Here is a 57,671-nt window from a genome sequence, read left to right as displayed (position 1 = left end):
CTGCATGTATGGCTGCTACATAGCCACCTGGTCCCGCTCCAATAATAGCAATATCAAAATTTTCCATAATTTTCACCTCATGTACCACCATATCATTTGCAAATTTTGAATGCAATGACAGACATAGTAAAAGCCTCTCATTCAATGAAAGGCTTTTGACTTACATAGTATTTACTTCTCTTTCACGGGTATTCGACTGCTCTCCGCGGGTATTTGCTTCCCTTTCGCGGGTATTCGACACTCATTGCTCTGTTTAATAAATATTTCGTTGCCAAAATCGTTGCTGGGCAATGGCAGCTACAAACTTTTTCGGGAAATCTTTGTTACCTGTCGCTAACACGATGCCTGGTCCTACATTGGCATTCGACATATTGAAGAAGGTTGTGCCAGTTGCAGCAAATCCTATGGGCTTAAAGTGACGATATGCTTCATTTATATAATTGACGATATAAGTATTGAATTTCGCCTGATTACTTGCTTTTACCCCAACAACATATAACGAGTCGAATAATACAGCATCGGTTGTAATAAATGTGTCAGTAGCCGTTAATTGCACACCATTATTCCCTGTCACAACACCTAGTCGATCAGAGATGATGCTGTAGCGTACACCTTGTCTTGTTAAATATTTCAATACTTCCCCGACTTCATTTGCATCAAAGCCATCACCAATTAAGACACCTACTTTCAGTGTATAAGGTAGTTTAATGGTATTGGCTTGGCTCAGTGCAGGTGAAGAGGCTGTTACCTTGGACTGCTCTCCGCTAGGACGATTTACACCAACATTGTCTGCCACTGTGGTAGCCATTGCTTTATCTACATGGACAAACATATCCACTACTTGCTGACGAACTGATTTACTCTTCACTTTACCTACTTCGAAGCTAAAGGCATCAATAATATGTTGTTTTTCAGGTGGGGACATGCTATTCCAAAAGAGCCTTGCTTGTGAAAAATGATCATCAAAGGATTTACTACGCGCTCTTGTGATTCGTCCCTCAACCTTTTCTTCATAATGAACATATCCACCTTCTCTTGCAGTAGAAGTGGCTGGTGTATTATTGGCTAGTGAATTTTTATGATAGCTTACCCTACCTAAATTAATCGTCTGTCGGCTAAAGCCATTACGTTGATTGTTATGCACAGGGCAAATCGGACGATTAATAGGAATCTCTGCAAAATTTGGTCCCCCTAATCGAATCAACTGTGTATCTAAGTAAGAAAAGAGTCGACCTTGTAGCAGTGGATCATTGGTAAAATCGATGCCTGGCACAACATTACCTGGATGGAACGCAACTTGCTCTGTTTCAGCAAAGACATTATCCACATTGCGATTTAAGGTCATCTTTCCAATCTTCTTCACTGGCACTAGTTCCTCTGGCCAAAGCTTTGTCGCATCTAAAATATCAAAATCAAATTTAAATTCATCCTCAGGTTCTAGTATTTGTATGCCTAACTCAAACTCTGGATAATCTCCAATTTCGATCGCTTCCCATAAATCTCGTCGCTGAAAATCTGGGTCCTTCCCAGCAATTATCTGGGCTTCATCCCAAACAAGAGAATGCACACCTAACACAGGCTTCCAATGGAATTTAACAAATCTTGATCTCCCCTTGTCATTGACGAAGCGGAACGTATGCACGCCAAAACCTTCCATCATACGAAAGCTTCGTGGAATGGCACGGTCAGACATCACCCACATTACCATATGTGCAATTTCCTGATTACTGGCTACAAAATCCCAAAAAGTATCGTGTGCGGAGGCTGCTTGTGGCATATCATTGTGTGGCTCAGGCTTTACAGCATGAATTAAATCGGGAAACTTAATGGCATCCTGAATAAAAAAAACAGGTATATTATTACCGACTAAATCATAATTTCCCTCATCCGTATAAAACTTCGTTGCAAACCCACGTACATCACGAGCTGTGTCCATTGACCCTAAGCTCCCTACCACTGTCGAAAATCTGACAAACACAGGTATTTTCTTTTTCGGATCCTGCAAAAATTTCGCTTTCGTATACTCTGCCATGGATTCATATAATTCAAACTCGCCATGTGCTGCAAAACCTCTGGCATGTACAACACGCTCTGGAATACGCTCATGATCAAAATGGGTAATTTTTTCTCTAAGATGAAAATCCTCCATAATTGTCGGCCCACGAACACCTGCCTTTAACGAATCTTCATCATTGGACACCCTTAGTCCCTGATTCGTTGTCATTTTCGTGCCCTCATTCTCGACACGAAACGGCTCAAGTTGATGATCCTTTGCGTTTCCTTCTACATTATTGGATTGATTTGACTTTGAGTTATCCACGCAATCCCCTTTCATACATGTACTGATTTCGCTCCATATACACTATATGTTTTTGAAAAAGAAACATGCCTTCATTTCGACAAAGCATTATGTAAAGATAAAAACAGGCTTCTATTTGATCATAGAAAACCTGCTAATCTTAAAATATGTATCGTATCATTTCATGTATGTTACAGTATGGATTGTCACGGCTCTCTGACTCTCGGAGAGCCATCATGTCTGTGCAATTTTTAATCGCTACCTCATGTCGTAATGCAATGGGGGCTATGATGGCTTCATCAGCCTTATGACGGAAATAACGACTCACACCAAGGTGCTGTTCCATTTTGTCATTTAAGACCGCACGGGGATATTTTTCTGTACTGTCGACTTCCTCAAAATGCAACAGTAACCACAATTCAAATGCTTCATTTGTATAGGCAATATGAATATTTTTTTCCTCGCAAAATTGATTGACTTCCTCTAATTGCTTATCGGTTAGATCATCCTTATCAAAAACAATCCACACCTCATCAAAGTATTGATAGCTGGAATCTCGATAAGCATGTTGGGCAAGCTTGATTGCTGATCGTTTAACATTTTTTATTTTGACACTAACCATTTTAGAACGCTTTAAAATACGCATTTGTTCAAAATAAATACGTTCAGTTTCACCTTCACAATAAATTAAGATGGTTTTACGCAGTGTTCGGCTCCCTTGTTGACGTACTCTCACTGCTCAGATACCTCCGCTTCTTCTAAATATTGTTCGGATAAATACTCATTAATGACAGGCGTTGCACCAAATTCCCCTTTCATATACCGTTTCGCATAAGAAAGATCCCCACGTTTCTTTTGTAAATCTGCAAAATCAAATAAGGAGTATAGTTCCGATTCATTTTTAAAGCTTTTATTCACAAACCAAATTTGATCGGATCGTAGTGGCTGATCAAGTAATTCTATTTCATGACTCGTCACGACAAATTGATTACTGCTATTGCGTTTGCTATTCATAATAGCCATTAAAAACTCACAAATCGATACATGGAATGCTGTGTCGAATTCGTCTATAAAAATGGTTTTTCCTTTATTATAAGCATCCACCATCACACATGCTAAATGTAGCATTCGTACTGTGCCCTTAGAATCCATTGTCCAATTAATTGTTTCTGTCCCTATCGGTTTACCTGCTTCATCAAATGATAAGTAATGTAGATCAATATCTACTTCTTGAATCACCTCAGGTGTATCAAACTCGTAGCCAATTGTATTTTTCTCTCTGCGTTCCACACGTCTAGCCGTAACATCTTGAATGGAAAGGTCTGCAATTTTAAGAAGTTTGATCACTTCTTTTTTAAAGGGCTCCTCTTCAAGTTTACGAATAAGGGGATGACTTGATAACCGATTTGCTTCATCTAGAAACAGAATTTTATGTAAAAACCAATCGAATATCTTTAATGCATCAGGATCATTAAAAACATGCAATACGGATAAAAAGGCTGTATTGTTTCGTGTGTACTTTGTCAATTCCTGCGCTGTTGTTTGGGCTGTTTCATAAGAATATTCTGTACCGTCCCATTGTCTGACAAACAGTTCTTCCTTCATTGACCTATTCGTTTTCACAAGACGTTCATAAAGAACTTGAGAAGCATTATACTGTATTTCATAATCATACAAAGCTCCGTCTAAAAAAAGCGATATCATAAACTCTGTTGGTTTGTCTTGCTGTCTTCCTAACTTAAATGGTTGATAGGGTAGACGTAATTGCTTTACATTATTTAAGTTTTCAAAATTAAAAAGCAAGGAACGCAATACTTTAATAGCCGTAAAAAGATTGGATTTCCCACTTCCATTTGGGCCAAAAATAAATGCACTTTTTACAAGACGAAGTGTATCAAACTGGATTGTGTGGGTATCCTTCCATTTTCGTAGGCGACTTCCCGCAACCATTGAAAATAACGTATCATCTTTATAACTCAAACAATTTTTCACTCTAAAATCTACAAGCATATGTAAGCCTCCGTCCGCAACCATTTCTTTAATGAATTATTATACTATAGACATAGAAAAAGACATATTACTCAATGTAATATGCCCACATACTTTATTGCCTTTATCCACTATTTTGTTGAATTTCTGCTAACTTTTCATTTTGTAGCGCATGCAATGTACGTTCGATTCCTTCTGCAAATGAAGTTTTGGGCTTCCAACCAATGGCATTGGCTAATTTGTCATTATTTAAAAACGAGTGTTCAATATCTCCTTCTCGTGCTGGGGCATATTGAATTTCAAGTGGATGATTTAAATGTTGGAGCAGTAAGATGACTTGGTGAATAGACCAAGCCTCATTGGTGGATACATTATACGTACCTTGTAAACGTGCAGATACACCTGCGTAAATAGCATCTGCAATATCATCAACATAAATGAAATCACGCGTTTGTTCACCATCACCATAAATCGTAAAAGGTTTACCTGCCATACTGCTTTTTAACATACTTGGAATCACAGCTGCTTCACCTTGCATTTGCTGTCTTGGACCGAAAACATTGGCAAATCTATAAATGAGAACGGGCAAACGATAATCTTTTTGCCATTTCTCACAGTAGGTTTCGCCAATGCTCTTATTTAATCCGTACATAGATATTGGTTCACAGACATCTGATTCTTCTAATGGAGGATAGTGACTATCTCCATAAACAGCTGCTGAGGAGGCAAAGACAAAGTGCTGTACCTTATACTTGGATGATAAAAAAAGCATTTGGCTGAGCCCAACTATATTGGTCAAAATATCCTTTACTGGCTCCTGGATAGACTGTTGCACGCTCGTTTGCGCTGCACAATGGACGACCACATCAAAGTTTATTTCCTTAAAAAGATGCTCGCAAACCTCATCCTCAACATTTAACAGATAGGATTTATGCTCAAAGTCAACATTCCGTAAATGCCCCGTACTTAAATTATCAATAATATAAACCGTTGCACCTTCTTCAAAAAAACGCCTACCTACTGCACTGCCAATAAAACCATAGCCACCTGTCACTAATACATTCATCCTATCGCCCCCAAAAACAATATGATGATTTATATGCAGTAATTACTAAAAATATGCAAGAAACTTATTTGTTGGTAATTTTTCACAAATTCTTTTTACAAGATTGCTTCATTAACAAGTATCTATCTTGGGCTATATAAAAAGCATGCTTGAAGATTACTTCAAACATGCCCTAGCTATCTATTTTTAAGCTGGATTAATTTCTAATTCAACCGTTACTTTAATATCTTTCCCAACAAGAACGCCACCAGTTTCTAATGCTGCGTTCCAAGTTAGGCCAAAGTCTTCACGATTAATTGTTGTTTCAGCTTCAAAGCCATATACTTCTTGACCCCATGGATTTGTGCCTTTTCCATTAAATTCTGTATCAAACGTTACTGATTTTGTAACGTCTTTAATTGTTAAATCACCAGTTACTGCATATTCATCGCCTGCTTTTTTAGCAATGTTTGTAGATTTAAACGTAATCGTTGGATATTTTTCTGCATCAAAGAAATCTGCTGCTTTTAAATGATTATCGCGGTCTTCACTACGTGTATTAATGCTCGCTGGATCAATTGTAAAACTAATAGTAGCAGTTGTTAAATCTGCAAGATCTGCTGCCTCAATATCTGCTGAGTAACTGTCAAATACACCTTTAACTTTTGATACCATCATGTGCTTTACTTGAAAGTTAATTGCTGAGTGTCCTAAATCAATGTTCCATTTTGCCATTATAAATTCCTCCAATTGGTTGATTTTATCTCGATTTCGAGATATATTTTAAAATATGAAGCAACTACAGTTTTTATGTTACCCAAAATTGGTTAGGGTAAACATTTGTAGTTACTTATTTGTTTACATCTTAGCTTATAAAAAGTTTTAATTACTTTCTGTAACCTACTATATATTAATAATTTAGTTACGTCAAGTAATTAAAATAAATTTTTTATACATAAAAAGGATGTCCGAGTCATCGGTACATCCCTTTCTATTCTTTCCCTCAACGTTTTACTAATTTGCCTTGCACGACAAAGCGATGATCATCACTCATGACAGCATCCTTACATGTAGATAAAGTAAGGATTTTATCGTCTGGACTTATATCAACATCCATCTGAATAGCAGACCGCTCCTGTATTTCCTCCAAAAATTGTTGATAAGCCTCCCTGCCAGTAAAGTCAGTCTCAATATAATAGAAATCAATCGTTGTCTCATATGCAGCAAAAACCTCAATATCATAGCCCTCATATAAGGTATCAAGGTATAGGATTGGATGTTCATCTGCATAGTCTTGCTTTAAGTAATTTTTAAGACTTCCAAACATTGTATTATTCTTCATAGCATGTCCATACAAAACCGTGTTTTTGTCCATTTCCAGTATATTATTTCGATAATCCATGAACACACTCCCGGCCCGACTCTCCTGATCTTTATAGTTATGATTTAAATAAAAGTCATTGTTATCAGCTTGTAATATTGGATTATTAAGTTTTGTCCCATCCACTGAAATCCACCCAACAATATGAGAATTGATCGCTAATAAATCATGAAACTGTGGTCTTATAGGTAACGTGGATACATCATCTGTCGTTTGATTTTCCGTCATTTGATCTGCTGGCTGTTCTTTAATAGCTGTCAATGTGGCTTGATAAATGGCTTGTACTTCCTTTAACGATTTTGATGTTTCATAATACGTATAGAGGTACTTAGCAAGTGAAAAAGCCGAAAATAAAAATATTGCTAAATATACAAGTGTTAACAACTTTGATGCCTTTTTTTTCATCCGATCACCATCTTATATCCCCATTGGCATCATATAATAGCCAAGCTGTTTATCTTCATTAAATATCGCGTCAACTCCATAGACTTCTTTAATCACTTCTTTTGTAATAACATCACGTGGAGCACCCTCTGCGAAAATTTGACCTTCCTTCATCAAAATAATATGGTCACTATAGCGAATGGCTTGGTTAATATCATGAAGCACCATAATAATCGTTAAACCATGCTGCTCGTTTAATGTTTTCACCAGTTCTAACAATTCAATTTGATAGTAAATATCCAAATAGGTTGTGGGTTCATCTAAACACAATATTTCTGATTGTTGTGCTAACGCCATCGCAATCCATACACGCTGCCTTTCCCCACCAGATAATGCCTCTAAATTGGTTGTGCCTTTATGTTGTAAATTTGTACAGGCAAGTGCCCATTCAATTGCTTTCGTATCTTCATCGTGATTTTTTTTCAGCATTGTTTGATGAGGTAAACGACCGAATCCTACTAATTTTTCTATTGTTAAATCTTTTGGTATATCATTTTGCTGATACACGATGGCCAGTTTTTTAGCAAATTCCTTTGGCTTATAGTGCAGTAAATCTTTATTTTCTAACGATACAGTCCCTGCTTTAGGTGAATGAAGGCGAGAAATGACACTTAATAATGTTGATTTCCCACAGCCATTCGGACCAATGATAGTCGTAATTTTACCTTTGACAATTGTTGTTGAAACACCATTTAAATGGTTACGTGTATTATCATGCGAAACAATGATGTCTTGTATATCCATGTTCGTCACTCTTTTCGTAATAGGAATATTAAGAATGGGCCACCGATTATTGCCATAATTGTGGAGGCTGGAATTTCAATAGGTGCAACAATTGTACGGCCAATCGTATCTGCCAGTAAAATTAATAGTGCACCTGCTAATGCTGTGAATGGAATGAGCACGACATGATCATGCCCAACCAATCTTCGAGCAATGTGAGGTACTAGGAGACCCACAAACGAAATGACGCCTGCCACCACAACTGATACAGCTGCTAATAAAACAGCGACAGCTGCAATGAGTAACCGCGCACGAGCTACTTGAAACCCTAAACTTTTAACTGTTTTGTCTTGCAGTACTAGCAAATTACACCAGCTATATAAAGCAAATGCACCAATCAATCCAATTGTCCCATATGTCACAATTGTAGAGACATCTTTCCATGTACGCATCGTTAAATTAGAGCCAATCACACTGGATGCTGATGTATTTAGAGAACCACCCAAGCTAATAAGTGCCTCTGTTAATCCTGTAAACATAGCGTTAATGGCAATACCCACTAAAATTAGTTTAAGCGGACTCAGGCCAGATTTCCAGGAGAGCGCAAATACAAGCGAACAAGCCAATGCACCACCCATAAATGCTAAGACGGGTGTCATAAAAAATAATGTAGGGAAAAAGGCAATGATAGAAAGCTGTACAAATGCTGCACCAGAAGATATTCCGATTACCCCAGCATCAGCCAATGGATTACGCATTACGGACTGTAAAAGCACCCCAGATACTGAAAGTGCCGCACCTGCAAATAATGCTACAATGATGCGTGGGAAACGTAAATCTCGAATTGCCTCCATTTGACTATTTCCTTCTTCAAATAATGCTCCTATAAATTCAAAAAAGCCCATTTTAATGCTACCTGTTGTGGCTGAATAAACGACTGTCACAAGTAATAAAACAATTACAATTAAAAAACTGACGATTCTTTTTGTCATATTGGACTTCCTTTTTCTATGTTTAAATTCTATAAAGATAAGAAAAACGCTCTATGATAAGTACAAATACTGATCATACGAGCGACAATTCTAATTACTATTTACGATAGAAGATTTCCATCAGTTGTCCTAAAGCTTGTGGTACTTGTAAGGAGGCTGTCGTCCCGAATAATTCTTCCTCTAAATCATAGACTTTTCCGTTTTTCACTGCATCAAAATGTTTCCAAATATCATTTGTTTTAAATTCCTCATCGAACATTTTCACAACTTCATCTGGCATACCATGTGATAAACGTAAAATAATATCAGGATTACTGTTATGTAGATACTCTGTATTGGAAGATAAATATTCAGCGTCCTGACCTTCCATTACATTGATTCCCCCTGCTCGCTTAACAAGATCACCTGCGTAGGAATTTTCAGTTGCCACTAAATAGCTCCCTGGAATACCAAGTAAGATTAAAACACGAGGGCCTTCTTTATTTGCCGCAACACTTTGTACCGCTTCAATATTTTTCTGTAGATCCTGTACTAGGCCCTCAACTTGTGTTACACGATTATAGCGTTCACCAAGTGTTGTGATTTCCGTAAACATGGCATCCACACTTTGAAAATTTAAAAAGTCGACAGGGATATTCAATTGTTTAAACTTATCCTGCAAATCGTATTCTAATGTCGATACAGATAATACTTCTGTCGGATTTAATGATTTCACAATTTCCATATCAGGCTCCATTGCATTGCCGATAGTCGGTAGACCTTCAAAACGTTTTGCTAATTGCTTTTCCGTTTCTGGTACAGCGATCGCATCCAAATCCAGCTTATCTAGAATATCTGCCACCACAACTGTTCCAGCAATGATACGTTGCTCACTCTCTTCTGTTCCTTGTTCTTCTTCAGCAACCGTTTTCTCCTTCACTGCTGGCTTGTCACTGCCACTACAAGCTGCAAGAAGCAGAGATAGTAATGTCAACAACAGTAGCCCTATTTTCCAATCCTTTTTCATTGTGTCATCTCCCACTTATTTTTGCTTCACTCTGTCATTTTTTATTTTTTTAAGACGTCGAATGAGTAGCCAGCCTGATACTAGGCAAATAACGATAAGCAATATAATTTTCACTATATTTAACGGTTCAATCTGCTGGGGTGTCGTAGAAGTATTCATTACCTTTTCAGTTGTGGCTTCATCTTTTATGTCTTCCTCTGGTTCATCTTCTTCCCCTTTATCCACTGATTCATCAAGTGTCCGATCAAATGCTAATTTTTCATCCAGTGGCACAACGAGCATCGTCTGGGAAGTTGGTTCTTCTGATTTAGCAGAGTTTGTTTCCTCCACAATAGTGGCTTGTATAGATGGTTTTTTCACTTGTTCTTTCACTACTCGATTCGCCGCTTTATCACTGACAACGGGTTTAGAAGCTGTTACTTTAGAGGGCTTATCTAAAACCTTTGCAACTTGTGTTTCATCAAATACTAACTGAACAAAATATTGATGGTGATAAGAAATGTCAAGAATATCGATCTTTACCCACATTCGTAATGCTTGTGCTAAATCTTCAACCTCAAATTCCACAATCCGTACATTATCTAAAAGTGAAAGCTGTTTAGGTTCAACTTGCTCCCCTTTATAATCTACCTTTAGCCCTGTGACCCAAGCTGATTGTAAAATCGTCATTTGCGCATAGTATCTACCATCTTTTTCAATCACTTTTGCCACAGGCTTTACATAACTATTCATAATAGAAGGTTCTTGTTTACCATCTACCATTAAAACATAATTTAAAGCCCATTCCTGACCCGTTATTTCCTCAGCATCTATTTCCTCCACTACTTCTTTATCGTCTTCACCTTGCGAAATATTTGGTGATAATGTCTGCATGTTTAGGTGAAGCTCTTGGGAAAACGAGGCATATTGTTCTTCTGTTGCAAGCTCTACACTGCCATTGATGATAATTGGTTGTTGTAACGCTAAAACATCAAACTGAACTAAATTTTCTATTTTATCCAATGTGAAAGAAAGATCATGGCCTAGCTGTTCGATATGTATATCGCTGATAGGACTTAGCTCTTCAAGAGCCATTGTTAATTGATAGTGCTCATTCTTAACTGAGAGCATTGCTACATCTTTAAAAAGGCTTCCTTCAAAGCCTTCGATAGGAGAAAAACTTAGTTCAACTTGATAACTACCATCTGCGATAGCAGAATCCTCAGCTTTTGCTTGTAGAAAAAGGGACGGAGAAAAAAAGAACAATATAATTGAAAAAATAACCACTAGGCAAAGGTTACTTCTCTTTTGTGTCATTACATGCTAGCCTCCCATTTCTTTAAAAGCACAGGAACTTCCTTCCCCATAAATGTGAGAAAGGAAGTTGCTGTTAAGATCATTATTTATTCAAGTATTGCAATGAGCCATTTAAAATTTTCGCCATATGTGAACGTTTTAATGGGCTATTCGCATCGATAACAGTTTTACCATCTGCAGTAGGTGAACCAGTCATGACTTTACCTGCATACAGAAGTGCAAAGGCTTTTTTCGCTTCTTCATCTTTCACTTTTGCTCCATCAGCATAGTAAGTAAGACTTGGGTCACCAAAGTTCATTTCTTTACCTGCTACATGTGTTACTGTACGATAGATCATTACAGCCGCTTGTTGACGAGTTAATGTATCATTCGGATTAAAGTTCGTTGCTTTTTTAACAATTCCTGCTTCAGCTAATGCATTAATTGCTTGTACTGCTTCAGCGCTAAGTTTACCTGTATCTTTAAACCCAGCATCTTTTGTAGAAGTTACGTTCAATGCACGTGCCACCATTAAAGCAAATTGAGAACGTGTAATATTGTCGTTTGGTTTGAAGTAGTCTTGACCTTTAACAATTCCTAAACTGTAAAGTGATAAGATTGCTTCTTTATTTGCATCTTTACTAATATCTTTAAATGGATTTACAACTGGTTTTACTGCACCTTCGACAGCAAAGCTAAATTGTACTGTATGATTTGAATCATATTTCACACCTTGTGCTGGCTCATCAACAACGATGTGTAATTGAGCATTCACAAGTTTCTTTAAATCTGCTACTTCAAATGAGTATGTGCGTGCATTTGTAGCATCGTCTTGTTTCACTAAAGTTGCTTCTTTGCCCTCTACAGTGAAACCTTTTACATATTGCCCTTGAGGGAATGTCATTGTCACGATGTTTTTACCGTCTTTAGCAGAAATGCCTACTTTTGGTGCAATATATTGTTTCATGATCGATTCTTCTGTTGTACCATTTTTATAAACAGTGACAGCTACTTCGTTCACTTTAACTTCTTCTTTTACTTCTTCTTTAACATCTTCTTTCACTGCTTTTAAATCAAATTCATACCATTTGTCCATATTTGCAGAAGGAACGACTACATGGATTTTTGCTGATTTAACTTCATCAACAACCACAGGGAAACTGTATGTAATTGTGCCGTCGCTATTTTTCACTTCAGTTGCATCTACATATTTATCGCCCTGCTTTGTTTGTAGACCCGCAATCATTGGTGCCGATTTTGCTGTAACCGTTAAAGTTGCTTCAAATTTCCCGTCTTTTTCAACGATTGAACCCTGTGGTACTAGATGAGAACTAATAGCAGGCTGATCTTCTGTTGTACCAGGTTTGAAGATTTTGAAATTGATAACTGATGCCGTTTTGTCAGCTTTCGTTGCTTCTGCTTTTACTTCTGTATTTGTTGTTACTACCTCTGCTGCAGATGCAAAGGATGGAACTGAAAGAGATGCAGCTAGCAATGAAGCTAGTACTATTTTAGTTGCGCGAGATTGACGTTTTTTAGCCATTTATTGACCCTCCGTTTTTGTTTGTAGTTTTTTTCTATAAAGTAAAAATGCTGACCCCACTAAAGCTACAATTAATAGGTAAGGTGTTGCATCACCTGTTTGTGGATTCGACACTTGACTTTCTGTAGTAGAAGCTGTGGACGCTTTGGATTCATTTGACGTTGTTTGTTGAGTCGAAGCTGTAGAGCTAGCAGTCGATACGGCATCAAATACAAGCGACACGCTATATTCATGGTGATAATTAATATCATCAATATCAATTTTCATGGATGTTACTACTGGTTGGGATAAATCTTTAACCGTGAATTGTACAGTACGTGTGTCTGCCGCTTTATCTTCACTGACAACAGTTGCGCCACCAGGCGGTTGAAATTTTGTAATCCATGCACTGTTTTTTAGGGTAATTTGCACAGTAGCTGTGCCATTTTTCACCGTTACGTTTGCCGGTTTTACAAAATAGTCGTTTGCAATAGATGCAGAGTTACTATCAGGTTTATTGACCTGATACTTTATCGAATGTGTGCCATCAGCCAGTTGAGCAGATGCTTGTGTCAGCCCTAAGTTAACAACGACAATACTAACAAGCATGATCAACATGAGCATTTTCTTCATGTGTTGCACGCCTCCTTTAGTCATAGTAAAACATCATAATTGAAAAAATATTCGTATGAAAGCACTTCCACCTAAACGAAAATTATTCTCAATTACGATTCTACTCCCAAGAATAATCGCTGATACCAGTGTATGTCAACTGTTTAACCAAATTAGTCCTCAATATGTCAAATTTTCCTCCTAATAAAAAGAATATAACCAAAATATGGTTACATTCTAAGGGTGATGTATTCATTTAATGCACAAGAAATATTTTTTCAATACTTACTAATGGTTACCCATTCTCTTAATTAAAGATTTTGTTAGCAGCATAGATATTGTTTATAATCTGTAAAATATGGTGATTGACCATCACTTTTATACGTTTTAGATGTTATTTTGCAAAAACCTCAAAAATACCAATCATAATTAGTAGCCATCCTGATATTGCTGTAGAGTGCTTGCCAATATACGTTTTTGATAGTAAAGAGCCACATCTACTTCCCACCCCAACTGTGATAAACGAAAACACGCCGATGGAAATGACCGTCCAAAGGGCAGAGATGCCATTTGCACCTATTGCAATACCCCCTGCTAAACAGTTCGCTGATAATACGAAACCAAGTGCCATTGCCTCACGCGTTGAAATCACTAAATTTTTATCTTCATCAAATAATTCAGGATTGCCAGCTATCCGTTTATTAGAAAAATTATTGGACATTAACGTCCATACACCAATGACACACAATAGTAAACTTCCTAATAAATTGGCAGTATGCGGTGAAATATACTCAACAACTGTGCTACCTGCTGTTACTGCGACATATGTGACAATCATTGACATAACAGCAATCACGGCATTCGATAAAATTGGAATTTTAACTTGTTTGACACCATAAGCTAAGCCGATCCCCAAGTTATCTAAATTCGCAGCGATTCCTATTAGAATAATTGTAATCCAATGCATACTAAGCCTCCTCGCACCCCAGTCTCCATTTTCACCTATCATATGTCATCAATAGAAAAATTTATGGGCAGCCCGATATAGACTGCACGGCCAATCCCATGATTCCCGTAATGATTTGCACAGCATCCATTTGACAAAAGTAACAACTTGTTTTTAAAATAAAGTTGTTACTTATTTATTTTTTAATTTTTACAATAATTCAAGAGTTGATGGAGAGGGGAAATTTATGAGATATCTAAGATTATGGAAAATTGGTTTCGCTTTAGCCTGCCTACTAGTTTTATCTGCATGTGGTTCAGCAAGTGAGGGTACGCAGAATAATAATAGAAATGAAATCAATTTAGCCTATGTTGAATGGGATACTGAGGTTGCTTCTACACATGTAGTAGGACAAGTATTAGAGGATTTAGGATATAAGGTAACATTGACACCTTTAGACAATGGGATCATGTGGGAGGCACTTGCAAACGGAGAGGTTGACGGTATGGTATCTGCCTGGTTACCGCAAACACATGCCCCACAAGTAGAGAAATACAAAGATAAAATAGAGAATTTAGGTGAAAATCTAACTGGTGCTAAGATTGGTTTAGTCGTTCCAAGTTATATGGATGTCGATTCTATTGAAGATTTAACAAACCAAGCTAATCAAACAATTACAGGAATTGAACCAGGAGCTAATATGATGGCTACGACAGAAAATGCCTATAAGGAATATAAAAATCTGGAAGGTTGGCATGTATTGACCTCGTCTGCCGGTGCAATGACCGCAGCCCTTAGCCAAGCCATCTCCAATAATGAAGAAATCATCATCACAGGTTGGTCACCACACTGGATCTTTAACGCCTATGATTTAAAGTATTTAGATGACCCGAAAGGTTTATATGGGACGGAAGAATATATTGGCACTTTTGCCCGTAATGGCTTGAAAGAGGATGCCCCTGAAGCCTATCGTGTCCTTGATCGTTTCCACTGGACTGCTGAAGACATAGAAAGTGTGATGTTTGATATTATGGAAGGTATGAGTGCCACGGAGGCTGCTAAAAAATGGATTGATAACAATCAAGATAAAGTAGCCGAATGGACGAAAGATTAAAAGTATAATGACTAAAAAAAATCCATTTACTAATGTCTAGTAAATGGATTTCATAATGTAGACAGCTACATTCTATTATAGAATGAACCATCTGAAATTTTTAACGTTCCCAAAAAATGAGGGGGGTTTCAGGAGCGTAATCATGAACTAGCAAACTTCTGGAGAAAAGTAGCTAAAGTTCATCCTCTCTACACTGTATTGTAGTCGAGGAATATTCTTTATATGATAATGATAATCATTATCATTTATTTTGTCAACATATAAATAAACTTTTTTTTCGTAGCATTCTCCCACTTAACTTAAGACGCCTTCGCTGTATGATAAAGAGGTTGAAATCCCTTTTTCATTTGTAAAGCCAATCTCGCAGTCTAAAAGACTACCAAACATTATGGCAATGGCATTTGAAAAAGCCGCCGCCTGTAAAATACAAACAGCAACTTCAACTATAGTAGCTGTTATCATCTGTGCAAGCTACAATAAATAATTTAATTGTCTATTAATTTTTATGACAGCTTTTTTTCGGAATGCTTTTTTCAAAAAAATTTAAGCTAATAAACAGCGATTGGCCCATAAGGTCCTTCGATAATTTCTATTTTTGTTTCAAAAATATCTGTCAAAATTTTTGAGTCCATAACCTCTTCTACTGTCCCAAAAGCAGCAATTTGTCCATCTTTCATAGCACAAATTCTATCAGAATATTTGGCTGCAAAATTTATATCATGCATAACAGTCAGAATTGTTCTTCCAAATTCATTGGCCGCGCGTCTCAAATGCTCCATCATTTGAACAGAACGAGCAACATCAAGGTTATTCAAAGGCTCGTCTAAAAGTACATATTCAGTTTCTTGGCATAAAACCATCGCTACATATGCCCTTTGTCTTTGGCCACCAGAAAGCTCATCTAAATATCGATTTTCTAAATCCGTTAAATCTAAGAAATCGATATATTTAGAAATAATCATCTCATCCTCTTTAGTTAATCTTCCCTTTGAATAAGGAAAGCGTCCAAATCCAACTAGTTGTCTAATCGTAAGCCTAGTGACAAAATGATTTTCTTGTCGCAATATAGTTAAAATTTTTGCTAAGTCTTTTGATTTGGATTCAGAAATATTCATATTTGCTACCTGAATTTGACCTTCTTCCATATCCAAAAGTCTTCCAATCATCAAAAGTGTCGTAGACTTTCCGGCACCATTTGGTCCAATTAATGAAGTAAAACCAGCTTTTGGTATTTCAATATCCAAAGGTCCAATTTTCACCTTATCAGTATAGAACTTTTTAACATTATCAATTTTTATCATAAAGCCCTCTTCCTTAAAATCACAGTTAAAAATATGATTCCACCAAATAATTCAATAATAACTGAAACTACACCTTGAGCATGGAATACATGATACATCAAAAAGTATGCACTCGTTATGATCAAAAAGCCTATAGCAAGAGCCATTGGAAAAATATATCGATGATCATAAGTCGATGCTGCCTGATAGCTTAGAGTGGCTACTAAAAAGCCATAGAAAGTAAGTGGTCCAATCAAAGCCGTTGAAATGGACATTAAAATGGCAACTAATACAAGTGTATAAATGACACTAGGTTGATATTTAACTCCAAAAGTAGTAGCAACATCCTTGCCTAATGATAATATATTCAAATTCTTAGAATGAGCAAGAAGTAATATCGCTACAATGATTACCATAGGAATGACAATAGGAAAATAGGCAGAATCCGCATTATTAACAGAACCAAACAATCTCGCCTGTAAAATATCAAACTCTGAAGGCGCAAGTAGTCTTCTCATGAAAGTTGACACAGAATTTAGCCCAGTCCCTATAATAATGCCAACTAAAAGCATCAATTGTAAATTTCCATATTTACCGGAAAGCAACCATCCATACAAAATCAAACTCATCAAGACCATAACAACAACCTGAAATAAAAATGATCCAATACCACTAAAATTTATTAATGCACTAGCACCAAAGAAAAAGATTGTACTAGTATGAATTGTTGAATAAAGTGATTCGAAGCCTAACAGCGAAGGCGTTATAATCCTATTATTTGTAATCGATTGAAAAGCAACAGTCGACAGGCTCTGACAAACTGCAGCAATAATCATGGCGACAAGGGCTACTATTCGTCTCATTACAACAGGAATAAATGAAGGCGAATCTATTGGAACCGGATTGTTATACACTAAAAGTCCATATGAAGAAAGGATGCCTAAAGCAATCAATGTTATCAGTATAATCCAATAGCGTCTTTCCTCCTTCTTAGTACGAAAAGCCCTAGCTGATCTATTTTCATTCTGAAGGCTAGCATCGATTTCGACATTATCTTTATTTCTATATTCGAATGTGGTCATCGTAGCCTCCTCGGTTTTCTTTGTCTCAATAAAATCGTTATAAATACGACCGATCCTACTGTTCCAAGTATTAAAGAAACAGGTACTTCAAAAGGCATAATAATTGTACGGGAAATGATGTCACAGGCAGTTATAGTCCCCATTCCAATCAAACATACCCAAGGTAAATTACTTCTAAGATCATCGCCTCTAAACATTGACACAATGTTTGGAACAATTAACCCCAAGAAAGGTAAGTTTCCAATAACAGCTGCAACAATTCCAACTGCAAAAGAAATAAGGGCTGTCCCCAAAAGAACAATCCTATTGTAATTAACGCCAAGGCTTGTTGCGACATCTTCACCTAGTCCAGCTAAGGTTAATCTATTTGCATAAATAAAAATAAGCAAAGTAACGATCACAATTAGCCATAAATATTCATATCTTCCCACCTGAACGGCCGCAAAAGAACCTACAAACCAAGTTTCAATGCTCTGCGTCATTTGAAAAAGAAGTCCCATAAAAGTGGACACTGCAGAAATGACTGCTCCAAGCATTAATCCAATAATTGGAACAATTAAAGACGAACGAAGCTTAACTCTTCTTAAAAATAAAAAGAAAATCATCGTTCCTATAAAAGAAAAAATGATTGCACCAGTCATTCTTTGAACTAAAGTTGGGGAAGGAAATAATAAATAAACTAGGAGCAGTCCTAATCCTGACCATTCAATAGTCCCCGTTGTAGTAGGTTCAACAAAGCGATTCTGTGTAATCAGTTGCATGACGAGTCCCGCCATTGACATTGCAGCTCCTGTAAGCATCAATGCAGCTGTTCTAGGAACACGAGTTATGAAAAACATCTCCATTCCATCCTCTTGTCCACGTATATCATAAACTCCAGTAAACAGTGATATAATGCCTAAAAAAATAACAACTATAATCGCTAATATAAAAGGTTTTGTACATATCTTATTATGGTTATAAAACTGGGGTTGAGAAAAATTCTCAACCCTAGAAATTATATTTTTTGGCACTATTTCATACTCCTTTACACTACTTAGCTAAAGTATTTGCAAGATTTTCAAATAACTCTATATAAGTCTGAATTGATTCATTCGTGTAAGTATCTGCCGGTGCATAAATAATCTGTTCTTTAGAAACAGCCGTTGTTTTTTGGAGAGCAGGTGCGTTAGCAATAACATCCTGGGCAGGCGCTGATGTTGCTGCATCAGATGTTGCTGCATCACGGTCTAATACGAACAACCAATCCGGATTACTTTGTGCAATTGCTTCAACAGAAACTTCATCACCTTTATGATCAGTCGTAGAATCAGCAACTTCTAGTGCTGGAGCCCAACCGAAAATTTCATACATTGGTCCCCACACACGTCCAGAATGTGGAGCTGCAAAACCAATATCCCCACCAGAAACAATAACACTCATCACTTTATCTGTTCCATTATAAGCAGATTTTGCATTTTCGATTACTTTATCAAAATCAGCTACCACTTGTTTCGCTTCTTCATTTTTATCGAAAATTTGTCCTAAAGCAATTGTAGAATTTTTAAGTCCATTTACTAAGTTTTCACCAGGCGTTGCAGTTTCCTCAGAAACATCAACATTAAGATCAATAACAGCTGCATTTGGCACTAATTTTTTGATATCTTCGTAATAGCCAGCAAATCTTTGACCGATGATTACAAGTTCAGGGTTTGCAGCAGCGATAATTTCAAGATTTGGTTCGCGGTGATTTCCAATATTTTGAACTGAATCATCCTTTACATAAGGTGAATCCGCGGGCATTACATCCTTTGGAACAGCTACTAGTTCAATATTCCAATCAGCTAACGTTTCGAAAGTTCTATTATCCAAAGCAACTACATTCTTTGGGTTTACAGGAACAGTAACAGTTCCATGGGCATCAGTGATTTCAACCGTCGTAGGCTTAGCAACCTCTTCACTTCCGTTATCTTTAGGCGTTGACTCTTCGTTCGTTTTATTACTTGAATCTGAACAAGCTACTAGCATCAAAGTCAAAACTGCCAAAATACCAACAAATTTTAAAAACATAGATTTCTTCATACATATACTCCTTATAGTGTAATTTTTTGAAAATGATGAAGTCTATAGATTGAGTTGGATAGTAATTGCTTGCCATCCTAATCGCTATTGATAATCATTTTCATTTGTTCGTCCTGTGGAATAGTATAGTGATTAATTATGTGAAAATCTTGTGAAGGATATAAATTAATAAATAAAGTTACATCAAGCATAAATTGGATACAAAAAAGGAAAATATGTTTCCGCCTCTTCAATACCTTCCAAAAACTGTTTGCTTACTCGATTTAATAGAACAAAAAAAAGAGCAAAACGGTTGAAACTGTTTTACTCGTTTTTTCGATTATGTTTAATATTGCTTACTGTGACAAACTGCATGATACCTATTATCTTCTTGTTACTATTCAATCATTGAATAACCTCTGCCATGGATTGTTTGAATATATCGATCTTTCTTCTCGCATTTTAGCTTTTTTCTTAAATACCCAATATATAAATCCACTACATTTGGATTGACAGCTAAGTCATATCCCCAAACCTGATTCAATAGCACTTCACGGCTCAATATTTTATTTTTATTTTTGATTAAAAATACTAGTAAATCATACTCGCGCTTAGTAAGCGGGAGATTTTCGCCACCTTTTGCCACAATATTGCATGATGCATCAACAAAGAGATCCTTAAACCGATAGAAATCAGTCTCGTTTGTCTGGATAACGTCCCCTCTTCTTAGAATAACTTTTATCCTTGCTACTAATTCTTCTTTTACAAACGGTTTTCTTATATAATCATCTGCTCCTGCTTGCAATCCGGCTATGCAATCCTTGCTAGACACATTATCGGTAACAATAATGATCGGTGTCGTTTTAACAGCCCGTATTTGTCTGCAAATTTCGGGTCCAGATATACTTAACGAATCCCAATCCAATACGATAATATCCCAATCTTGCTCATATACTATATTTAAACCTTTATTTTCATTGTGAAGTGTTAAAATGAAATAGCCTTCTTGCTTTAGCCCGCTTACAATTTTTTTTGCCAAAGACCTTTCATTCTTAATTACCAACACCTGCTTCACTTATGATTCACCTCTACTTCATTACATAAATAATCTATTACAAAAAAATATTGGATTTATCAATCTTAAATTTCTCAAAAACTATTATAACAACTTATCTAAATAAATTTTTAAAAATTTACAATAAATATGTAAAATACTAAACTTTGTAATTAAATTGATACTTATGAAAATTTAAGAAAAATCGATGTTACCTCAACAAGTAATGGCCTTGAACAAGCAAAGAATATATGAAGAATCACTTTAATGGGAGAATTTACAAAAATACCTTAGCTTAGATAGAAAAATTGACTCCACATTCGTATTGTAGAAGGTTTAAGAAAGTATGGGTTTCTCCTACAGCGTACATAAACGAAATTCGTATACATTATGCATAGGAAATACTTTGTGCTAAACTAACCATTAAAGGTGGGGTTACTTTTAAATAAGGGATGATAGAGAAATTTACTTTAGTAGAAGTATTAACATCAAATAGAGAAAACTTATAATTATTGCAAACACATTAAGTTTTAAATTAAAAAACCCGCCGTTTTGAAAATAGCCTAATCAAAATGAGTGGGTTTTTAATATAAATATATTCTAATATAAATCACTTTAAATATCTTGCTTCAAACATATATTGATCATATAATTTACCACTTTCAAACTGGATTATTGCATCAAGAACGGACTCTAACATTCCAATTTTCCAGATAGTCTCTATTACTGGAACTGTTCCTACTGTTTCAATAGTTCGTTTATATTTTTCTAACTCTAAACTTCTTTCAATCAGTTCTTTAAACGCCTTAAGGGTATTCCCTTCATGCTCAAATGGTCGCTGTAAATTAATATCATTTAATTCGTCTTTATACTTTTTAGTTGTTTGATTTCTCATTTTTTTAGCTTTATCTGCTTGAATTTGCATTGGTCCGTAACGAAATCTTGAGCGCCATGCTACAAAAGTTTTTACTGGAACACCTAGTAACTTAGCACCATCCCACTTCTCCAATTCTTTTTCTACACAAACTTCATACATAACATCCTTTAAAGGCTTCCCGAATTTTTCTTCTACAATGATTTTGTAATCCAAATCTATCACTCCTAAACCATTCGTAATTTCATTAAACCTTTTTTGATTCAAAGTACAATTTTAAATTACTTTTTCTTAATTTATTAGCTTCTTTAATTAAGTTGATTTTTTTCTCATGTATTTTTTTTAGTGAACTTATTGCATTTTCTACGATTGCTGGAGCATCATTTCCTAAGTTTGGCAAATTCTTATTTAAATATTCATATATAGCTTTTTTTTCAATATCGGATGGTACGGTTGGCGCTAGAGGCAACTCGAATGGTGATTTTGTATCTACCAATTCTTGAGGCGTATTATATAGAAACTGAAAAGCATTTTGTAGCATCCTTCGTTGCCTTTCATCAGTCACCTCATAGACCCCTTTTGAATCAAGAGTAATTCGATCAAATTCAACCATTACTAGTTTGTCTGGTTTTCTATTTTTTGTTCTGTAATACAACATAACCTTTAAGACGTCCTGTTCTGAAAGCTCCTTTATTTCTTTGAATCTCCCATTTTTAGGGTTAGGAACCTTATAAATTTTATTCTCTTTTGAAATATACAACCATTTTATACCACCCATAATCAATCCCCCTAAAAATAATAGAACATTCGTTCCTTTTTAGAATTATAACGAACAGATGTTACACGTTCAATTTATAAATAACTTATTTGACTTTATCTTTACAAAACTTTCAAATAGAAGAAACTCTACTAATTGACATGCAATTTAGTTAAAAAACTAAAATTGGACATTCGTATAATCAATGCTTTGGAAAAAAATCCACGAGGATTAATACCTCATGGATTTCGTTTTAAGTAAAATAATATTTCTTGCTTCAAGTGTTACTTCTGCATATCTTTAGGTTAAGCAACCTTAATAGATCGTAAAGTTAAAACGATTACGATATCATGTAAATCAAAAATAAATTCATCTCCTTCTATATGTTATTGATAATCATTTTCATTTGAATGTTCTATGGAGAAGTATAACTTTATTTTATGTGAAAATCCTGTGAAGGGTAAACTTGTTACATTACTAAAGAAGCTAGGAAAAACCGATGTATTTTGAAGCATCATTAAGGAATGAAAGAATAATTAATAAACCTATTTGTGTGGGGAGACAACGAATAACTGAACAAACATCTTATTATGCTAAAAATAAGTTTTGTATAGCTAAAGAGGAGTAGGTTGAACTATTTCTAGTTCATATTAACATTTCCAAATCAAAGGTTATTTTTAAAATAATTGATTCTTCATCGTAACTCTTGGCTGATTTTATAGTAATTCAATGATCAACTATTTTTGTGACATTTAGTGTAGCTCTCTTTCTGTACTTGGTCAATGGCTATATACTTACTGCTTCAACCCCATCTTGACATCACCTTTAATACTGTACAAAAGTTGTAACGCCACTATCACCAAAATGGGACTTGCCAATCAATGTCGTGTCGAGGAGTCTATTGGAGCTATGCTCACTTTGGACATTTTAAAGAAGAAGTAAACATCAAAGAATACGAAAAGTTAGAAGAGGTAAAACAAGAAATAAAGGAATTTAAAAAGCTGCTACCTGTAAGATACAGACAGCAGCTTCCTAGCCTTTTTGAAATTGTCTTTTAACAAGCGGCTTTTTAGATTATTGAACTACTTCCGGATGGAATCCATCTTTTTGGAAGTAATCATCATGTGACCAAATATTTAATTTTGCATCCTGTGCTTTTTGCTGAATAGCTCTAAAGGCATCTTCAAATGTGTTGTTTGGCTTATGAATATAACGTACAACTGCTAGACCTTCCTTTAATAAAGATTCCTGCAATAACACATCATCTACAAAAACATAAGCTAATAAGCGATCATAATTGTCTGTTTCTGGTCCAACATCATAGACCGCTTCAATTTTTTTAGCCTTTTCCAATAAATTGATCGTGTACTCTTTTGCTTGTTCAGCATATGGCTGGGCGCCACCTTTGTTGTAATTCATTTCAGGTGTATCCACCATTAACAGACGAATTTTTCGTTTCTCATTATTAATTGTCGCCTGAATCGTATCCCCATCATATGCTTTAATATAGTCTATCTCAAAGCGTTTATTTCCTGTTTTTTCTTCCACTTGTTCAATGGATATAGTGCCTTGCTGATCTGTAACTGATTTTGTATCTTGATCTTCCGCAGGAGATCTGCCAAATATCATATACAATGCTACAGCCAGAATAATCGTACCACTTGTTATTAATGTTTTTATATCTTGCATTTTCATGTAGTTGGCCCCTCACAACTCATCATCTTTTCTTATACCTACGACTCGTATAAGTTGTGTAACTCATCATCAGGAAGACAAAAAGTTTCACGATGTTTCTATTGTAAAATATCAAGCTACTACATTCAAGCTATGACATTGTCACAGCTACCCAATGATTAGGAAAAACCTCTACTAGCTGACTATTTTCTACCTCATAACGTACTTTTACATCTTCTGCATGTTCAGCATCGCTATATTTCTGCTTCTCTATTGCAGGATCTGGAATAGGAATGGAGCGTAATAATGCACGTGTATAAGGATGCTGTGGATTAGCATATAGCTCTTCACTTTCTGCCAATTCAACAATTTTCCCACCATACATGACTGCAACACGATCACTGATATGCTTCACCATGGATAGATCATGGGCAATAAATAAATAAGTCAAACCAAGTTTTTGCTGTAATTCCTTTAATAAATCAACAATCTGCTTTTGAATAGAAACATCCAGTGCTGATAAGGGTTCATCACAAACAATAAAGTTTGGCTCGACTGCTAATGCTCTAGCAATCCCAATTCGCTGACGTTGACCACCTGAAAATTCATGAGGATAACGCATCGCATGTTCTTTCTTCAAACCGACAAGTTCAAGCAATTCCTCTACTCGTTGTCGTCTCTCTTCATGTGTCTTCACCAGACCATGAATATCAAGAGCCTCTCCAATAATATCTAAGATTTTTTTGCGAGGATTTAACGATGAATAAGGGTCTTGGAAAATAATTTGCATATGACGACGCATTGCCTTTAGCTGTTTTTTCGTTAGTCTTGTTACAGGTATTCCTTGATATAGAACCTCGCCATTTGTAGGCTGATGAAGCTGGAGAATCGTCCGACCTGTAGTCGATTTACCTGAACCAGATTCACCAACCAAGCCTAATGTTTCACCAGGATATATATAAAATGATAAATCATTCACAGCTTTCAGCGTTTGACCACGGCCTAATGGAAATTCTTTCGACAGATGGGTTACTTCGATTAAAGGCTTATGTCGATCGATACCTGGCTGAATAGTAGCAATCTCTTTTGGTTGCTTTTTCTCATGCAGCTTTGGTAACGCATTCAATAATTTCTGGGTGTACGGATGCTGGGCATTTGCAAAAATTTCTTCCGTTGTGCCCTGTTCAACTATTTCTCCTTCTTTCATCACAATGATGCGATCACACATACCTGCAACAACGCCTAAATCATGTGTAATTAAAATAATAGACGTCCCCATTTTCTTTTGCATGTCGCGCATCAATTTTAGAATTTGAGCTTGAATAGTAACATCCAGTGCTGTTGTTGGCTCATCCGCAATAAGCAGTGATGGATTACAAGCAAGTGCCATAGCGATCATCACACGTTGACGCATACCACCTGAAAATTCATGGGGATATTGTCGATACCGTTCTTCTGCATCTCCAATACCAACCAGTTTTAATAACTCTATTGTTTGTTGATAGGCTTCGGTTTTTGACATTGACTGATGCTTGATTAAACTTTCAGCCACTTGATCTCCTATTCGAATAGTAGGGTTTGTGGATGTCATTGGATCTTGAAAAATCATACTAATATCTTGTCCACGAATCCCTTCCATTTGTTTTTCACTAAATTCAGTGAGTTCTTGCCCTTTAAACACAATAGTACCAGATTTCAGAAATGAAGGTGGAGATGGTAATAAACGCATAATGGAACGAGCCGTTACACTTTTCCCGCTACCAGACTCTCCTACAATTCCGAGTGTTTCACCTTTATTTAGATGGAAGCTAACGTCCTTAACAGCTTCGAATTCTGTCTCCCCTGTGATAAAGGACACGCGAAGATTATTGATTTCTAAAAGCTTTTCATTCATTCGACCCATCCTTTTTAAAATTTGTGATTGACTTACTTACAAGTATAATCCATACTTTACAATACTGATAGGAATTATACAATATAATGCTGAATATTTTATTTACGTTTGGAGGAAATGCATGGTTACTTCAAAAAATCATTTAAAACCTGAGAAATTTATTTTCTTTTCTACGGTTTATCAAAAACTAATGCATCAAAAGCCTTATCATCTCATTCTTTTTCTTTTAAGTATTTTAGTTCACCCTTTTACATACTTTATCTATCGGAAAAGAAAACATTCTAACACTTATGATCAGGCTTTTGCATTGCGTAGTCAATACTATCTAGAGCATGGGCTGGTTGCACAATGGCAAAAAGAATTTGAGCAACAAGAAATAGCAAAAGCTACATTTTTTAAAGATGCTGTATTGGAGTCACAAATTCAGGCAACAGCCAAGCAATTAGCTCAAAGAAAACTACAACAGCTAGTGGATCAAGATTTACAAAAAGAGGGCATACAACAACTATCCTATGACCAATTTTTTAATCAGCAACTAACAAACAAACGTTTTGTAGCCCTTACCTTTCTACCAGCTGTTTTATTTTATGTAGTACTGATCTTATTTGCGAATCCATTTCTGCAATTTATCATTGAACGTATTTTACAAAGCTTCATTGTGATTGTTGGTGTGGCTACATTAGTGTTTACCATTTTATATTTATCACCATTTGATCCAGCAAGAAACTTACTTGGAGTTGAAGCAACACCTGAGCAAATAGCAAACTTTAATCGCATTCACGGTTTGGATCAACCTTATTTATCGCAGCTTTGGAACGCATTATCTGGCCTATTTACATTTGACTTAGGTACATCCTTTGCAGGTAAAGAAGATATAACACACAGCATTGCTACAAAATTCCCTGTCACACTTGAAATAGCCGTGTTGTCATTGTTAATGGCTATCGCCATAGCTATTCCAGTCGGTATTATTTCAGCTGTTCGTCCAAATTCATATTTGGATTATACATTTATGTTCATTGCTTTAATCGGCTTATCCATTCCAAGCTTTTGGCAAGGTTTAATTTTTATTTTGACATTTGCTCTAAAGCTACAATGGTTTCCAGCCACCTATAACCCTCATAATTGGTTATCGCTCATCATGCCCATTATCGTCTTGGGAACATCCATTACAGCATCCATTGCTAGGATGACAAGGTCGAGTATGCTTGAGGTGATTCATGAGGACTACATTATTACTGCAAAAGCAAAGGGCTTAAATGAATTCAAAGTCATTTCAAAACATGCCATTCGCAATGCCATGATTCCGATTATTACGGTGATTGGACTTCTTTTTGGGGGTATGTTGGGAGGCGCATCTGTAACAGAAAAGGTATTCAACATTAGTGGGATTGGCAGCTATATCGTCGATAAGCAATTTATCCCTGATATTCCGGCCATTCTTGGCGGCGTTGTTTATATCGCCATCACCATCTCGATTGTCAATTTATTTATTGATATCATGTATGCCTTTTTTGATCCACGCATTCGCTCGAAAATGAAGAAGTCTTAAAGGAGGATCACCTGTGAAAAACATCTTACATGTCAAACTACTTTTGAAGATTACACAGGAATATGTCAATTCTCATTTTACTTTTGTCTTTTCCTTACTGTTTTCTTTACTATTTCTAGCCTATAGCTATAATTTTTCCAGCAATAGCTGGCGACCTGTGGTTCTGCTCTTTTTTGTTATTTATGCCATTACCACGGCATATGTTGCCTTCGTCAATTTACGAATTAAAAAGGATTTAGCAAAGCATGGTGACATTCAAAAAAGCACTCGAATGTTTGGCTATCCCCTTTTAGTAACGATACTGTCAGGCAATATTTTTTCGACATCCTTTGCATTTATGCTTGTGTCAAAAAGAAAGACTGCAGAATATACTTTTGCTGCTTATGCCTTTATCACACAACTATTTATCTTAGGTATTGCAGCGTTGAATTTATTTAAGCCATATGTAACAGATACCTTTTTACTGGCAATGGGCGTTTTTTTGGTACTCTCGCTTCTTTATATCGTGATGGCCGTTTTATGTACAAAATATGTCACAGCAACTGAGGCACCAAAATGGATGCTCATTCCAGGTATTGTCCTGCTATTGGCCACTTTCACTGGTAATCTATTTGCGACTTTACTAGGATATAGCCTTATTCAAAAGGCTCGAAAGGCTAATCCATCTTCTATTGAGAAGTGGCAAAAAATATGGGAAAAGATTTTACGCAATACGATGGCTGTGTTCGGCTTATTCTTTATTATTTTCATGTTTTCGTTGTCCGTTACAAGCTCTTGGACTTTTGACTATGACTTCGCTACGGAAAATAACTATGGAGCATTGCTACAAACACCGACATTAGAATATCCACTAGGTACAGATAATTATGGCCGAGATTTATTTTCTCGTATTGTATTTGGAGCACAAATATCGTTAATCGTCGGATTTTTCTCAACGATTATCCCCGCAGTTATTGGTGGAGCATTAGGAGCATTTTCAGGCTATTATGGTAAATCCACTGACAATATCATCATGCGGAGTCTCGATATTTTATATGCCATTCCTGGGATATTGTTAGCCATTGCAATTATCGCCGCTTTTGGTGCTAATACGGTGAATCTCATTATTGCACTTAGTGTTGGGGCAATTCCAACCTATGCTCGTACAATGCGGGCAAATGTTATGCAGCTTGCCAATTATGAATTTGTAGAATCGGCTAGAGCTTTAGGTGCATCTGATGCTGCTATTATTTTCAAGCACATTGTTCCCAATTCTTTAGCACCCATGATTGTGAAAGCAACATTAACGATTGGCGGAGCTGTTATTTCAACAAGTAGTTTAAGTTTTTTAGGGCTAGGTATTGAGCCGCATATTCCCGAATGGGGCAATATTTTAAAAGTTGGTAGTACGTACCTGGAGACACATTCATATGTCGCTATTTTCCCAGGTCTTTGTATTATGCTTCTTGTCCTCTCCTTTAACTTCTTAGGAGACGGTTTACGAGATGCTTTAGATCCAAAAACAAATTAATCGGAGGTAACTATGAAGAAATTACTTGTATTTTTATTCGTTGCAGTACTAGCTTTAGCTGGCTGTGTACAAACAAAAACTGACGTAGAAGGCAGTAAAGATTCAAAAGATAGTGACAAGAGCAATGGCAAGATTGCCATTGAAGTATTAGGAATGGCAGCTTCTGAAGAAGATATGAATATTGTACGTGACCAATTAGTAAAAAATGGTTTTGACGTAAAGCTAAATATTCAACCAGATTACGGTTCTTTCTCTGCTCAAAAAGAAGCAGGTAACTATGACCTTGCCCTATCAAGCTGGACGACAGTTACAGGGAACCCTGACTATGCTGTTCGTGGTTTATTTAAAACTGGCGGTGACTACAGTGTGGTGGCAGATTCAAAATTAGATGCATTAATTGATGAAGCGAGCACATTGACTGGTGAAGAAGCAGCAGCCAAATATAAAGATTTAGAGCAATTATTAGTATTTGATCAGGCTTATATTGCGCCTTTATATATTTCCAATAAGTATCAAGGGATCTACTCTGAACTAGTAAACCCTAAAACAGTTCTTTTACCAAAATCTCGTGCACAAGTTTGGGAAAAAATCGAATTTAATGATACATCTAAAAATGCAACAGAACCTTTAATTTTACACCAAACAATCAATTCTCTTACTTCACTTGACCCAATTAAAGGGAATGATGGTTCAATCAACACATTAAACACAAATATGTATGTTCGTCTTGTTAACTTAACAGACACAGATGAAGTTGTTTCAGATGGTTCACTATCTTATAACCATGTAATGGCTGAAGGTAATCAAGAATATTACTTCATTTTACGAGATGATATCCACTTTGCAGCTGTGAAAGATGGTGCTGCTGTTGATACGGGGGAATTAGTGTCAGCTGAAGATGTAGTCTTCTCATTAAATCGTGCAAAAGATGCTAACTCAGTACCAGATCACCGTACTTATAGCATTCATGAAAATATTGAAACAGTGGAAATCGTTTCAGATTTAGCTGAATTAAAAGATAAAAAAGTATCTGGCTCTGAGCAATCCGTTTTAGATGCATTATCTCAAAGCCTACCTGCTTCTGTAGCTCAGTTAGCAAAAGAAAAAGGTACTGTTAATAATGCGGCAGGTGCATACCAAGTTGTTAAAATTACAACACCTACACCTTTCCCACAAGTATTAAATTATTTAGCACACCAATCTGGTGGTATCGTGTCTGAAAAACAAGTAACAAGTATTAATACGTATGATGTGGCTAACTACAACCCTGACAAGGACATTGCCTATGGTGATCAAGCTACTGTAACAGAGGGTTCAGCAACATTCAATAACCAGCTATATGCAAGTGGTCCTTACATTTTAGTGAAGAAAAATGATTATGAAGCACAGTTTGTGAAAAACCCTGCATATCGTGCTGGCAGTGAATACGAGCCAAAAATTGCTAAAATCAATGTCCGTTTCATCTCTGATGTTGATAGTGCCCTATCTGCATTACGTAATGGTGAAATTCATGTTCTTCAAACAGTACCAGAAACGAAACTGGATATTGTAAAATCAGATGCTAAATTAACATTAAATACGGCAGATAGTAATGCTGTTTCCTACCTACAAATGAATACATCTGGCCGTGCAGTTTCTGATTCAGCAGATTTACGTAAAGCAATTCTATACTCTATTAACCAAGACGAATTTATTAGCTATTACCAAGGCAATAAAAAACCAGCTGTATCTACAGTCTCTCCATTAGTTGATACTGGTTTAAAACTTGAAGCAGATAGCGACAAGGTAAAAGAATTTGTAAAAGCATATAACGATAATAAGTAGTACAAATTAGAGCCTTCTCAAAATTTGAGAAGGCTCACATGTTGTTGAAAAAAGATCATGTTAACGGCAGAAAAAGCAACTTTGCAAGTGAGAGGTTGATTTCCGTTCCGCCAGCGTCCTTTCCAGGGGGCGTCCGATGAGCCGCTTCACTCACTTCCGTTCGCTCCAGGGTCTCCTCTGTGACGCTACATCCCCTAGGAGTGACGCTGGCTCCACTCCAATCAACCATTCTGCAAAAGTGTCTTTACTTTTTTCATAGCAGCATAGCGATTAAATAGCCCATTATCTGTATTCTTAGAGAGAGGATAGGCTCTTATTTTCAATGTGGAGAAGTGACGCGTGACAACACCTCCTCCTAAAGAGTAGTGAACACCTCCACTTTATGTGAAAACCTTTGCTAAAAAGATTACGTTTTTTGGATTGGAGTGGAAGGCTACTTGACTCCCGTGGGATAGCGAGACAGGCGAGCCCCTGCACGAAGCGGTAGCAGAGGAAGCGGCTCGGCGCTCGCCCACAGGAAAGCAAGTAGCCTGTAACGGAAATTCATTTTCACTTTTCACAAAAATTCTATTGATTGTTTTGTTTTTCAACACTATGAGAGCCTTCTCAAAATTTGAGAAGGCTCATTTTTAATAGTAGAAACTCATTTTATATTTCATTATGTGATTTTGGTTTTGGCCCTAGCTCTTCAGGTTCGATATCAGCAAATGTTTCGCCTTCCTCTTCTAAATCACGCATACGATGTGCAATACGTGAAGCCGCTGAAGCTGCTATACTACCAACCAAATCATCTAAGAACGTGTTGACATGATGTCCAGGTTCTGTATCTAGTTTTTTGATAATCCCTATTTTTTGCTTGTCTAAGTGACCAAAAGTGGTAACGGCAATGCTGCCATATGTAAAAACAGATCCTAGTGCGATTGTTTCGTCTACACCAAATAAACCTTCATCTGATTCGATAATTTGCTGTAGTGGTGAAGATAATAATTTCTTCTCTGCTAATTCATCTAATTCAATTCCTACTAATAAAGCATGTTGTACTTCTCGCTTACGTAATACACGTTCAACAGAATGAACACAATGCTCCAGTGTTAAACCTTCATTATAGGTTTTTTGCATTTCGTAAACAATTTGCGCGATATCCTCTATCGCTACACCTCTACGAATTAACGCGGCTTGAGCTGCCTTTGCTACTTCGTCAGAGTGCACACGAATACTTTTATTATGCATAATTAACCCTCATTTCGATTTTTATTGCTAGTATAATGCTAGCCCAACCTATTATACCTTTACTTACGTAATATGGTACAATTTTGTTACAAACATAAGAAGGAGTGTCATCATTGGATAAGGGAACAGTACAGGATTTAACATTTTACAGTGAGTCATTACAGGAGGAATTACAGCTCTATATTTATGTTCCTGCAAATTATTCTCCACTATATAAATACAATATTTTAATCGCATCAGACGGTAAAGACTACTTCCAACTTGGCGGTATTACAAAGCTAGCTGATGAACTGATTGATGACTATGAAATCGAAAATTTAATTATTGCATTTGTTCCTTACAAAGACATAAAAGATCGACGACATAAATATATTCCGAGCGGTGAGCAACATGAAGCCTATCTTCGCTTTTTAGCACATGAGCTAGTACCGTATTTAGATCGTGAGTATGCCACTTACCAAATGGGTATGAGTCGTGGAGTGATTGGTGACTCTATGGCTGCTACAGCTTCCTTAATGGCTGCTTTAAAGTACCCAAGCATCTTTGGCAAAGTCATTCTACAATCACCATACGTTGACGCTGATGTGTTAAAGGCTGTTGAAAATTTTAAAGATCCAGGGTCCATTTCTATCTACCATATTGTCGGCAAAGGCGAAGATCAGGTTGTGACAATGGATAAAACCATCAAAGATTTTTTAACACCTAATCGTCAATTGCATGATCTCATGATCAGTAAAGGGTTTACTACATTTTATGACGAGTTCGATGGCAATCATACATGGAAATATTGGAAACCAGATCTTCGACGTGCATTAATCGAAAATTTCAATTAATATTAGGCGATTCAAATTACGAAAACTGAAATTTCTGTTATACTTAATTAGAAAAATTGTTTATTTTCGGGAGGTAATGGACTATGAAGTACGGTATTGTGGCATTTCCATCAAAAAAATTGCAAGATTTAGCGAACACTTATCGCAAACGATACGATCCTCATTATGCGAAGATTACACCGCATATGACATTAAAGGACAGCTTCGATGCGTCTGAAGAAGAGATTCAAACCATCGTCAAGCAATTAGATGAACTTGCTGCTAAATATGCACCTTTAAACATTCATGCATCTCGCATAAGTTCGTTTTTCCCTACAACAAATGCGATTTACTTCCGCATTGAACCAACAGAACAATTAGCAGCATTCCAACATGCACTTCAAGACAGCATCCCTAAAGGGGAAATGAAACATGTATTTGTTCCTCATATTACAATCGCTCAAAAAATGTCAGCCTCTGAGCATGACGATATCTTTGGACAATTACGCATGACAGGCGTTGATGAAAAAGATACAATTGATCGCATTCATCTTTTATATCAACTAGAAGATGGTTCATGGACAACATACGAAACATTCCGTTTATCTGGAGCTGAGTGATTGTTGTATAACGTAAAAATTGTTGAAACAAAGCAAGAACACGATGATGCCTTTGCTATTCGCAAAAAAGTGTTTGTTGAAGAGCAAGGTGTTCCGCTTCATCTAGAATGTGATGCTGAGGATGCAACTGCAACACATTTCATTATGTATGATAACGATGAGCCTGTAGGAGCAGCACGTTTACGCAGTATTGACAACAAAACAGCTAAAATTGAACGTGTTTGTATTTTACAATCTCAACGTGGTAAAAAATTGGGCGCTTTAATCATGAGGGAAATGGAGAAGCATGCCATTTCTATCAATAAAAAAACCTTAAAACTTCATGCACAAAGCTATGCTATTCCCTTCTACGAAAAGCTAGGCTTTACAGTTACCTCACCTGAGTTTATGGATGCAGGTATTCCACACCGTGCTATGGAGAAGAACATTTAATGAAAGGGTGTTACGATATTTACAATGTCGTAACACCCCTTTTTTAAGAGACGAATTCGCTTGCCACCATTTATCTACTCTATCGTAACAAGCAGCATTGCCAAGTAGATATGCCATGCGCTACTTCATCATTCTAGTGATTTTATCTAAATCTAGTGATGCGCCATCTTGAATAATAGATTGTACTAATTTATCTTCTAATTCTTGCGTAATCGATCTGTTAGATATTTTAGCAACACGTCGTACAATTTTTCTTACTTGTTTTTCACTGGTAAAATCCGCATGTTGAATGGCATTGGCTAATGCGAAGATTTCATCCATCGATACACCTGTTTTTTTCTCAATCGAATTAAAAAACGAGCGATGCATGTTTTCCCTCCTATCATTAAAACTCAATATGACCTTGCATCTTGCACGAAACATTTCGCAAATGGTGGAGGCCTTAACTTTATTTAGCATTTCCTAAATAAAAGCTAAAGCCTTTATTATGTTCATCAAATTAGATGTAAGTAGCGCCAACAATAATTAATAGAATGAATAGTACAACAATTAGAACAAATGTAGAACCATAACCATAGTTGTTGTTGCCTCCAGAGTATCCTCCGCAATAGCTATTGTTCCACCCACCAACGTTAGTTCCATACGGTTGTGAGCCCCAGCCTTGGTATCCCATAAAAGCACCCCTCCCTTCTACAACCTATAATATGTTTCGGTCGTAAAAATGGGAGGGGTATTCGTCTAGTCAATATTTCCTTTTGGTCTAAATATTAATGCACCAATAAAGCCAAACACGATAGCAGCACTGATTCCTGAGCTTGTTACTTCGAACATGCCTGTTAATACGCCAACAAGTCCATGCTTCTCTGCCTCTGCTAGGGCACCATGGGTTAATGAATTCCCGAAGGATGTAATGGGTACTGTGGCTCCTGCTCCAGCAAAATTGATTAGTGGCTCATATAAACCCATACCATCTAATATGGCACCGAGGACAACTAACGTACTTAGTGTATGCCCTGGTGTTAAATTGCCAACATCCATTAATAATTGGCCTATGACGCAAATAATGCCTCCAACAATAAATGCAAATACAAATGTCATAACCATGTTTTTTGCCTCATTTCATCGTAATTTCTATCGCATGTGCCGTACATGGAATTGTCTCGCCTTGCTGATAGGACAGAGGAGATAATAACGCCCCTGTTGCTACTAGTAATACACGCTTATAGCTCCCTGCACGCATTTGTTGAATAACATAACTAAAAAAAACAGCTGCTGAACAGCCTGCTCCACTTGCACCCGACTGGAATGCTTCATCCTGTCCATAAAATTCGGCACCTGCATCACGCAATAACGTGAGCTCTTCATTTTTCACGCCATTTTCAACAAGCATTCCTTTCAATAGCTTTAACCCAAGCTGTCCCAAATCACCTGTTAAAATTAAATCGTAATGATAAATTTTTTGGTTTCTTTGTTGTAAATGAGATTGAATCGTTTGAAAGGCAGCTGGTGCCATCGCTGCACCCATATGGAAAGGATCATCCATACCATAATCAACGGACTTGCCAATTGTTGCCGCTTCTATTGAAGGATACTCCTCGCGATGCTTCCCAATTAGTGCATATCCAGCAGCGGTTACAGTCCATTGAGCTGTTTGTGGTTTTTGCGCTCCATAATTGATGGGATAACGAAATTGACGTTCAATTGCATTATGTTGACTGGAGGCACCTGCTAATGAAAAATTAGCAGCACCTAACTCTGTTAACAGGCATGCAATAATGACTGAAGATACTGATGTGGCACAAGCCGAAAATAGTCCAATAAAGGGGATTTCTAAATCTCTAGCGGCAAAATTAGTCGGTGTCATTTGATTGACTAAATCCCCACCCATCAAATAGGCGATATCACCTTTTTGTACGCCCATTTTTTTCATAGCAAATTCACAGGCTTCTTCGATCATTTTGCGATGCCCCTGTTCATTTGTTTTCATTTGCCAACGTTCATCATCATAAACAGAGTCAAAATATTGACTAAAAACACTCCGATTCTCTAAAGGACCTGCTACCACTCCACCTGCTAAAAGAGAGGGCTTCGATTGAAATACAATTACCATGAAACCACTCCTATCGTCACAAGGATGTATTTAATAAGCGCTACAAAAAACGCGGACACTACACCAAATAAAACAACCGACCCTGCTAATTTAAATAAATTTCCGCCGACTCCCAATACTAACCCTTCTGAACGATGCTCGATCGCCGCCGAAATAACGGCATTCCCAAAGCCTGTTACTGGTACTGCCGATCCTGCTCCAGCAAATTGACCAATTCTTTTATAAAGACCAAGACCCGTCAAAATCATGGCAAAGAAAACCATCGTTGCAACAGTTGGATTTCCTGCTGTTGCCTCCGTAAAATTGAAGAAAATAATATAAAAAAGAGACACAGCTTGACCAATTGCACAAATAAAACCGCCAACGAAAAAGGCTTTTGCTATATTTTTTAAATAAGGGGGCTTGGGTGTAACATTTTGCTCTAACTGTTGATATTGCTCTTTTTCCATTTATGTCTCCTCCTTTGCAAGCTCTATTAGTTCTGTAATTTTATCGCTCAATTTATTATCTTCCACTTGATCCTTTTTTATTTTATTGGCTTCATAAAAAATTTTATAATCAGCGGAGACAAACACATCCTTGTTTGGATATTTCTCTTCAAGTCTTTTTTGCAACTTTTTCTCTAGCTTAGTCTTTTTCCACTTTTTCCATGGTTCAATTTGTACTGCAACAAGCATACTATCGTCATATTGGATAACCGTCGAACGATCAACATAGTCTTCTTCTTTTATAAGGGCTTCGACTTCACTTTCATTTTGCGGCGACCCATAGACAATAAATTTTTCCTTTTCAGCACAACCATTTAACAGCGATAAAACAACTAAGAGCGGTAACGTCATTCCTAGTAGCCTCAAGTTTTACCCTCCTTTTCTTTACAGTTTCTCCACACATAAAAAAACTATTCATTCAAAGATATACACAAAAGCCCGAGTCCAGTTTTCAAAAGTACATATTGTAGAAGTAGTAACAAGGAAAGGGGGTGACAATATGGGTTGTGGTAAGCCAACAAATCCTATTGGACCAATCCATTCAGCAGGCTGCGTTTGTGACGTAGTTCGCGCTATTTTAGATATTCAAAATCAAGCGGTGCGAGATGAGTGTTCTCCATGTACAGCTAACTGTTTCTTAGAGCCACTAGGTGGGATTGTTAGTCCTGCACGCTCTCAAGCAGATACACGTGTATTCATGTTAATTACGAAAGATGGTACTCCTTTCAAAGCATTCTTTAACTCTCCAACAGCAGATCCTTGCATTTGTACATCCGTATTCTTCCGCGTAGAAGATATGTTTGATGAATGCTGTGCTACTTTACGTGTTTTAGAGCCATTATGTACATTTGACTCTAGTGAAAGTACAGTAGACTTACTAAGCAAAGACGGTTGTTGTATAAACATGAAGAAAATCTGTAAAGTAGATGACTGGAGCTCAACTGATAGCTGTATTACTGTAGACTTATCTTGCTTCTGCGCTGTACAATGTATCGCTGATGTTGACTTAGGGATTTGTGACTAATTCTTTCACCTTTGACACACACACATAAAAAAAGTGTACGGCATCCTCTGCTGTACACTTTTTTATGGTATCGGAAAACAAAACCATTCATAGAATTTTTGTGAAAGGAGAAATGGATTTCCAAATTAAGCGAAGGTGTGCTAGTGCCATTTTCTTTTTTCAGCAACATGAAAAAAGAAAATATCACTAACAGAAAAAGATCTTTTAGCAGGGTGAGAGGTTGATTTCCGTTCCGCCAGCGTCCTTTCCAGGGGGCGTCCGAGGAGCCGCTTCACTCACTTCCGTTCGCTCCAGGGTCTCCTCTGTGACGCTGGCTCCACTCCAATCAACCATTCTGCAAAAGTGTCTTTTCCTCATTTTTCATACTAGTGGTAGCGATCAAAATAGCCCATGATTTGTATGATTAGAAAAAGGTTAGGTTTTTGTTTTCAATGTAGAGAAGTGATGAATGACAACACCCCTCCATAAAATGAGTAGTGAAGACCTTCACTTTATTTAAAAACCTTTGCTAAAAAGATTACGTTTTCTGGGTTGGAGTGGAGGGCTACTTGACTCCCGTGGGATAGCGAGACAGGCAAAACTCTAAACGGAGCGGTAGCGGAGGAAGCGATTCGGCGCTCGCCCACAGGAAAGCAAGTAGCCTGCAACAGAAACCATTTTCACCTTTCACAAAAAATCTATTGATGGTTTTGTTTTTCAACACTATGAAAAGGTGTACAGCATCCCCTGCTGTACACCTTTTTTATAATGTTGGCAATTTTCTTCCACGCCAAAGTATTTGCTGTATATCTTCAAAATGAATGATTTCCTGTATTTTTAATTCTAATGATGTAAGCATTAAAGAATCACTCTGTACATCTGAAGCAGTACCAGTTAATTTTCTACCATCCTTTAAACAAACTAATAATGGCTGATAGGCTCTCTGACGAAATGGCTTTTCTAAAAATTGGAGCTGTTTCAGTAAATACGGATCTATTTGTACATCATCTACTGTATCATTTTTTTCTTCAGCCGTTTGCTCATCGAACATATTGTCCTTTACATATACAGATGTACTTTCATCCAAATCAAGTTCATGTAACACCTTAGAAATATTCAAAAAATATGATGGTGACTTTATAAACAAGCGTGGTTCTTGATCCACTTTACTCACTTCCCTTTTTTCCATACAATATGCGAAAGTAAGCAAATTGGTTCTTAGCCTATTTGGCTTAAAAAAACTGTCGCTAAGCCCAAGTAAATTAAAATACTTGTAATATCATTTAAAGTTGTAATAAAAGGTCCTGATGCAACAGCAGGGTCTATTTTTAGTCGATGCATTAACAATGGTATAAATGAACCTGCTAAAGTCGCCACTAAAATGGAACCACAAAGTGCTGCTCCTACTAACATACCTAGGACAAGTTCATGTTTCCAAAAATAAACGATCCCAATCACAATTAATCCACAAACAACGCCTGACATTAAGCCAGTACCTGCTTCACGTAAGAGTAACTTGAATTTACTATGTTCCTCTACGTCTCCTGTTGCAATCCCTCGAATCGCCACGGCTAATGCCTGTGTCCCACTATTTCCTGACGTTCCTGAAATTAAGGGAATAAAGACTGCAAGTAAGGCAACCTTATCTAAAGTATCCTCAAATTGCCCCATTAGATTAGCTGTTAACATACCTAAAAACAGTAGAACCACTAGCCAAGGCAAACGTTTTCTTGCTGCTTGGAATGGTGTTACATCAAATTTATCCATATCCGAAATACCGGCTAATTTAGAGTAATCCTCAGAAGCCTCTTCATCAATTACATCAATAATATCGTCAACCGTGATAATACCAAGTAATTCCCCTTTATCATCAATAACAGGTGTCGCTAAGAAATTATAATCCTTCATAATTTGTGCGACTTCTTCTTGGTCATCACCCACATGTACCATCACGACACGTTCATTCATAATGGAACGAATAAGTGTATCCTCGTCTGCAATTATCAAATCTCGTAATGATATGACACCCGTCAGACGATGCTCTTCATCCACTACAAAAATATAATAAACAGTTTCTGCATCGGGTGCCTCTTTACGCAAAATGGCCATTGCTGAACGTACTGTTGAATTTTCTGGTATAGCTACGTATTCAGTTGTCATGATAGAACCAGCTGTATATTCATCATAGCTTAGTAGCTCATTAATATCTTCAGCCGCTTCTTCATCCATCATTTCCAAATAGCTTTCGCGCTGCGCCGTATCTAGTTCGTTTAAGACATCTGCCGCATCATCTGCGTACATATGAGAAAGCATTTCTGCACCGTACGATGGATCCATTTCAGCTAGATATGCTTTATACTCATCATCTTCGATATCGATTGCCTCAAAAATATCAGCCATTTCTGTCGGAGACAAGAACGAATAGATGATCTTCCTTATATCAGGTTCCACCTTTTCGTAAAACGTTGCCTGATCATATGGATGAAGTTCTAAAAACTCATCACGGAATGCGTCAATATCATGTGCTTCTAGCATTTCTCGTAGATGTGCCTCATCAAATTGCACATCATCCTTTTCATTTCTTTCCTCTATCATGCTTGTCCCCTCCTTCCGAGCTTTCAATCATTTTACGAGCAATGCCGTAAATCTACCTTCTATATAATAGAGTGTATTGTACCTTTTCTGCAAACCCTTTTTTAAGTTATATTCATGAGTAGCTGGGCAGAATTTTATAAATTTCAATATTACGCCTAAAAACATAACGATTTCTATTTTACTATACCTTACCTTTGTCACTTTGTTATAAATTAGGTGTAAAAATAATCTACTTACTATATCCTTTCGCCTCAGGATAATTGTCGCTGACGCACAGATAAACAATACGTCCAATTTTTCCCTAGCTTTCGACCTCAAATCATACGACATGTGACAACTGTTAACGATCTCCCTCGTGAAGAAAGTCGCCAGCTCAATCTACATCAAAAAATGATAAGGAGATGCTCGTTTGTGCGAACATCTCCTTCTATCAAAAATTTATGCATAAGCTTCCTTCAGTAACCTTTGCATGTCATCATTTAGCATACATGTAAAGTGTAATGGCACACTCGTTAAAGGATGTTCCATACTCAATGATACACAATGTAGTGCTTGTCGATCAATCTGATGACGGCTACCACCATAAAGGTCATCACCAACAAGTGGATGCCCAAGATGCGACATGTGCACACGAATTTGATGTGTACGCCCTGTATGCAATTGAAGTCGTACATGTGTCATTGGTTCCGCATCGACTATAAAGTGCTTTAGAACCGTTACATCTGTATGCGCATATTGCCCATCTTCTCGTACTTCTCTTTCAATAATACTGGCTTCTTTACGTCCAATTGGAGCTATAATCGATTGAAAATTGTGTTCGACATGTCCATGGACAATCGCTTCATATTGTCTTGAAATTTCCCTATTACGCTGAGCTAGACCTGTTAAATGATGAATATGAGCATGCTTAGCAATACAAAGCAAGCCTGATGTATCTCGGTCTAGCCTTGTAACAATATGAGCCGTAGAGGCCAATCCTTGCTGCTGAAAATAGCCACAAACTAAATTAGCAATGCTGTTGGTCGGATGCTCACGTGAGGGAATCGTACTTTGGTGTGCTGGCTTATTGAGCACTAAAATGGCATCGTCCTCGTAGACAATGGTCAAATCGCCATGCTCGACAGCAAGACCATCACTTTTTACTTCAGGAGGAAACGTCACCTTCACACAATCTCCAGCTTGCAGGATATGCCTCACATTACGTTCGACACCATTCACAGTCAACATGCCACCATCGAACTTAATAGCGGTTAGGGCTCGCTTAGAAATACGCCACTCTTGGAGAGCTTCTCGTAATAATTGGCCATCTTTCTTAGCCGTAAATTGCAATGTAAAGCTTGTATCCATGTTATTCATTTGCGACAAACGATTCATGCACTCGCTCCCAAAATGGGAATGGTCGGAAACGGGCAAAACGTACTCTTTCATTTGCTACATTAAACGCTATGGCTTTGACATCACCTTGCGTAATTTGCAAGTGATCAACAGTCATATTAAAATTCTGTTCATTTACAGGACGTAACACACAATGGTGGTGTGCTGGCAAGATTAATGGTGATCCTACTGTCCTGAAAACACGGTTATTAATTGAGGCAATTTCAGTGACTTGGAGTGCCGCTAATGTGGGATGTATGATGGCTCCACCAAGTGCTTTATTGTAAGCCGTACTCCCAGAAGGAGTGGATACACAAAGTCCATCTCCACGGAAACGTTCAAACTGATTGCCATTTAATTCAACATCCATCACAAGTGTAACATCTGGCGATTTGACTGTTGCTTCATTTAAAGCCAGATACGTATTTGATTCGGCATTATGATGCTCCACCTTTACTTCTAGCAGTGGATATTCCACAACATTAAAATCCTTTTTAGCAATGGACAAAACTAGTTTTTCTAATTCAGATGGTTTCCAATCCGCATAAAACCCTAGATGGCCCGTATGAATACCAACAAAGGCTACCTGGTCTAATAAATGAGAGTAGCGATGAAAGGCATGCAAAAGCGTGCCATCTCCTCCAATCGAAACAACGATTTCTGGCGTCTCTTCATCGTATGTTAAGCCAAAATCCTGTAAATAGGTTTTAGCAAGTTCCATCAGCTCGTTGGATTGTGCATCTCTACGTGATTGAATCGAAAATTTCATTGTGCGTCACGCTCCTTCTCTGTTAGTAAATTAGGATTCGATGCTTCTTTATATTCGCTAAAGTAGGCCTGTGCCTCTTGAATCTCACTACGAATGGATGACATTTCCTCATCCAACCGAAATGCTGCCTCTGCAGCACTTTGCAAGCGATTCTTAATTTCCTCTGGGAACATGCCCTTATATTTATAATTTAAAGAATGCTCTATTGATGCCCAGAAATTCATGGCCAGTGTTCGGATTTGTATTTCCGCCAATACTACTTTTTTTCCTTGAATCGTTTCAACAGGATACTCCACGATCATATGGTAGGAGCGATAACCACTAGGCTTATTATGTGTAATATAATCGCGTTCTTCCACTACGCGCATATCTTTTCGCTGACGGATAAGCTCTGTTACCGTTGCGATATCATCAACAAATTGACACATAATCCGAAGGCCAGCAATATCGCCAAGTTCATCACCAAGTTGTTTAGAAGGCTCAAAAGCTAATCCTTTTTCTAACGTTTTATCATATATACTTGCTAAAGGCTTAACACGTCCTGTGACAAATTCAATTGGTGAATTGGCATTAACAATACCAAATTGCGAACGCATGCCTTTTAATTTTACTTTTAATTCATCTACTGCTTGTTTATAAGGACTTAAAAATATTTCCCATTGTCCCATTGTAAAAACCTCCCGACATTCGGTATCGAACACCACCGTCTGTTCGTTTTGTCTTTCTATTCAGCGAGAATTGCCTTGAAGTGTTGCTCCACTGCTTGGACAAATTCTGCCCCATAATTGTAATTTCCTTCAATATTATACACGAGCATTTCCAATTCTTCGTAGAAATTTGTCAGCTCAATCGCTTCTTCACCAATTCGTAGTAATGGATTTTTCCCTTTTTGTAAAATATGTACAAGATTCTCCCAACTACTCGGTGGAAAACGCAAATAATGATAGTCGTCACCTGCATCAAGTAAATAAATAAATGCAAAATCATCTGAATCTGCAATGAGTTGTCCAGCAGGTTTTAACTGTAAATTTACTTCATTGTCGTTTAAACTAAAATGAAGTTGATCTTGTTCAAAGTTCGATGTTTCTATTGTATAAATTTTACGCACGTGCGGTTCCCCTTTTCGTTGTACTCTTCCTCTTATTTTAGCACACAGGGTAAATAGTTGCAGTGTGTAAATATTAAATCAAGCGAAACAACGGATGAAAAATAAAAAATAAATAGGTGACGATAAATGACACAAGAAATTGAAATTGAATTTAAAAATCTATTAACAAAACAACAATACGAGCAATTATTACAAGACTTCCACATTAGCCAAAATGCTATTCATCGTCAAACAAATCATTATTTCGACACACCTAATCAAACCATTCGCAAACTACAAAGTGGTCTTCGTATTAGACAAATTGATGATTATTACGAATGTACGCTCAAAGAAAAAAATGCCGAGCATGCACACCTTGAAACAACGGATGAAATAACAGCAATACAGGCGCAGCAAATGTTAGATGGCAAAGGATTTTATGCTCAAGAGGTAGCTAAAAGATTAGCTCTCCACCGGATTCCTTTAGAACAATTGCATGTATTTGGTTCACTCACTACAGATCGTGTCGAAATTCCATACAAAGAGGGGCTTCTTGTTTTTGATCATTCTTTCTATTTGCAGTGCGACGATTATGAGGTAGAATATGAAGCAAAAGATGCAATAAAAGGAAATAAAATTTTCGACGAATTTTTACAGCAATATGGTATTGAAAAGCAGGCTACTGATAAAAAAATTGCCCGTTTTATGAAAGCACTAAAAGCACAAAATTTATAAAAGTTTAAAAAGGAAGGTGTCTGACTCCTTGGATATTCAATCATTAAAATCTTTACTTGAAATTCAGGCATTGCAAACACTTGGATCTAGTGAAGGTTCATCAACAAACAATTTGACAGACAATGATTCTATTTTTTCTGACATGATTAACGAATTATTAGGAGAAACTTCGACAGCAAGTAATGCCAAATTAGCAAGCTTGCTTGCTTCAAACACATCAAATAATTCAAATTTCGTCAATCAACTGGCTACTTCGGAACAAGGTACATTAGAATCCTTACTTTACAAAGGCTCTAATGCTGTGTTTATACCTGAATCAGTCAAACAAGCATTAGCAAACACATATGCTAATACAAAGCTTGATTCCTATGTTTCAGACGATGTAATAGGTTCTACAGCTTATGCCAATTCACTAGCAGGTGCAAATGAATATACAGCCATTATTGAAAAAGCAGCTGCTACTTATCAGATACCCGCGAAGCTTATTGCAGCTGTTATCAAGCAAGAATCTAATTTTAATCCAACCGTAGTGAGCCATGCAGGAGCGCAAGGCTTAATGCAACTCATGCCCACAACAGCACAATATTTAGGTGTGACGAACGCTTTTGATCCAGAGCAGAATATTATGGCTGGAGCAAAATATTTGCGTCAAATGCTAGATAAATTTAATAATGACCCTACTCTAGCATTAGCTGCCTACAATGCTGGCGCATCTCGTGTTACTAAATATGGAGGTATCCCTCCTTTTAAAGAAACACAGAATTATGTCAAAAAAGTGATGAATTACTTTACAGTGTAATCGCATCTTTCCTGTTATCTATGCTTTTTCCAACAAATTTCACCCATTGTGGTGAAATTTGTGCTTTTGTAGCGAACAGCAATTCGAAAGAGCTCTTTGTTTGTGTTAACGAAAAGACGTTGATAGAATGAAGGTAGTCACAAGAATTTCACATTTTGATGAGGATGAAGTATACAAAGTGGTACTTTACGATATAAAGAATTAAAGGAGCATATAACTTATGAGTCGAAAATACACTGTTCCTTATGAGGAGCTGGGAGCTGAAAAACTGTCAGAACTCATTCATGCGTTCTATAAAAGAGTTGCTCAGCATCCTGATCTTATTCCAATCTTTCCAAAGGATTTAACAGAGACAGCCCGTAAACAAATTCAATTTCAAACACAGTATTTAGGTGGACCAAATCTTTTTACTGAAGAACATGGACATCCGATGATGCGTGCACGTCACATGAATTTTCCTATTACACCTGACCGCGCTCAAGCTTGGCTAGAGTGTATGTCAGAAGCAATGGATGAGGTAGGTTTGGAAGGGAAGTTCCGTGAAACTTATTATCAACGTTTAGTATTAACAGCTCATCACATGGTTAATACGCCAAATGACGATGAGGGGGAATTGTTACGTGAATAATATTCAAATGTTGCAAGAGCCAACGCCAACGATTTCAACTGCAAACAAGCCAATTGAATTGTATATTTTCGTAGATCCACTTTGCCCTGAAGCTTTCAGTATGCAAGCAACTCTTCGTAAATTACAACTTGAATACAACCATTACTTCACATGGCGCTTTGTTTTAAGCACAGAACTTACTTCTTTAAACTGCTTAAGTAAACGTGTCAAAGGTTGTATCTCAGGAATCGAACTTGATATTAATCACCCTGTTTTACCTTCTATCGCTATTAAAGCAGCTGAATTACAGGGGAAACGTGCAGGTGCACGTTATTTATCAAAACTACAAGAATATGTATTATTAAGTCATCAAGATGTAAACTCCTATGCAACGCTTTTAAAAATAGCTGAGGATGTTCAACTCGATATGAATGAGTTTACTGTTGACTTTGGTTCAAAGGAGGCAGCACGTGCTTTCCAATGCGATTTATATATTAAACGCGAAATGGAAGTGGAAGAAGTACCAAGTATCGTATTTTTCAATGAATGTATTGAAGATGAGGGACTAAAAGTTAGTGGTAGCTATTCCTATGAAGTTTATGAACATATTTTACAAGAAATGCTGAACGAACAGCTTGTCCGTCAGCCATTACCATCAATAGAGGACTTATTTTCTAAATTCCATACTCTTTCTACAAACGAAATAGCTTTTATCTATTCATTAACAGAGCAAGCAGCAGAGCGTGAACTAAAGAAACGCATGCTGCAACAAAAGCTCGAACGAATCCAAACTACTCACGCTACGTTATGGCGTCTTAAATAATACAATAAACCAAAGGGACTCCAATCATCATGATGGAGTCCCTTTCATGTTGTTGAAAAAAGATCATGTCAATAGCAGTAAAAGACCTTTTGACAAGGTGAAGGGTTGATTTCCGTTCCGCCAGCGTCCTTTCCAAGGGGCGTCCTATGAGCTGCTTCACTCAATGCGTCTCCTCTGTGACGCTATCTACCATGCTGAAAAAGTGTCTTTTCCTTTTCTTTCATACTAACAGTGGAGAAACGATGAGTGACAACACCTCTCCAAAATGAGTAGTATACGCCTTCTCCTTATTTGGAAATCGCTAAAAAGTTAACGTTTTCGGCGCTCGCCGACAGGAAAGCAAGTAGCCTGCAATGGACTTCCATTTTTACCTTTCACAAAAATTCTAGGGATAGTTTTGTTTTTCAAGATAACGCAAAATACAAAGAAGCGCCTCTATCCTCGACCGATAGAGACGCTTCTTTTTCACAAAGGGGATGGGAGAAATGTTCACGTTCAAACAAAGGGGTGTATGTTTGTTTTGTGATTTATTTCACAAGAATTACTCTATCATGGAATAATATATTTAGCAATGAAACCAATACTAGATTCACAAATTTGTCAAATAGAAAGCGATTACAAACAGTATTTTTCCAAGATGCACACTTTTAAACTATTTAGAAATCAAAAAAAATCATTATTCTTTCATTTCAAATCACACGCACGCCAACAGAAAAAGGGCTGTAGAAATATTTCCCCAGCCCTTTTAATTAATTATTCAACAATAATTTTTCTAATTCATTTAAACGCTCTTCAAATACTTTACAAGCATCTTCAATTGGCTTAGCTACGTTCATATCAACGCCTGCTGCCTTTAATACTTCAATAGGGAAATCAGAGCATCCTGCTTTTAAGAAGTTATTAATATAACGTTCTACAGCTGGTGCACCCTCCTCTAAAATTTGTTTACTCAATGCTGTAGCGGCTGATTTACCAGTCGCATACTGATAAACATAGTAATTATAGTAGAAGTGTGGAATACGAGCCCATTCTAAGCCAATTTCCTCATCTACCACCATATCATCACCGAAGTACTTTTTGTTTAATTCATAATAAACCTCTGTTAAACGATCTGCTGTTAATGACTCACCATTCTTATCCATTTGATGAATAAGATGTTCGAACTCTGCAAACATGGTTTGTCTGAATACAGTACTTCTGAAACCATCTAACCAATGATTTAATAAGTATATTTTTTGTTGAGGATCATCAATTGTTTTCAGTAAATAGTCATTTAATAGCTCTTCATTGCATGTAGAAGCAACCTCTGCCACAAAAATAGAATAATCTCCATAAACAAATGGCTGGTTGTTGCGTGAATAATAACTATGAACACTATGGCCAAATTCATGTGCTAAAGTAAATAGATTGTTCACGTTGTCTTGCCAATTCATTAAAATATACGGATTCGTACCATAGGCGCCTGATGAATAGGCTCCGCTACGCTTCCCTTTATTCTCTAAAACATCGACCCAACGGTTATCCAGTCCATTTTGGACGATGTTTTGATATTCTTCCCCTAATGGAGCTAAAGCTTTTACTAAAATATCTTTCGCTTCATCATAAGTGACCTTCATTTCCACCTCTTTAACAAGTGGCGCAAATAAATCCCACATATGCAATTCGTCTACACCTAATAATTTCTTACGCAACGAAATATAACGCTGCATAGCTGGTAAATGCTTATGAATTGTTTCCACCAGTTGATCATATACATTTTCTGGAATAAAATTATTAGACATGGCTGCGTGTCGTGCAGATTCATAATGACGAATACGTGCACTGACATTATGCTTCTTCACGTTACCTGTTAGCGTTGCCGAGAACGTATTTTTAAACTTGCCATATGTTTCGTACATAGCTTTAAATGCGCCTTCACGTACTGAGCGATCCTTGCTCTCTAAAAACTTGATATAGTTACCATGCGTAAGTTGTACCTCTTCCCCCTCTTCATTTTTCACATGAGGGAAAACCATATCCGCATTGTTTAACATGCTGAATGTATTCGAAGCTGTACCTGTTACCTCAGACATTTGCGCTAGCAATGCCTCCTGTTCGGCTGGTAATACATGTGGACGTGCCATCGTAATTTCTTTTAATGATTGCTTATATAGTTGTAGGTCTTGATTTTCTGTTAAGTAGCCTTCAATCGTTTCTTCACTTAATGATAAAATTTCTGGCGTTAAATAGGAAAGGCCAGCTGAGATACTCGTTGCCAATGTTTGAATACGGCTGTTCATATCTTGATAAAAGCTATTTGTCGTATCTTGATCATAGCGCATATGAGCATATGTGTAGAGCTTCATTGCACGTTCATATATATGATCATGATACTGCAAAGCTGCTAATAATGCCTCTGCCCCATTATTTAAAGTACCTGCATAGCTAGGTGCTTGTTTAGCAAGCTCTGCAACCTCCTTCAATTCCTCTTCCCAAGCTGCATCTGTTGCAAAGATATCCTCTAAACGCCATGTTAATTCTTCTGGTACTTCTTTTCTAACCAAAACCTGATTACTGTTACTAGCCATGTATGCCAGCCCCCTTTATATGTGCTTTTTTCCTTTTACTCTCATATTTTCTCAGTATATTGTGGCAATTGCAAATAAATGTACATAGACTTGCTCACAATTATCTAGTGAACCATCTTCATGATTCATTCGCTGAAGAAGTTGTCCATAATTTTGAATAGCTCTTACTGCTTGTTCGGTTATTTCTAACTGTTGCTGACATAAAAAATTTTTAATCTGATGCTTGGTTAATTCAAATGGTTGACACCCTAATTGTTTACTAAAATACAACAGCATCGTTTGCCATTCACTCGTGAATAAAGAGATAGACGCTCCTTCTTGCACTGGAATACCAATGTATGGCGGCATAGCAGTAAGAGAAAGATTTAATTCATAGCAATTGCGTAAAAATGGATCTTGTGCCCCCTTCTTGTTATGTAAAAGACGACTATACGCAAATTGCCTACAAGTTTGTTTATAGAGCTGCCAATAGCATTGAAATTCTTCTTTGGTAATACGCTTTGGTATATAAAAAGGAAAATGCTGTTGATTGACCGGAATTTTTTGTACTTTGCCTATGAAAGTATGCCCGTGAACATGAAGAAGATTCGTCCAATAAATAAAATGGGCTGTCACCGCGTTGTACGTCAGTAAATAAGGCAAATCTGTTGTCGTTGTTATAAATGCTTTTTGCAGCAATGGGGAGATTCTAATTTTTCTGATGCCGTTGATTGCTTCTTTGCTTTGAGGAGTTTGAAAAAGCCAAATTGCTTGTATATCGTTTTTTTCATAGCCCATTGTTCGTTGATGCCATTTTTCATGAGAGATTGTGCTACATTGAAATTCAACTGCGAAATGCCCCTCATCGATTGTAACGAGCAAATCAGGGCGCTGAGAAAGCTGCTTTAAAAATGGCTCTAGTTCCACCTGATGTCCATTTTTTTTGAACCACTCATATAATTGCATTTTACCTTGTAAATGTAGTTTAGATTCACCTTCTGCGAATAGCTGTGAACATTGATTTTTAGTGAAGTGTGCAAAGTGGGGAATATTATAGTTACCTATTTTCAATTGAACTTGTTCCAAACATTGAGGACAAAAAAATTTCATCTGCCGCCTATATCGCTGTAAAGCTTTCCTCGTATATTGATATGGGAGAAATAGCTGCTGTTGATTGTTATAGGCAATAAGCATATAATCAGCTCCTTTTTAGCCAACTATAATAGAATTGGGTTGCACGAACAAAAATAAAGCCGTTTTTTCTTGAAATTTTAAAAATGCGACCTTATTCAGAAATCCGTGATGTTGAACGCATAAAAAAGGACTGTAGCAAAACTCGATTCTTTTACGAGTTTCACTACAGTCTAAAATAATTAGGTGATTCATTGCTTATGCAAAGTATTTTCGAACTGTTTCAAAGCAATTGAATTCCATAATTTTTTCACCGTACTCCTCTAGACGATGAATTGTAAAATTGGATGGTGTTAAAAATTCCTTGATAACTGCGTTTCTATCATGACGATTTAAATCCTCATCTGCGTTTCCGAAATCAACAACTAGATAGTACCAATTTTCATATTTGAATAATGAGGAATCCACTAATTCGTCTGTCATTCGTTTTGCGACAGGGATTAACTCATCAATATCTTTAAATTTATAAACATAAATGTCTGTATCCATAAATAATTCTGACTCATCCATGTCACCAAATTGAGTTAGTTGGCTAAGAAGATCCTCTCCAACTTCATCGAATGGTGCAAACATATCTTTGTGTTCATCAAAATTCGAATGACCATCTAATGTTTCACCGTCTTTTAAAATATGTGCACGTGTGACAATGATTTCTAAGCCAACTTCAGATGCATTGATATGAATCCAAATCGGACCCTCTACATCAAAATAATCCTCCGTGTTTACTTCATCAATCATATCCCAAAAAAGTTGCTCACCCTTTGCTCGATTGTACCAAATTTCTTCACGACTATAGCCGCGATCCTCTATATCATTGTACGTAATAAAGAGCTTGAGTGTATTTTCATTTACACGTTCGATGTCCACTAGACCTCATCTCCCTTCACTGTCATATGTCGAAAAACAGTTTTGTTTCATTAGTATGCTTTTATTCTTTGTTTTTAACCTTCATACTGCATTTGTTTTTCAACCTTTGACCACACTACAGTAAAACCATCGAGTAACCGTAAACATGAATTTTTGTATTCACAGTTGTCTCTAACTCTATTGTATGCTGTTCTGTCATAAAATGAAAAGGATATACACCGTTTCACAGAAGATATTTGAATTATTGAAATTGTAGTAAACTATTTAACTTAAATCAAGTTTAACATACTTTTACGGAAATATATGACTTTTCCCTATTAATTATTATACTTCATATAGAAGGTTTTACAGAAGTAAAACATAAAAAAAAGATGTCACAACATGCATTCCACATCTGTAACATCTATTACATATATTATTCAGAATAGAAAGGTTTAATTCACCATTCGTTGCGCTTCTTGTAATTGATATGCTCGAACTTTTCGAGGTAAGAAACGACGAATTTCATCTTCATTGTAGCCAACCTGTAGACGTTTTTCATCTAAAATGATTGGTCTACGTAATAAGCCAGGATATTCCTGAATTAATTCATATAAACGTTGTAATGGTAAACTTTCAACATCCACATTTAATTTTTGGAATATTTTTGAACGAGTAGAAATAATTTCATCAGTTCCGTCTTCTGTCATACGTAAAATTTTTTTTATTTCACTAATGCTGAGCGGTTCAGAAAATATATTACGTTCTGTATATGGAATTTCGTGCTCCTCTAACCAAGCTTTCGCTTTACGACAAGAGGTACAACTTGGTGATGTAAATAGGGTTACGATCATTCTGACACATCCTTTCATTTCGAATCATTATCTATAAACCAGAACCAGTGTGTTAAATTAGAATTAATGTAATGTAAAATACACAGTACCATTATACAGTACTCCGCTGTATTTGAATATAGTTCCAATAAAAAAAGTCTGAGCCTATCCCTAAATATTCTGTCTATTTATACAGCTTTTTAATGTAGTGTATTTTCTTCAAACTTATGTGCTACTACTACCATTCCCACTTTTCAAGCATTTTAAACATCCAAACATCTATCTTACTTGTTCTCATTTAAGAAAAATAAACGAGAAAATTGTCAATTCGACGTGTACACCTCAACAATATTTTAATAAAAAAATTTATATTTATAACAAAATTACATAACAAAAAAAGCATATAATTTTTTCTCAAAAAAAAACACCGTCAAAAGTCTGACTTTACATAAAGAAATCTTTATAATATAATTCTTTGCAATCAAATCAATTTGAACAATTTAAATTGAGAAAAACGCTGACGAAGAGTAGTACATATGCTAATTCACGTATAGAGAGTCTGTGGTTGCTGCAAACAGATCGTGGAGGCATGTGGAATGGACTTCCGAGTTAGCTTTGTGAACGCTTCTTAAAGCTAATAGCAAAGCTCGTCCCTTCACGTTACGAAGCTGAGTGGCCTTTTTAGGCAAGCTGGGTGGTACCGCGGATTCAAACATCATTCGTCCCTTCATTAGAAAAAATCTAATGAGGACGCATGATGTTTTTTTGTCTTCATCAAACAGATTGAAAGATGAAGGTAACGCTGATGACAATTGTCACAGAATTTGAATTCGAGGAGGAAATTTTAATGACAACTATTTTTTCTGGCGTACAGCCTACAGGTATCGTAACTTTAGGGAACTATTTAGGAGCATTCAAGCAATTCCCTGCACTACAAGATGAAGGAAATGCGATTTATTGTATCGTTGATCAACATGCCATAACTGTTGCACAGGACCCTAAAGAATTACGAGAAAGTATTCGTAAGCTAGCTGCTACCTATATTGCTACGGGCATTGACCCTAAAAAATCTACGTTATTCATCCAATCAGAGGTGCCAGCGCATGCTCAGGCAGGATGGATGTTACAATGTGTTGCGTCTATCGGAGAGCTAGAACGCATGACACAATTTAAAGATAAATCACACGGTAAAGAAAGCGTATCTGCTGCTCTTTTAACATACCCACCTTTAATGGCTGCAGACATACTACTTTATAACACAAATATTGTTCCTGTCGGCGATGATCAGAAGCAGCATATCGAACTGACTCGTGACCTAGCAGAACGCTTTAACAAACGCTTTGGTGATGTTTTAACGATTCCAGAAATTCAACTACCAAAAGCAGGCGCTCGTATTAAATCCTTACAAGAGCCAACAAAGAAAATGAGTAAATCAGATCCAAATACGAAAGCGACAATCCGTTTATTAGATACGGCGAAAGAAATTGAGAAAAAAATTAAATCAGCCGTTACAGACTCTGACGGTATCGTTGCATTTGATGTGGAAAATAAACCAGGCGTTTCAAATTTATTGACAATCGAATCGGCTATTTCAGGTATAGCGATTGAAGATTTAGTCAAAAAATATGAGGGAATTGGGTATGGTGGATTCAAGCAAGGTGTAGCAACAGCAGTGATTGAACACCTAACACCTATTCAAGAAAAATTCTATCATCTAGTAGAATCATCCGAATTAGATGTCATTCTAGATGAGGGTGCTGAAAAGGCGAATGCGATTGCTAGTGCTACATTAAAACGTATGGAAGATGCCATGGGTCTTGGTCGCGCACGTCGCTAAACTTACGGCTTGTCTGAGGAGCGATCAAAGCCTAGATCAAGCACAACTGCACAGATGATAATACAGGCTCCTACCGCCATATAAAATTCTGTTGTTTGAAAAATAAACTTGAAAACAACCTTCCATGAATAACCTAGTGTGCGGTAATTTAAATACAATATGAGATTCCCTACTGAGAGGATCATTAAGCCATAACTTACTAAAAATAAAAAGAGACGAAACATCGTAGTGGCATCCTTTCTATTTCTTCTTACTTATCATTTATTCACAAAACTATAAAAAAAGACGTCAGCCATTTAAATTCGGCTGACGTTTTTTATGTTTACATATTAGGCTTCATATTTTTTGAATAGAAGACTTGCGTTGTGACCACCAAAACCAAGAGAATTACTCATTGCGTATTGAATACTTGCTTCTCTTGCTTCGTTTGGAACATAATCTAAATCACATTCAGGATCAGGATCTTTTAAATTGATTGTAGGAGGTAAAATCCCTTCTTTAAGGGCTAATGCTGTGAAAATCGCTTCCACACCACCAGCTGCTCCTAATAAGTGACCCGTCATCGATTTTGTAGAGCTCATTGCAAGCTTATACGCATGCTCACCAAAAGCAGTTTTAACAGCTTGTGTTTCAAATAAATCATTGTATGGCGTACTCGTACCATGAGCATTAATATAATCAACTTGTGATGGCTCTACGCCACCATCTGTTAACGCTTGCGTCATCGCACGTGCTGCACCTTCACCCTCTGGAGCTGGAGCCGTAATGTGATGCGCATCACCTGTTGCACCATAACCTAAAACTTCAGCATAGATTTTGGCACCACGAGCTTTTGCATGTTCATATTCTTCTAAAATAACGATACCTGCACCTTCTCCGATAATAAAGCCATCGCGGTTTTTATCGAATGGGCGACATGCTGCTTGTGGGTCTTGATTTAATGATAAAGCTGTATTGGCACAGAAGCCTGCCACAGCCATTGTTACGATTGGTGATTCAGCACCACCCGAAATCATGACATCTGCATCCCCACGTTCAATTACTTTAAAGGCATCCCCAATAGAGTTTGTACCCGAAGCACATGCCGTTACAGAGCAAGAGTTAATTCCCTTTGCACCAAAGTGAATAGAAACTTGGCCCGAAGCCATATCAGGAATCATCATTGGAATAAAGAATGGACTGACACGTCTTGCACCACGCTCTTGGAATGTTAAAAATTGTTGTTCATATGTTTCCATTCCACCGATACCAGAGCCAATCCATACACCTGCACGTGGAGCTAGCTCTTCATCAATTGTTAGCTGTGCATCTTCCATAGCCATAATGGAAGCAGCTAATGCGTATTGTGTGAAACGATCCATTTTACGTGCTTCTTTACGATCAATATATTTTTCAATATCGAAGTCCTTCACTTCTGCTGCGATTTTTGCTGCAAAAAGATCTTTATTTAAACGTGTCAGCTCACCTATACCAGATTTACCAGCTTTAATGTTTGCCCATGTTTCTTCGATGCTATTTCCTAGTGGTGTAACTGCGCCAATTCCTGTAATTACTACTCGTCGTTTACTCATTGTCTTACTCCCCTCAAGCATTTTTCCTACTTATTTTCCCCATCTCATGGCTACGGCACCCCATGTTAAGCCGCCACCAAAACCTACAAGGACTAATAAATCATCCTCTTTAATCTTACCTGCTTCGAGCTCATCTACCAAGGAAATCCCAATAGATGCTGCTGAAGTATTTCCGTATTTATGAATCGTTTTTGACATTTTTTCTGGTGGTAGCTCTAATCGTTCACGAGCAGATTCCATAATTCGTATATTTGCCTGATGCGGCACTAAAAAATCAACATCTTCTTTTGTTAATCCCGCTTTTTCTAATACATTAACAGCCGATTCACCCATTTGACGCACAGCAAACTTAAACACTTCACGACCATTCATCGCAATTGTGTCTTGCTTCGATAAGTAAAGATTCTTTCCGCCTGTACCGTCTGCACCGAGTTCAAATGATAAAATACCTCTACCTTCAGAGACTTGCCCAACGATAGCTGCACTGGCACCATCGCCAAATAATACAGCTGTATTACGATCTTCCCAATCAACGACTTTCGACAGCTTTTCTACACCTACTACTAAGATATATTTATAAGCATTCGCCTCAACAAAATGCTTTGCTGTCACTAAACTATATATAAATCCTGCACATGCTGCTGCTTGATCCATCGCTGCAGCATTCACTGCTCCGAGTTGTTCCTGAACCATACAAGCTACACTTGGAAAATTTTGATCCTGTGTGACAGTTGCTACAAGAATTAAACCAATTTCCTCAGGCGTAATCCCCGCATTTGCAATAGCTTCTTTTGCAGCAGCTACTGCTAAATCTGAAGTTTCCTGATCATCTGCCGCAAAATGACGTTCTTCAATGCCTGTTCGAGTACGAATCCATTCATCCGAAGTATCCATTATTTTTTCCAAATCAAAATTTGTAACGACCTTCTCAGGAACATATTTGCCTATTCCTATAATACCAGCGTTCATATAGCAACCCCTCAGCTTTCTTACTATCAATTATTAGTAACTGGTCATAATTATAACGCATACAAAAGGAAAGACGCAAGATGATTTAAATTTTATGTATATGAGGGTGGTGTTGTTTGATTATCGAGGTGAAGGAATTTGATGAAATGGGGTTCTTTTATTTTTGAGGGTTTATTATCCTTTGTTGAGCAGTTTCTTTAGTTTTTGGAGCACTTTTAGTGAACTTAGAGCGGGGTTCTCTCTTTTTGGATCGCTTTCTATCCACCTTTGAGCGGTGGCCTCCTGTTTTAGAGCGCTTTCTATCCGTTTAGGAGCGAGGTTCTCCCTTTTTAGAGCGCTTTCTATCCACCTTTGAGCGGGGTTCTCCCTTTTTGGAGCGCTTTTCATCCATCTTTGAGCGGGGTTCTCCCTTTTTGGATCGCCTTCTACCCATCTTTGAGCGGGCTCTCCCTTTTTAGAGCGCTTTCTATCCATCTTTGAGCGGGGTTCTCCCTTTTTGGAGCGCTTTTTATCCACCTTTGAGCGAGGTTCTCCCTTTTTAGAGCGCTTTCTATCCATCTTTGAGCGGGGCCTCCTGTTTTGGAGCGCTTTCTATCCGTTTAGGAGCGGATTTCCACTATTTCTGAGCGCTTTTCACCAGCTTAGGAGCGCATTCCCCTATTTCAGAACCATTCCTAAATACTTTAACACCACCAAACATAAAATACAAAAACTCATATTTGTTGTGACAAAATCGCCATGTTTCACATAAATGGTTCATTTTTTTTTAATTTATGTTATGATATGATAATGAATATGAGTAAAACCTTATGATGAAAAAAGTTCGGTTGAGGTGAAATTAATGCAATATATCGTAACGTTCATATGGTCATTCTTACTAGTTTCTATGTTAAACTACGTAGTCAGCTCTGTACTTGGTGTACCATTTGATTTCAAAACTGGGGCAATCGTTTCTGTTGTATTCTCCATTCTTATCTTTATTATTGGAGCAATCATTCCAAACGATCCTACACCAGAAGCTGCAGACCATCATTAATTCAGCTAGAAAAAACCTGTTCAGCTTCATGCCGAACAGGTTTTTTCTGTTATTTCTCCACAACACATTGGCCATCACGCATTTTTACATGCAATGTCTCCCCTGGTAAAACTTCTCCACGTAAGAGTTCTTTAGCAACGGCTGTTTCGATATGTCGCTGTACAAAGCGTTTTAGTGGTCTTGCTCCAAACTGGGCATCTGCGCCTTGCTGCACTACCCAATCAATGACTTCTTGCTCGACAGATAAAGTAATTTCTTGCTCTGCCACACGTTGAATCAATTGCTCCACATACTTCCAAGCAATCGCTGTAAAATGTTTAGTAGATAAAGCATGGAAGAAGACGATATCATCCATTCGGTTTAATAGCTCTGGTTTAAAATGTTGTCTTAGAGCTGTCATAACTAAGTCTTCTACAGTAGCATCATTTTCTTTTGCTTCCATTAAATAGCTAGAACCAATATTCGAAGT

Annotated in this window: 61 protein-coding genes and 1 other annotated feature (2 of these 62 only partly in view); of the genes, 15 read left to right on the top strand and 46 right to left on the bottom strand. The window is 37.1% G+C overall.

The features are described from left to right. The 14 genes from lpdA to MHB40_RS03965 all read right to left on the bottom strand — a co-directional run. A protein-coding gene (gene lpdA, locus MHB40_RS04030) for a dihydrolipoyl dehydrogenase (RefSeq protein WP_342442561.1) crosses the window boundary here: on the bottom strand, positions 1-67 show its 5' portion. The gene continues 1,271 nt to the left of window position 1, outside the view; 67 of the gene's 1,338 nt are visible here — the first part of the coding sequence; its start codon is at positions 65-67; its stop codon lies beyond the left edge, outside the window. A gap of 186 nt (positions 68-253) precedes the next feature. Further along, positions 254-2,335 (bottom strand): catalase, encoded by a 2,082-nt coding sequence (locus MHB40_RS04025; protein ID WP_205441496.1) that lies wholly within the window; start codon positions 2,333-2,335, stop codon positions 254-256. A 124-nt stretch (positions 2,336-2,459) separates the two neighbouring features. Beyond that, entirely contained in the window at positions 2,460-3,035 is a 576-nt protein-coding gene (locus MHB40_RS04020) for an RloB family protein (RefSeq protein WP_342442560.1), read from the bottom strand. Beyond that, positions 3,032-4,309 carry an ATP-binding protein gene (locus MHB40_RS04015; protein WP_342442559.1) on the bottom strand — a complete coding sequence of 426 codons (1,278 nt, stop codon included), beginning with the start codon at positions 4,307-4,309 and terminating at the stop codon, positions 3,032-3,034. Before MHB40_RS04015 ends, MHB40_RS04020 begins: the two co-directional genes overlap by 4 nt. Before the next feature lie 103 nt (positions 4,310-4,412). After that, on the bottom strand, positions 4,413-5,354 hold the full coding sequence (locus tag MHB40_RS04010; protein ID WP_205441490.1) for an NAD-dependent epimerase/dehydratase family protein: 942 nt from the start codon (positions 5,352-5,354) through the stop codon (positions 4,413-4,415). 186 nt (positions 5,355-5,540) lie between these two features. Then, entirely contained in the window at positions 5,541-6,068 is a 528-nt protein-coding gene (locus tag MHB40_RS04005) for a YceI family protein (protein WP_205441488.1), read from the bottom strand. 268 nt (positions 6,069-6,336) lie between these two features. Next, the gene (srtB, locus tag MHB40_RS04000) at positions 6,337-7,119 is read right to left on the bottom strand and encodes a class B sortase (RefSeq protein ID WP_342442540.1); all 783 of its coding nucleotides are present in this window, start codon (positions 7,117-7,119) and stop codon (positions 6,337-6,339) included. Between the two features lie 12 nt (positions 7,120-7,131). Then, positions 7,132-7,902 carry an ABC transporter ATP-binding protein gene (locus MHB40_RS03995; protein WP_342442539.1) on the bottom strand — a complete coding sequence of 257 codons (771 nt, stop codon included), beginning with the start codon at positions 7,900-7,902 and terminating at the stop codon, positions 7,132-7,134. A 5-nt stretch (positions 7,903-7,907) separates the two neighbouring features. After that, entirely contained in the window at positions 7,908-8,873 is a 966-nt protein-coding gene (locus tag MHB40_RS03990; protein ID WP_342442538.1) for an iron ABC transporter permease, read from the bottom strand. Between the two features lie 97 nt (positions 8,874-8,970). Further along, complete coding sequence (gene isdE, locus MHB40_RS03985) at positions 8,971-9,879, bottom strand: heme ABC transporter substrate-binding protein IsdE (protein ID WP_342442537.1); 909 nt, start codon at positions 9,877-9,879, stop codon at positions 8,971-8,973. A gap of 15 nt (positions 9,880-9,894) precedes the next feature. After that, entirely contained in the window at positions 9,895-11,175 is a 1,281-nt protein-coding gene (locus MHB40_RS03980) for an NEAT domain-containing protein (protein WP_342442536.1), read from the bottom strand. 82 nt (positions 11,176-11,257) lie between these two features. Then, positions 11,258-12,697: an NEAT domain-containing protein gene (locus tag MHB40_RS03975; protein ID WP_205441472.1), complete on the bottom strand. Its 1,440-nt coding sequence runs from the start codon at positions 12,695-12,697 to the stop codon at positions 11,258-11,260. Then, positions 12,698-13,309, bottom strand: coding sequence for a heme uptake protein IsdC (gene isdC / locus MHB40_RS03970; RefSeq protein ID WP_342442535.1), 612 nt, complete (start codon positions 13,307-13,309; stop codon positions 12,698-12,700). Positions 13,310-13,682: 373 nt separating this feature from the next. After that, a complete protein-coding gene (locus MHB40_RS03965; protein WP_205441455.1) occupies positions 13,683-14,255 on the bottom strand; it encodes a manganese efflux pump in 573 nt (190 codons plus the stop codon). Positions 14,256-14,481: 226 nt separating this feature from the next. Between MHB40_RS03965 and MHB40_RS03960 the strand changes: the two genes are divergently transcribed. Continuing rightward, on the top strand, positions 14,482-15,348 hold the full coding sequence (locus tag MHB40_RS03960) for a glycine betaine ABC transporter substrate-binding protein (protein WP_342442534.1): 867 nt from the start codon (positions 14,482-14,484) through the stop codon (positions 15,346-15,348). A gap of 294 nt (positions 15,349-15,642) precedes the next feature. Here the strand turns inward: MHB40_RS03960 and MHB40_RS03955 are convergent, their stop codons facing one another. The 8 genes from MHB40_RS03955 to MHB40_RS03920 form a co-directional block, all read right to left on the bottom strand. Continuing rightward, a complete protein-coding gene (locus tag MHB40_RS03955; RefSeq protein WP_342442533.1) occupies positions 15,643-15,810 on the bottom strand; it encodes a hypothetical protein in 168 nt (55 codons plus the stop codon). A gap of 86 nt (positions 15,811-15,896) precedes the next feature. Next, positions 15,897-16,649, bottom strand: a complete 753-nt coding sequence (locus MHB40_RS03950) for an ATP-binding cassette domain-containing protein (RefSeq protein ID WP_342442532.1) — start codon at positions 16,647-16,649, stop codon at positions 15,897-15,899. Then, positions 16,646-17,710, bottom strand: coding sequence for an iron chelate uptake ABC transporter family permease subunit (locus tag MHB40_RS03945; RefSeq protein ID WP_342442531.1), 1,065 nt, complete (start codon positions 17,708-17,710; stop codon positions 16,646-16,648). Before MHB40_RS03945 ends, MHB40_RS03950 begins: the two co-directional genes overlap by 4 nt. After that, positions 17,707-18,723, bottom strand: a complete 1,017-nt coding sequence (locus MHB40_RS03940; RefSeq protein ID WP_342533977.1) for an iron chelate uptake ABC transporter family permease subunit — start codon at positions 18,721-18,723, stop codon at positions 17,707-17,709. The genes MHB40_RS03945 and MHB40_RS03940 overlap by 4 nt, the downstream gene beginning before the upstream one ends. A gap of 19 nt (positions 18,724-18,742) precedes the next feature. Further along, positions 18,743-19,771, bottom strand: a complete 1,029-nt coding sequence (locus tag MHB40_RS03935) for a siderophore ABC transporter substrate-binding protein (RefSeq protein ID WP_342533976.1) — start codon at positions 19,769-19,771, stop codon at positions 18,743-18,745. 376 nt (positions 19,772-20,147) lie between these two features. Then, the gene (locus tag MHB40_RS03930; protein ID WP_342533975.1) at positions 20,148-20,825 is read right to left on the bottom strand and encodes a response regulator transcription factor; all 678 of its coding nucleotides are present in this window, start codon (positions 20,823-20,825) and stop codon (positions 20,148-20,150) included. Between the two features lie 589 nt (positions 20,826-21,414). Then, positions 21,415-21,894 carry a hypothetical protein gene (locus MHB40_RS03925; protein WP_342533974.1) on the bottom strand — a complete coding sequence of 160 codons (480 nt, stop codon included), beginning with the start codon at positions 21,892-21,894 and terminating at the stop codon, positions 21,415-21,417. A 31-nt stretch (positions 21,895-21,925) separates the two neighbouring features. Then, a complete protein-coding gene (locus MHB40_RS03920) occupies positions 21,926-22,456 on the bottom strand; it encodes a hypothetical protein (protein WP_205441441.1) in 531 nt (176 codons plus the stop codon). An 860-nt stretch (positions 22,457-23,316) separates the two neighbouring features. Between MHB40_RS03920 and MHB40_RS03915 the strand changes: the two genes are divergently transcribed. Continuing rightward, positions 23,317-23,493: a hypothetical protein gene (locus MHB40_RS03915; protein ID WP_342442519.1), complete on the top strand. Its 177-nt coding sequence runs from the start codon at positions 23,317-23,319 to the stop codon at positions 23,491-23,493. A 16-nt stretch (positions 23,494-23,509) separates the two neighbouring features. On the opposite strand, the gene MHB40_RS03910 is transcribed toward MHB40_RS03915, so the two are convergent. Beyond that, positions 23,510-24,130: a thermonuclease family protein gene (locus tag MHB40_RS03910; RefSeq protein ID WP_342533973.1), complete on the bottom strand. Its 621-nt coding sequence runs from the start codon at positions 24,128-24,130 to the stop codon at positions 23,510-23,512. 130 nt (positions 24,131-24,260) lie between these two features. Further along, positions 24,261-26,003 carry an ABC transporter ATP-binding protein gene (locus tag MHB40_RS03905; RefSeq protein WP_342533972.1) on the bottom strand — a complete coding sequence of 581 codons (1,743 nt, stop codon included), beginning with the start codon at positions 26,001-26,003 and terminating at the stop codon, positions 24,261-24,263. Between the two features lie 121 nt (positions 26,004-26,124). Between MHB40_RS03905 and MHB40_RS03900 the strand changes: the two genes are divergently transcribed. From MHB40_RS03900 to MHB40_RS03890, 3 genes are read left to right on the top strand one after another with little or no spacing between them, the layout of a single operon-like run. Continuing rightward, positions 26,125-27,555, top strand: a complete 1,431-nt coding sequence (locus tag MHB40_RS03900) for an ABC transporter permease (RefSeq protein WP_342442517.1) — start codon at positions 26,125-26,127, stop codon at positions 27,553-27,555. Between the two features lie 13 nt (positions 27,556-27,568). Continuing rightward, positions 27,569-29,065 (top strand): ABC transporter permease, encoded by a 1,497-nt coding sequence (locus MHB40_RS03895; protein ID WP_342442516.1) that lies wholly within the window; start codon positions 27,569-27,571, stop codon positions 29,063-29,065. A gap of 12 nt (positions 29,066-29,077) precedes the next feature. Beyond that, on the top strand, positions 29,078-30,889 hold the full coding sequence (locus MHB40_RS03890) for an ABC transporter substrate-binding protein (protein ID WP_342442515.1): 1,812 nt from the start codon (positions 29,078-29,080) through the stop codon (positions 30,887-30,889). A gap of 648 nt (positions 30,890-31,537) precedes the next feature. Here the strand turns inward: MHB40_RS03890 and MHB40_RS03885 are convergent. Further along, on the bottom strand, positions 31,538-32,119 hold the full coding sequence (locus MHB40_RS03885; RefSeq protein ID WP_054549790.1) for a phosphatidylglycerophosphatase A: 582 nt from the start codon (positions 32,117-32,119) through the stop codon (positions 31,538-31,540). 113 nt (positions 32,120-32,232) lie between these two features. Between MHB40_RS03885 and MHB40_RS03880 the strand changes: the two genes are divergently transcribed. The 3 genes from MHB40_RS03880 (at position 32,233) to MHB40_RS03870 (ending at position 33,983) form a co-directional block, all read left to right on the top strand. Then, the gene (locus MHB40_RS03880; protein WP_342442514.1) at positions 32,233-32,952 is read left to right on the top strand and encodes an alpha/beta hydrolase-fold protein; all 720 of its coding nucleotides are present in this window, start codon (positions 32,233-32,235) and stop codon (positions 32,950-32,952) included. An 83-nt stretch (positions 32,953-33,035) separates the two neighbouring features. Further along, positions 33,036-33,551, top strand: a complete 516-nt coding sequence (locus MHB40_RS03875) for a YjcG family protein (RefSeq protein WP_205441425.1) — start codon at positions 33,036-33,038, stop codon at positions 33,549-33,551. Between the two features lie 3 nt (positions 33,552-33,554). Beyond that, positions 33,555-33,983, top strand: coding sequence for a GNAT family N-acetyltransferase (locus MHB40_RS03870; RefSeq protein ID WP_205441423.1), 429 nt, complete (start codon positions 33,555-33,557; stop codon positions 33,981-33,983). A 120-nt stretch (positions 33,984-34,103) separates the two neighbouring features. Here the strand turns inward: MHB40_RS03870 and MHB40_RS03865 are convergent, their stop codons facing one another. The 6 genes from MHB40_RS03865 to MHB40_RS03840 form a co-directional block, all read right to left on the bottom strand. Continuing rightward, entirely contained in the window at positions 34,104-34,352 is a 249-nt protein-coding gene (locus tag MHB40_RS03865; protein ID WP_141904781.1) for a stage VI sporulation protein F, read from the bottom strand. A 130-nt stretch (positions 34,353-34,482) separates the two neighbouring features. Then, entirely contained in the window at positions 34,483-34,656 is a 174-nt protein-coding gene (locus MHB40_RS03860; RefSeq protein WP_205441421.1) for a YjcZ family sporulation protein, read from the bottom strand. Positions 34,657-34,721: 65 nt separating this feature from the next. Next, complete coding sequence (gene spoVAE / locus MHB40_RS03855; RefSeq protein WP_205447265.1) at positions 34,722-35,081, bottom strand: stage V sporulation protein AE; 360 nt, start codon at positions 35,079-35,081, stop codon at positions 34,722-34,724. Positions 35,082-35,097: 16 nt separating this feature from the next. Beyond that, positions 35,098-36,093: a stage V sporulation protein AD gene (locus MHB40_RS03850; RefSeq protein WP_342533971.1), complete on the bottom strand. Its 996-nt coding sequence runs from the start codon at positions 36,091-36,093 to the stop codon at positions 35,098-35,100. Next, positions 36,087-36,542 carry a stage V sporulation protein AC gene (gene spoVAC / locus MHB40_RS03845; protein WP_205441410.1) on the bottom strand — a complete coding sequence of 152 codons (456 nt, stop codon included), beginning with the start codon at positions 36,540-36,542 and terminating at the stop codon, positions 36,087-36,089. Before spoVAC ends, MHB40_RS03850 begins: the two co-directional genes overlap by 7 nt. Next, entirely contained in the window at positions 36,543-36,947 is a 405-nt protein-coding gene (locus MHB40_RS03840) for a YhcN/YlaJ family sporulation lipoprotein (protein WP_342533970.1), read from the bottom strand. It abuts the gene before it with no gap. A gap of 133 nt (positions 36,948-37,080) precedes the next feature. Between MHB40_RS03840 and MHB40_RS03835 the strand changes: the two genes are divergently transcribed. Beyond that, positions 37,081-37,605 (top strand): CotY/CotZ family spore coat protein, encoded by a 525-nt coding sequence (locus MHB40_RS03835; RefSeq protein WP_004230953.1) that lies wholly within the window; start codon positions 37,081-37,083, stop codon positions 37,603-37,605. 742 nt (positions 37,606-38,347) lie between these two features. Here the strand turns inward: MHB40_RS03835 and MHB40_RS03830 are convergent. The 6 genes from MHB40_RS03830 to MHB40_RS03805 all read right to left on the bottom strand — a co-directional run bounded on the left by MHB40_RS03830 (position 38,348) and on the right by MHB40_RS03805 (position 43,430). Then, the gene (locus MHB40_RS03830) at positions 38,348-38,689 is read right to left on the bottom strand and encodes a hypothetical protein (RefSeq protein ID WP_342533969.1); all 342 of its coding nucleotides are present in this window, start codon (positions 38,687-38,689) and stop codon (positions 38,348-38,350) included. Positions 38,690-38,802: 113 nt separating this feature from the next. Beyond that, a complete protein-coding gene (gene mgtE / locus MHB40_RS03825) occupies positions 38,803-40,179 on the bottom strand; it encodes a magnesium transporter (protein ID WP_205441406.1) in 1,377 nt (458 codons plus the stop codon). Positions 40,180-40,617: 438 nt separating this feature from the next. Next, positions 40,618-41,526, bottom strand: coding sequence for an RluA family pseudouridine synthase (locus MHB40_RS03820; protein WP_342534748.1), 909 nt, complete (start codon positions 41,524-41,526; stop codon positions 40,618-40,620). A 1-nt stretch (position 41,527) separates the two neighbouring features. Beyond that, complete coding sequence (locus tag MHB40_RS03815) at positions 41,528-42,322, bottom strand: NAD kinase (RefSeq protein WP_205441402.1); 795 nt, start codon at positions 42,320-42,322, stop codon at positions 41,528-41,530. Further along, entirely contained in the window at positions 42,319-42,990 is a 672-nt protein-coding gene (locus MHB40_RS03810) for a GTP pyrophosphokinase family protein (protein WP_205441400.1), read from the bottom strand. Before MHB40_RS03810 ends, MHB40_RS03815 begins: the two co-directional genes overlap by 4 nt. A 56-nt stretch (positions 42,991-43,046) precedes the next feature. Further along, entirely contained in the window at positions 43,047-43,430 is a 384-nt protein-coding gene (locus MHB40_RS03805; protein WP_205441398.1) for a hypothetical protein, read from the bottom strand. Positions 43,431-43,556: 126 nt separating this feature from the next. Here MHB40_RS03805 and MHB40_RS03800 point away from each other — a divergent pair, with 126 nt between their 5' ends. From MHB40_RS03800 to MHB40_RS03785, 4 genes are all read left to right on the top strand, one after another. Next, positions 43,557-44,144 carry a CYTH domain-containing protein gene (locus MHB40_RS03800; RefSeq protein ID WP_342533968.1) on the top strand — a complete coding sequence of 196 codons (588 nt, stop codon included), beginning with the start codon at positions 43,557-43,559 and terminating at the stop codon, positions 44,142-44,144. 28 nt (positions 44,145-44,172) lie between these two features. Next, positions 44,173-44,943, top strand: a complete 771-nt coding sequence (locus tag MHB40_RS03795) for a lytic transglycosylase domain-containing protein (RefSeq protein WP_342533967.1) — start codon at positions 44,173-44,175, stop codon at positions 44,941-44,943. Positions 44,944-45,163: 220 nt separating this feature from the next. Continuing rightward, complete coding sequence (locus tag MHB40_RS03790; RefSeq protein ID WP_004227447.1) at positions 45,164-45,571, top strand: hemoglobin; 408 nt, start codon at positions 45,164-45,166, stop codon at positions 45,569-45,571. Beyond that, positions 45,564-46,373: a DsbA family protein gene (locus MHB40_RS03785; RefSeq protein WP_205441374.1), complete on the top strand. Its 810-nt coding sequence runs from the start codon at positions 45,564-45,566 to the stop codon at positions 46,371-46,373. The genes MHB40_RS03790 and MHB40_RS03785 overlap by 8 nt, the downstream gene beginning before the upstream one ends. Positions 46,374-47,122: 749 nt before the next feature. Here the strand turns inward: MHB40_RS03785 and pepF are convergent. The 4 genes from pepF to spxA form a co-directional block, all read right to left on the bottom strand. Next, positions 47,123-48,940, bottom strand: a complete 1,818-nt coding sequence (gene pepF / locus MHB40_RS03780) for an oligoendopeptidase F (protein WP_205441372.1) — start codon at positions 48,938-48,940, stop codon at positions 47,123-47,125. Between the two features lie 51 nt (positions 48,941-48,991). After that, positions 48,992-50,113 carry a competence protein CoiA family protein gene (locus MHB40_RS03775; RefSeq protein ID WP_342533966.1) on the bottom strand — a complete coding sequence of 374 codons (1,122 nt, stop codon included), beginning with the start codon at positions 50,111-50,113 and terminating at the stop codon, positions 48,992-48,994. 195 nt (positions 50,114-50,308) lie between these two features. After that, the gene (mecA, locus tag MHB40_RS03770) at positions 50,309-50,977 is read right to left on the bottom strand and encodes an adaptor protein MecA (RefSeq protein ID WP_004227456.1); all 669 of its coding nucleotides are present in this window, start codon (positions 50,975-50,977) and stop codon (positions 50,309-50,311) included. Between the two features lie 434 nt (positions 50,978-51,411). Beyond that, positions 51,412-51,807: a transcriptional regulator SpxA gene (gene spxA, locus MHB40_RS03765; RefSeq protein ID WP_025116803.1), complete on the bottom strand. Its 396-nt coding sequence runs from the start codon at positions 51,805-51,807 to the stop codon at positions 51,412-51,414. A 490-nt stretch (positions 51,808-52,297) separates the two neighbouring features. Next, positions 52,298-52,519: a binding site (T-box leader), on the top strand. A gap of 117 nt (positions 52,520-52,636) precedes the next feature. Here spxA and trpS point away from each other — a divergent pair. Further along, entirely contained in the window at positions 52,637-53,626 is a 990-nt protein-coding gene (gene trpS, locus MHB40_RS03760) for a tryptophan--tRNA ligase (RefSeq protein ID WP_342442507.1), read from the top strand. 2 nt (positions 53,627-53,628) lie between these two features. Here the strand turns inward: trpS and MHB40_RS03755 are convergent, their stop codons facing one another. The 4 genes from MHB40_RS03755 to MHB40_RS03740 all read right to left on the bottom strand — a co-directional run bounded on the left by MHB40_RS03755 (position 53,629) and on the right by MHB40_RS03740 (position 56,724). After that, on the bottom strand, positions 53,629-53,850 hold the full coding sequence (locus MHB40_RS03755) for a hypothetical protein (protein ID WP_016994330.1): 222 nt from the start codon (positions 53,848-53,850) through the stop codon (positions 53,629-53,631). A 105-nt stretch (positions 53,851-53,955) separates the two neighbouring features. Beyond that, positions 53,956-55,197 (bottom strand): beta-ketoacyl-ACP synthase II, encoded by a 1,242-nt coding sequence (fabF, locus tag MHB40_RS03750; RefSeq protein WP_342533965.1) that lies wholly within the window; start codon positions 55,195-55,197, stop codon positions 53,956-53,958. Positions 55,198-55,227: 30 nt separating this feature from the next. Continuing rightward, on the bottom strand, positions 55,228-56,166 hold the full coding sequence (locus MHB40_RS03745) for a beta-ketoacyl-ACP synthase III (protein WP_342533964.1): 939 nt from the start codon (positions 56,164-56,166) through the stop codon (positions 55,228-55,230). Positions 56,167-56,340: 174 nt separating this feature from the next. Further along, the gene (locus MHB40_RS03740; RefSeq protein ID WP_342533963.1) at positions 56,341-56,724 is read right to left on the bottom strand and encodes a hypothetical protein; all 384 of its coding nucleotides are present in this window, start codon (positions 56,722-56,724) and stop codon (positions 56,341-56,343) included. 283 nt (positions 56,725-57,007) lie between these two features. On the opposite strand from MHB40_RS03740, the gene MHB40_RS03735 reads away from it, so the two are divergent. Next, positions 57,008-57,202 carry a YjzD family protein gene (locus MHB40_RS03735; RefSeq protein WP_004227469.1) on the top strand — a complete coding sequence of 65 codons (195 nt, stop codon included), beginning with the start codon at positions 57,008-57,010 and terminating at the stop codon, positions 57,200-57,202. A gap of 49 nt (positions 57,203-57,251) precedes the next feature. Here the strand turns inward: MHB40_RS03735 and MHB40_RS03730 are convergent, their stop codons facing one another. Then, positions 57,252-57,671, bottom strand: the 3' end of a protein-coding gene (locus tag MHB40_RS03730) for an AAA family ATPase (protein WP_342533962.1). It continues 1,707 nt past the right edge of the window; only the last 420 of its 2,127 coding nucleotides appear in the window; its start codon lies off the right edge, out of view; it ends in the stop codon at positions 57,252-57,254.

Origin of the sequence: Lysinibacillus sp. FSL K6-0057 (assembly GCF_038630885.1) — a bacterium.
Classification (GTDB): Bacteria; Bacillota; Bacilli; order Bacillales_A; family Planococcaceae; genus Lysinibacillus; species Lysinibacillus fusiformis_F.
This window is presented reverse-complemented; position numbering and strand designations above follow the sequence as displayed.

What these genes read in the sequence shown, in the direction of transcription:
- MHB40_RS03875 (WP_205441425.1), top strand. Translation starts at nt 33,036, where the DNA reads ATGAAGTACGGTATTGTGGCATTTCCATCAAAAAAATTGCAAGATTTA.
- MHB40_RS03810 (WP_205441400.1), bottom strand. Translation starts at nt 42,990, where the DNA reads ATGGGACAATGGGAAATATTTTTAAGTCCTTATAAACAAGCAGTAGAT.
- MHB40_RS03740 (WP_342533963.1), bottom strand. Translation starts at nt 56,724, where the DNA reads ATGGATAGAAAGCGCTCTAAAAAGGGAGAACCTCGCTCAAAGGTGGAT.
- isdE (WP_342442537.1), bottom strand. Translation starts at nt 9,879, where the DNA reads ATGAAAAAGGATTGGAAAATAGGGCTACTGTTGTTGACATTACTATCT.
- MHB40_RS03935 (WP_342533976.1), bottom strand. Translation starts at nt 19,771, where the DNA reads ATGAAGAAATCTATGTTTTTAAAATTTGTTGGTATTTTGGCAGTTTTG.
- MHB40_RS03975 (WP_205441472.1), bottom strand. Translation starts at nt 12,697, where the DNA reads ATGGCTAAAAAACGTCAATCTCGCGCAACTAAAATAGTACTAGCTTCA.
- MHB40_RS03950 (WP_342442532.1), bottom strand. Translation starts at nt 16,649, where the DNA reads ATGATAAAAATTGATAATGTTAAAAAGTTCTATACTGATAAGGTGAAA.
- MHB40_RS03860 (WP_205441421.1), bottom strand. Translation starts at nt 34,656, where the DNA reads ATGGGATACCAAGGCTGGGGCTCACAACCGTATGGAACTAACGTTGGT.
- MHB40_RS03955 (WP_342442533.1), bottom strand. Translation starts at nt 15,810, where the DNA reads ATGATAACAGCTACTATAGTTGAAGTTGCTGTTTGTATTTTACAGGCG.
- MHB40_RS03735 (WP_004227469.1), top strand. Translation starts at nt 57,008, where the DNA reads ATGCAATATATCGTAACGTTCATATGGTCATTCTTACTAGTTTCTATG.
- MHB40_RS03965 (WP_205441455.1), bottom strand. Translation starts at nt 14,255, where the DNA reads ATGCATTGGATTACAATTATTCTAATAGGAATCGCTGCGAATTTAGAT.
- MHB40_RS03910 (WP_342533973.1), bottom strand. Translation starts at nt 24,130, where the DNA reads ATGAAAATGCAAGATATAAAAACATTAATAACAAGTGGTACGATTATT.
- MHB40_RS03990 (WP_342442538.1), bottom strand. Translation starts at nt 8,873, where the DNA reads ATGACAAAAAGAATCGTCAGTTTTTTAATTGTAATTGTTTTATTACTT.
- pepF (WP_205441372.1), bottom strand. Translation starts at nt 48,940, where the DNA reads ATGGCTAGTAACAGTAATCAGGTTTTGGTTAGAAAAGAAGTACCAGAA.
- MHB40_RS03900 (WP_342442517.1), top strand. Translation starts at nt 26,125, where the DNA reads ATGGTTACTTCAAAAAATCATTTAAAACCTGAGAAATTTATTTTCTTT.
- MHB40_RS03820 (WP_342534748.1), bottom strand. Translation starts at nt 41,526, where the DNA reads ATGGATACAAGCTTTACATTGCAATTTACGGCTAAGAAAGATGGCCAA.
- MHB40_RS03915 (WP_342442519.1), top strand. Translation starts at nt 23,317, where the DNA reads ATGTCGTGTCGAGGAGTCTATTGGAGCTATGCTCACTTTGGACATTTT.
- fabF (WP_342533965.1), bottom strand. Translation starts at nt 55,197, where the DNA reads ATGAGTAAACGACGAGTAGTAATTACAGGAATTGGCGCAGTTACACCA.
- spoVAC (WP_205441410.1), bottom strand. Translation starts at nt 36,542, where the DNA reads ATGGAAAAAGAGCAATATCAACAGTTAGAGCAAAATGTTACACCCAAG.
- MHB40_RS04010 (WP_205441490.1), bottom strand. Translation starts at nt 5,354, where the DNA reads ATGAATGTATTAGTGACAGGTGGCTATGGTTTTATTGGCAGTGCAGTA.
- MHB40_RS03905 (WP_342533972.1), bottom strand. Translation starts at nt 26,003, where the DNA reads ATGAATGAAAAGCTTTTAGAAATCAATAATCTTCGCGTGTCCTTTATC.
- MHB40_RS03885 (WP_054549790.1), bottom strand. Translation starts at nt 32,119, where the DNA reads ATGCATAATAAAAGTATTCGTGTGCACTCTGACGAAGTAGCAAAGGCA.
- MHB40_RS03755 (WP_016994330.1), bottom strand. Translation starts at nt 53,850, where the DNA reads ATGTTTCGTCTCTTTTTATTTTTAGTAAGTTATGGCTTAATGATCCTC.
- MHB40_RS03980 (WP_342442536.1), bottom strand. Translation starts at nt 11,175, where the DNA reads ATGACACAAAAGAGAAGTAACCTTTGCCTAGTGGTTATTTTTTCAATT.
- trpS (WP_342442507.1), top strand. Translation starts at nt 52,637, where the DNA reads ATGACAACTATTTTTTCTGGCGTACAGCCTACAGGTATCGTAACTTTA.
- isdC (WP_342442535.1), bottom strand. Translation starts at nt 13,309, where the DNA reads ATGAAGAAAATGCTCATGTTGATCATGCTTGTTAGTATTGTCGTTGTT.
- MHB40_RS04005 (WP_205441488.1), bottom strand. Translation starts at nt 6,068, where the DNA reads ATGGCAAAATGGAACATTGATTTAGGACACTCAGCAATTAACTTTCAA.
- MHB40_RS03850 (WP_342533971.1), bottom strand. Translation starts at nt 36,093, where the DNA reads ATGGTAATTGTATTTCAATCGAAGCCCTCTCTTTTAGCAGGTGGAGTG.
- MHB40_RS04015 (WP_342442559.1), bottom strand. Translation starts at nt 4,309, where the DNA reads ATGCTTGTAGATTTTAGAGTGAAAAATTGTTTGAGTTATAAAGATGAT.
- MHB40_RS03835 (WP_004230953.1), top strand. Translation starts at nt 37,081, where the DNA reads ATGGGTTGTGGTAAGCCAACAAATCCTATTGGACCAATCCATTCAGCA.
- MHB40_RS03945 (WP_342442531.1), bottom strand. Translation starts at nt 17,710, where the DNA reads ATGACCACATTCGAATATAGAAATAAAGATAATGTCGAAATCGATGCT.
- MHB40_RS03775 (WP_342533966.1), bottom strand. Translation starts at nt 50,113, where the DNA reads ATGCTTATTGCCTATAACAATCAACAGCAGCTATTTCTCCCATATCAA.
- MHB40_RS03865 (WP_141904781.1), bottom strand. Translation starts at nt 34,352, where the DNA reads ATGCATCGCTCGTTTTTTAATTCGATTGAGAAAAAAACAGGTGTATCG.
- mgtE (WP_205441406.1), bottom strand. Translation starts at nt 40,179, where the DNA reads ATGATAGAGGAAAGAAATGAAAAGGATGATGTGCAATTTGATGAGGCA.
- MHB40_RS03890 (WP_342442515.1), top strand. Translation starts at nt 29,078, where the DNA reads ATGAAGAAATTACTTGTATTTTTATTCGTTGCAGTACTAGCTTTAGCT.
- MHB40_RS03920 (WP_205441441.1), bottom strand. Translation starts at nt 22,456, where the DNA reads ATGGGTGGTATAAAATGGTTGTATATTTCAAAAGAGAATAAAATTTAT.
- MHB40_RS03815 (WP_205441402.1), bottom strand. Translation starts at nt 42,322, where the DNA reads ATGAAATTTTCGATTCAATCACGTAGAGATGCACAATCCAACGAGCTG.
- MHB40_RS03960 (WP_342442534.1), top strand. Translation starts at nt 14,482, where the DNA reads ATGAGATATCTAAGATTATGGAAAATTGGTTTCGCTTTAGCCTGCCTA.
- MHB40_RS03995 (WP_342442539.1), bottom strand. Translation starts at nt 7,902, where the DNA reads ATGGATATACAAGACATCATTGTTTCGCATGATAATACACGTAACCAT.
- MHB40_RS03800 (WP_342533968.1), top strand. Translation starts at nt 43,557, where the DNA reads ATGACACAAGAAATTGAAATTGAATTTAAAAATCTATTAACAAAACAA.
- MHB40_RS03790 (WP_004227447.1), top strand. Translation starts at nt 45,164, where the DNA reads ATGAGTCGAAAATACACTGTTCCTTATGAGGAGCTGGGAGCTGAAAAA.
- MHB40_RS03745 (WP_342533964.1), bottom strand. Translation starts at nt 56,166, where the DNA reads ATGAACGCTGGTATTATAGGAATAGGCAAATATGTTCCTGAGAAGGTC.
- MHB40_RS04025 (WP_205441496.1), bottom strand. Translation starts at nt 2,335, where the DNA reads ATGAAAGGGGATTGCGTGGATAACTCAAAGTCAAATCAATCCAATAAT.
- srtB (WP_342442540.1), bottom strand. Translation starts at nt 7,119, where the DNA reads ATGAAAAAAAAGGCATCAAAGTTGTTAACACTTGTATATTTAGCAATA.
- spoVAE (WP_205447265.1), bottom strand. Translation starts at nt 35,081, where the DNA reads ATGACATTTGTATTTGCATTTATTGTTGGAGGCATTATTTGCGTCATA.